We start from the raw sequence: 57,671 nt of genomic DNA on the forward strand, positions 1-57,671 counted from the left end.
CACTTATGGGCGTGGCTCGGCAGATTCAGCGAATGCAGCGCGGTCAGGTGCCGGTCCGGGTGATCGGCGAACGCGTTCTTCAGCAGGTCGAACACCTTGAGCTCCGCGCGGCTGTCCGTGCGGTAGGGGGTGGCGGGGAGCATGCGCATCGAGCGGGACCGTATGACATCAAGGCTTTTGTCTGAGCCAAGGGTTCTGGTTAGGTGCGGCCGAACGATCTCACTGCCGCCAGGACGTCGTCATGAAACCGTCTTGCCTGCGAGCAGTTTTGGCAAACCCTCGACCATTCCGCGATGATTCGGTCGGTATGCTTGGCGTACTCCTTGGAACTTTTTCGTCGAATTCGCAAATCCTTGCGCAACGGGTGCAGACGAGCCAACACGTCGGGATCACATTCCACGTCGCCTTGCAGCTTGATATTGGAATCGTCGGGCAGTGCCGCAGCGACCCAGGAATCGATGGCCTTGGACGGGATGCAGATCAGAGTGCGCGGGCCAATGTCTGTCGGCAGTAGCCAACTACGCAGCACCGCGCGGAGCGCATCCGTCGCAGGCTGCACGGGTGGGCAGGGTGGCGGAAGCGAGTCGACACAGGGCAGCACTTCGAGCGTCGCCGCCTCCGCGGCAATCGCGTTGCTGCAATCGCAGTAGCGCTTCTCCGCAACATCGGCATCGAGATGCAAAACGACCAGGTGGAATCGCCGAGCGGAAAGCAGCGGATGATCTTCCAGAAAGCCACCCGATTCCTGCCGATACTGTCGGCACCATTGGAACACGCCACACCAGCCTTTTTCTTCGCCCCTGGTATGCTGAGCGGTCGGTGCAAGCTGCCCGGTAGGTACGGGTTTCAGTGGCAGGGGAAGGCAGTCTGCGCCCAGAATAGCTGTTAGCGCGGCCTTGATGACGACCTGATCGGACTCGCCCTCGGCGACCACCGCAACCGTCAGCTCAGACATTCGGCACCGCCCCAAGATTGCCCATCAGCCAGAGCCGCGACAACGGATACTGCCCATTCAGCGCGAGCAGCTCCGGGGTCGGCAGGATGCGGGTGAAGACACTGTGGCCCGCGCTGTTGCGATCCACCGCGAACAGGCGGATCTCGTCGTCGCCGAGGTCGAGCCCGTCAAGCACCGCGGGGTTGTGGGTGGTGAAGAGCACCTGCCGGTCTTGAGACTCGGTTTTGAGCCATATCACCAGGCGCTCCGTCAATCTCATTGCCAAGTGCGGGTTCAGGGCTTGATCGATATTGTCGATCGCGAGCAAGCGAGGCGCGCCCGAGTCGAGGCAGAGGATGGCCGCGAATAGGACGTACAACGCGCCTTCGCTGGCGTCGTATCCCGTGAGTTGATTACGGTCGCCGGCCATGTAGCGGTCGGTGAAGTGCAGGACGCGCCCGGTCCTTGGCACGGAAGGTGACAGCAGGTGACGGGTGTAGGTGTCGGGTGCGACGAGCTCGGCCCAGTCGATCAATTCGAGAATGCTGTCGTACAGCGCCTCACCCGCATCGCGTTGCTCCGGCGTCGATTCCTCCGGGTCGAAATTCACCAGCTCCATCATCAAACCATTCATCGCATCGGCAAGTCCGCCACCGAACAGCCCGACCGGCCGGCGTTGTTCCGGATCGGGATCAACGCCGCGCAGGATGCGGGTACTGGGGGAGAAGATCGCGTAGTCTTGCAGCCGCTCCAGCAGGTCACGCTCGGGCGAGTCGAATGGCAACTGCACCATCTGCGATTTGATGAAGCCGTTCCGTGAATCGAGCTGGTGCTCCGGCAAACGCGTGATGGACGGTCCAGCGGTGGTGGTCAGGGCCTCCGTGTCGTAACACCAGTCTCCGGCCCCATTGCCCGTTGTGCTTCCGAGAGAGACGCGGTAGCAGACCCCATGTTCATCTTCCGCGGACAGGCTGATCGTCGGGCAAGCGGGCCCGTCCTTGAAGGAACTCTTGTACAAGGCGGGTACGCCCGGGCGCACGCCGCGCCGCTTCAGGTCGGCATCGCCCAGGCTGCCGTCAGCGGCCGCCCCGAGGATGCCGATTGCCTCCAGCAGGGCGGTCTTGCCAACGCCGTTGGCACCGATGAAGCAATTGACCCGCCCAAGCTCGATGCATTGCGAAAGCAGGGACTTGAAGCCTTCAATTTGAATGGTTTGGATCATCGTGTGCTCCATTGGAATGGGAAAGACACGGGGTCCCAAGCCATCGTTCGCAACAGGTCGCGCAACGCTGCTTCGACTCCGTCAAGACATGGTCCGCGTCGCGGGAGAAGCGGTGCCCGGCGTGCAGCGCGGATGCGGTGTCGCCGACCAGCACTGCACCGGGCAGGATGGCCTGCAGATGCGCCGCGGCGGACAGGACCTGCTCCCAGTCAGGCAGCGGTGCGATGGGCGCGGGCATAGTGCAGCCAGAAGTGGTGACGTTGGGCATAGGGGTCGGCCGTGCGTGCCCGGCAGACCTGCTCCACCTTGTCGAGCAGCGCCGGGTCGGCCAGCACTGCTGCGCGCAGGGCGGCCCAGTCGTCCCAGCGTCCGCGCGCGATCACATCGTCGATCGCGGCCAGGGTCAGGCGCGCGTGATTCAGATGGCGGTGCTGCATCGGTCGCTGTGATCAGGCGAGCTCATGCCGAGGGTCTATCGTGCGCCGAGGCCGGCAATCCTGTCATCTTGCCCCGCGACGTCAGCATCTCACGCAGTTGCGCATCCAGCCGCGCCGGCACCGCGGCATCGGCCAGCCGGGCGAGCAGGGCGGCCTGATCGACCTCGCTGACGACGGCCTTGACGTCGCCGGCGAGCAGCAGGTGGGCACCGCGGCCATCGACACTGAGGCGATACTCGCCCTTGCCCAGACTGATGCGGGTGGTGATCAGCTCGGCCGCCCAGCCCATGCCGCGGGTGAGCAGCAGCGCCGCTTCGCCGCGCGCCTTAGGTGGGGCGATCTCCAGCAGCGCCCGCAGCGGCAGCACCGGCGGCGGTGCCGGGCCGAGGTCGAGGCCGGCGCGCTGTTGCTGCTGAGCCAACGCGGCCATGCGGTACTGCACCGCCGGGGCGAGCCCGGCGATCGCGTGCAGGCCTGCCGGCAGTGACATCCAGCCCCAACGGGCGGCGAAGAGCGCGCCGGCGACCACCTGATCCTGATCGCTGAGCGCCGGGTGGCGGAACGCGAGCAGTTCCTCACAGCGCTCGCGCAGGAAGAACAGCAAGAGCCCGCGGGAAAACGGACGCTGGTGGCGCTGCATGAGCTCCGACACCGTCGCATCGCCGAGCTCGACACTGCCGCGCAGGTCCGCGGCGAGCCGGGTCAGCGCCTCGCGCCACTTCCGCTCGGCGAGCTGGGCGGCCTCCTCGGCCAGCACCTCAAGCACGACCTGACGCGGGTCCGGCGGGCAGGGATCGGCGTTGTCGGCAGCCCCCACCAGCGCGGTCAACAGCCGTTGCAGCAGTTGGCCCTGGGCGCCGTCGGCCTCGTCGTCCGGTGCTCCCAGTGCCCAGCGCAGCAGCACACGGATGGTCGCATCATCGGTGTCGACAGGGGCGGCTTGGGGCAGTGCCCAAAGCGCCCGCCCGGCCGCCGCGGTGGCCGGGCCGGCGTTGCCGAGGCCGTGCAGCAGCGCAAGCGCCGCGCCGACCGCGGCGACATGCCGGGGCGACGGGTCCGGACCCGCAAGCTCCGGGGGCGTCGGCGGCCAGGGCAGCAGCGCATCGCCGTCGAACAGGCGCGGCTTGACCTGCTGCTTGACGCCCGCCAACGGCACGTTGGCATAGCCGGCGGCCTCGTCCCGGGTGGCGTCCCGGCCCGCGGCCGAGGCGAACAGCACCGATGTGATCCAGTGCGCCGGCAGCGGCGCCGGTATCAGCAGCGCCGCCTCATCGCCGATCAGTCCGTCGGGGAAGCTGCGTTGCTGGATCGCACCGTCCGCCGTCATCGCCTGCACCGGCCCGCGCAGCGCGGACAGGTCCACCACGGCGAGCACCGCGCGCAGGGGCGGCCCCTCGGCCACGGCCTCGGCCAGCGCCGCGGACGGCACGCGCCCGGCAAACAGCGGGATCACCCCCGGAATGGCGCCGAGGGGGTCGCGGTAGTATTTCGGGCCGAACCCGCGGGGCCCGGTGATCAGGCCCGCAGCCAGCAGATACATCAGGTTCAGTTGATTCGTCGCCAGATACCAGATGGACGGCGCGGAGGCAGCGGCTGGCGCCGCCGCCGCGTCGGTGACCGGGGTGGCCGCGCCAGAAACGAGGGCTTGTGGGGTCATGTGGGCTGACAGCTTCGTCGATCGAGGAGACTGGGGTCGGCCAGCGGCAGGATCGCGTCGGCGGGACAGGGATGTCCGGCCCGCCGCAATAGCACCACATGCTCGCGGGCGCGGGAGATCATCACGTAGAACCGGCGCTGCAGATCCTCGCGTTGGTCGCGTGACTCAGTATCGAAACGATATCCATCGATGTCGGCCAGAAACACGGTGTCGAACTCGAGCCCCTTCGCCGACTGGGCATTGATGACGAAGATGCCACCCTCGCCGAAGCGATGGTCGTCGTCCTCATCCCCGCTGGCGTAGGTGACGATGCGCGGGCGGCCATGGTCGAGTGCCTGGATCACCGGATGTTGGCCCAGGGCTTTGAGCCAGCACTGCCGGGCCGCGTTATCCGGGGTGATGATGCCGTACAGCCTGGCCGGATCGCGGTCGGCGGCCTTCAGAATACGCCGGATCAGCCCGTCGAAGTCCCAGGCGGAGCCGGGGCCGTAGTCGATCAGCAGCGGCTCGCGGGTGCAGCGGCGCTCCAGCGGCAACCTCAGGCGGGAGCTGGCCGGATCCTCGATGCAGAAGGCCTGCGCCAACCGGGCGATGCGGTCGCAGTTGCGATAGTTCTCGGTCAGCTCGATGCGGGCATCCGGGTGGATGGGGAGCTCCGTGGCGATCTCGTGGAGGCTGCTGTGCTCTTCTGTGATGCGCTGGTTCTGGTCGGCGACCACGTAGACATGCTTGAAATCGAGCTCTATGAGAGCCCGGTAGAACTCGGGCGGCATGTCCTGGCCCTCGTCGATGACGACGAACGGGGTCAGCGGCGTGGGGACATCATGCGCCCCGACGATGGCATCTAGGATCTCTGCCCAGTCCAGCGTGAATGCTTGCCCGTCGATGACCGGGCAGGGCTGGCCGAGGGCGCGTTTGTACATGCCTTTGAACCAGGTCTTCCATGGATGGGCATTGATGGCATTTCCGACCAGTTCCCGGCTCGCCTCCAGCAGCAGCCGGTTGTAGACCAGAAACACGTATTCCTGGGCGCCCTTGGGCCGGTGATGGGCGCGGGTACGCAGCAGGGCAATGATGGACTTGCCGGTACCGGGTCCGCCGACGATCAGGTAGCTGCCCTCTCGCGGCAGCAGGCGCGCCCGCTCCTGATCCTTGCTCAAGTCCTGAATATCCGGCAGCCGGAAGCGACGGGCGGTCATGGCAGCGATCAATCCTGCGGCCGCGGTGCATGATCGGTTGGCAGTGCAAAGTCCAACAGCGACGCGATGCCGCCGGCCAGATCGCCGGCCACGAAGACGCGATCGAGCAGCAGATTGCCAAAGGTGCAGCTTGGCTCCGGCACCAGCGCGCAGGCGTGGCAGGCGGCCAGGTTCAGCAGGCCCGGCCCCTGGCCCTCGTGCTCGGTGCAAACCGGGTCCAGCGAGCACCAGTCGGCGTGGTCAAAGACGTCGCAGAGCAGCCGCAGAAACCGCTTCGGCTCCGCCAACTCGGCGAGCCCGCCGAGGGAGCCCACAACGTCCGGCACCGCCACGTAGACCAGGATGCCGGCCATCGGCTCGCCACCCCCGGCGCAATAGATGCGCTCGCGGATCGACGCGGCGGGATAGCCGGCCTCGGCCTCCAACCGGCGGATCAGCAGGTGCGCCAGGGTGTGCAACAGCAGGAAGCGGGGCGTCAGCGGCAGCGGCGGCGGCAGCGGGAAGGAGATGCGGGTCTGCTCCCAGCGCGCCTGCAGCCGGGCCATGCGCTGCTTGAGCCCGTCCTGCGCGGCCCAGCGCGCGAGCAACGGCTCCGCCAGCGTAAAGAAGATGCCCTCGCCGTAGAGCTCCACTGCCGGCAGCCAGTCGCAGGAGCCGTCCAGGTCCGGCGGCACCAGGCGGGCGCGGGGCTCGTCGCTGGGCTTCCCGGCCGGCAGGGTCGGGCTCTGGCGGTCGTCGAAGTATTGGGTAATGCGAGTGAAGCCGCGGAAGACCCGCACCTCCCGCAGCCGGGTCACCGCCACCAATCGGTCCACCGCCGCGAGCACCCGCGCCGGGCGCCCGACCGGGTCCGCCGTCAGCGCACGCCAGCCGTCGGTATGGTGGCGGGTCACGAAGTCCTCGCCGTCGGTGATGTCCGGGATCGGCTCGCCGAGGGCCTGGTACTCCTTCTCCAACAGCCCGCCAGGCGTGACCGCTTCGCCATAGTCCGGCCAGCCGTTCTGTATTTCCTGCCAGGCCTGCGCGACCTCGGCCGGCGTGCTGTGCCAGCGGTCGGCCAAGCGACGCAGGGTCGCTTGGCTGCTCAATTCATTACGGCAGCGTTCCAGGTCGCGGCGGTCGGCCGGCGAGCAGTAGAGCCGGTCCAGCGCGCCACCACGCGCGACCCGCGACTCCGGCGGGATGATCAGTCCCCCAATGACCCGCGGCAGGTACAGCCGTGGATCGCTGACCTCCAGGATGCGCCAGGGCTGGGGGCTGTCTGGCGCACGCTCGGCCGGGCCGCGTACCCGGGGTTGGCGGCGCGGCTCGCGCCCCGGCAACTGACCCCGCGGGTTGAAGGGTGCCTGCGCCCGGCAACGGTCGCAGCGCAGCCGCCAGCGCAGGCCGTCGGCCGGGTCACGCCGCAGGTGCAGATAGGGATGTTGTCGGTCCAACCGGCAGTCCGCGCCAGGTCCGTGCGCCAGAAAGTGCCAGGGCACCTCGGCCAGGCCGCCCTCCGGGTGGGCGATGACCCAATCGACCTGTTGCAGCCGACCGCGCGCCCCGCAGCCACACCGCGGCGGGCCGGCGTTGTCCGCCTGTCCGCGCCAGGGCAGCCAGTGCAGCAGCCCGCAGCGCGGGCAGCGCGCCCAGCCGGGAAAGGGCAGGGCCGGCAGGCAGGGGCCGTCGGCGACGCCGGGCTTGACCTCGTGGGACTTCGGCGGCTGGCGCAGCGTCTGATCGACGCCCAGCGTCTGCCGCAGCAGGTGCACATAGCGCAGTTCCTCGCCGGCTGGCTCGCCCCTGGCGTTGGTCCAGTGGCGGATGTCCTCGATCACGTAGAGCCAATGGTCGGTGCGCATCAGCGCGCCGACGCCGCTCCAGCCGATCAGGTGGGACCAGCGGGTGGGGATCAGCCGTTTCACAGGATCTTCACCAGGGCCGTGTTCTCGACGTTGCGCATGCTGTGCAGGGTCCGCCAGAGGCCCGGCACCTTGTCCTCGTGGCTATACAGAAGTCGCAGATCGCGGCGGTCGCCGTCGCTGCCTGAGTAGACCAGCCGTTGGCGCTGGTCGCCGGCGCTGGTCGCCTGATCGGCCCATTGCTGGACCAGTTCGCGCAGGTGTCGGGCGGTTTCCTCACCGCGGTCGGGGTCGGGGTCGGCGCGCTGGCAGCGCCGCGCCAGTTCCTGCACCAGCCGGGCGACCTCGGGCCGGATTGGGTCGAACTGACCGGCGCGCTCGTTGGCGTTGAGGTCCGGGATGCTATGACGGACCGCGATGACCAACGCCGCGTGCAGCGCGCGCTGTCGCGCCTGCCAGGTGAAGGGCGTCACGCTGGTGGGCTCGACGAAGCGGTAGAAGGACTCGTGATAGGCGCGGAAGCTCTCGTAGTGGGACAGGCTGCGGGCCTGGTCCCGGTAATAGTTGGCGACGACGATGCCGGGCACGTCGCTGCGCCCGACCCGGCTGCTGGCCTGGATGTACTCGGCGGTGGTCAGGGGCTGGCCGTTGATGACCATCACCGCCAGCCGGTCCACGTCGAGCCCCACCGAGACCATGTTGGTAGCGAGCGCCAGGTCCAGCGCGTCCTGGTGATCCCGGGGCAGCGCGAGGCGGGCGAAGGCGCGGGCATTCTCGTCCGCGGACATCTGGCTGGTCAGTTGGGTGATGCGTTCGTAGAGTTGGTGCCGCAGCCGGTGCGCCGGGGTGTTGTCGGCGTCCGCGTTTGGTGCCGGGTCGCTCGCCGGTTGCTGTTTCGCTTCCTGACGCAGCCGCGCCATGCCGGTCTCGATGTCCGGCAGGGCATTGCGGCTGATGCCCACGCCTTTGAGACTGCCGTGGTAGACCAGCACCGTCCACCAGGCATCCAGCAGGGCCGCCCGGTCCGCGTGCGGGGCGTCGCCGAACAACAGCTCCGGGGCCGCCAACAGCGCCGCCGCGAGGGGGGCCAGGCAGTGCTGGCGATCCCGCGCCGGGGCCAGATAGCCGACGTAGAGCCGGCCCGGCCGCGCGCTGGTTGGCACGGTGCGGGCGAAGTAGCTGTCGTCGCAGTCTAGCCCCGGCGGCGGGAATACGGCCGGGTCGCGCCCGAACACCCGCCGGACCTGCTCGCGGGCCTGGCGGATGGTCGCGGTGGAGGCGATGATCTTCGGCGGGATGCCCCGCAGGGTCAGCACGGTCTCGACCGCCGCCTCGTAGAGCCCGGCGATGGAGCCCAGGGCGCTCGCGATCAGGTGCAATTCGTCCTGGATGATCAACTCCGGCGGGCGCCGGCCCAACCCGCCGGGAAAGGTTCCGCCGAGGAAGGCCCCGGCGCGCTCCTCCCAGGCGAGCCGCGCGAACTTGTCCACGGTGGCCAGCAACAGCGTCGGCGGTCGTTCGCATAGCGCCGTATCGACGACGTTGCAGGGTAGGGCGTCGTGCGGATCGGCACCGAAGGCGCAGGCCGGCGCGGTGCAGCGAAACCGCAGATGGCCGGGCCCGGCATCCACGTTGGCCGGCAACCGCAACGGCGCCCTGCACCAGGGGCATTGCTCCAGCACCAGCGCGCCGGGCAGGGGGACGTCGGCCTCCCCATCGGTGTTGGCAACGGCCTGAGCGATGGCCTGTTGGGCGTCGGCGTAGCGGTTCGGGCTGGTCGTCCCACCGACCCAGAGCCCCAGCGTGGTCGGCTCGTTGCCGAGGTCCGGGGTCTGCCGGCGCAACAGTTCCAGCGCGCAGATGAGGCGGGCGGCACGGCGGAACTGGTCCTTGGTCAGAAGCCGCAGCGTATAGCGCATCAGCGCCGCGGTGCCGCCGCCGGAGGTCGGATACTTGAGCCGTCGCCACAGGATCAGGCAGGCCAACAGCCCCAGGTAGGCCTCGGTCTTGCCGCCGCCGGTCGGGAACCAGATCAGGTCCACCAGCTCCCGGTCGTTGTGGTCAGGGTCCAGCGCCGACGGCAGGGACAGCAGCAGGAACGCGAGCTGGAAAGGCCGCCAGGTGGGCGTCGCGCGGCCACTCTGTCGCATCTGCGCGGCCATCGCGCGATTGGCGAGCGCGAAGGCGCGCCGGGCGATGGGGTCCGCCTGCAACAGCGCGATGCCCTCGTGGATGCGCCGCAGCGCGTCGCGCATCCGCCCGACGATTCGCCCGGCGGTGACCTGTTCGCCGGCGCCCGGCAGGCCGGCGCCGTCCCGCTCGCGCGCTGCGACCCAGTCCCGGTAGCGGTCGGCGAAGGCGCTGAGCGCGGTGAACCGGGCCATCGGATCCGCGTCGATGTCCGCGAGCCAGTCGATGGCGAGCACCTGCGCATCGCCCGGGCCGCCGTCGGCGCTGACCTGGGGCGTCTCGATTCGCGGCAGGAAGTCGCTCTGGATGCGCGTGACCCGGCCGTCCGGCCCGACCTGCCAATCCACCGCCGCGCCGTGGCCGATGGCATGTATGCGATGGTGGCGGTATTGCAGCTCCAGCTCCCGCTCCTCGTCATCCAACAACGCCGGATCGACCCGCGGGTAGTCGCCGACCCGGCCGGCGTCGATGAGGCAAACCAGGGCCACCTGGAACAGGGCGCGGGCGTTGCGATCGGCGGCCCGGCGCGGGTCGTCACCCTGGCCCGGATCCTGCTGACGGTTGCTGAGTGACACCGTGACCAGCCAGCCGGCGCCGAGCGGGCGCCACAGCACCATGACCTCGGCGCGGCCGGCGAACACCGGGCGGGCGTCGGGCTGGCGCCGCCGGCTGGCAGGGGGCGTGACGACCGCCGGGTCGGAGTCGTCGCGCCCGAGCGCGACCGGCTGCCAGTAGTCCGCGCGACCGGCTCTGGTCTGCTCGTCGGCGGGCTCGAAGCGCACCGCCTGCGGGATCACCTGGAGCCGGATCGCGTCGCCCTCGACGTAGAACGAGAAACCCACCGATGACGGCGGCACGAAGCGACGTTTGGGTTGGTTGGTGGCCTTGGCGGGGGCGGGCGCATTGGCCCCGGTCGGGTCGGACGCTTCGGCTTCATCGTCGGCGTCGTCGATCTCGGCGTCCAGCCCGTGGGCATCGGCCAGCACCGGGAACAGGATGCCGGTCTGCCAGCGCTCCAGCGGCTTAATGTCATTGAGAGGGCTCGTCGCGGTGGCGTCATCGGCGCCGATCAGGCTGCGGCGCAGCCAGACGTATAGCCGCTCGCGTTCATTCGACAGCAGTTCGGCCACGCTTGCGGTGCCTACTCTCAGCCGCCGGCCACGTTGGTACTGCGCGGACCGCCGGGAAGGTGCGAGAGCTTATTGCGCGTGCACGGTTTCAGTTGGCTCATGCTGCAGGTGATCGACCGGTTCGGTTGTCGTCCTTTGCTGCCACCCCGCTGCGGAGCCGAGGCCGGATCAGCGACGCGTGGATGGGTCGATTGTGGAGCGGCGGTGCTCGATGGTCCATGCAGGATGGCGCAGATCCGCCCCTGTCGGCGCTCGGTTTTGACAGGCATCAAGCCGTGTCGCGCTCGTCGAAAGGCGAAGCGCAGATCACGTCACGTTCGGGTTGCCCCAATCGCAGTCCGGCGTCTGCGTTGTTGCATTGGCCCGGGTGGTTGGGCGAGTTTGCATTGGGCCGCGAAAGGGCTCTCACGCAGCGGTGACGGCGCCTGTGCCCGGGCTCGCGGTGCGGATGTCAGTCGGGCGCGGACGTGTCCTTCAGCGCATCTAGCAGCGCGAAGTCGATGGCCGTGCCGGCCGGCAGCCCGCGTGCTTCGCGGAAGCCTGCAATCGCGCCCCGGGTGGCCGGACCCATGAGTCCGTCGATGGGGCCGGGGTTGTGGCCCGCGTCGGCGAGGGCCTGCTGCACCGCGCGCACCAGCTCCCGCGACAGGACGGGCGCCGCGAGCGGCTCGCCGTCCGGTGCGCAGCGGGTCATCTCAAGCGTGCTGCCGCCGGTGCTGAACGGGTAGGGGCGGGGCGGGTCGCAGGGCCCGTGTACCGCGGCGGCTTCGGGCGTGGCGACGGTCGGCGGTGCCGGGCTCGGTGCTGCTTCCGTTTCGGGCTCGGGCTCGGGCTCCGGCTCGGGGAGTGCCGGTTCCGGTTCGGGCTCGGGCTCCGGGACAGGCTCCGGCACGGGCTCGGTTTCCGGGACAGGCACCGGCTCCGCCGCTGGCTCTGGCGCCGGCGCCGGCGCGGGCTCCGTGACAGGCTCCGGCTCCAACACGGGCTCCGGCTCCGGCGCGGCCTCGGCTTCCGGCACAGGCCTCTGCACCGCCACGGGCGCGGGTTCCGGAGCAGGCGCCACCTCCGGCGCAGGGGCGGCGGCATGCTCGGGCAGCGTCTCCGCCCGCACCGGGGTCGGCGCCTCCGCCGCGGTGCTCGGCGTCCCGATCTCACGACCTGCGAACAGCGCCGCGAGCAGCATCGCGCCGATGCTGACCCAGAGCGCGCCGGCGACGGGCCAACGCCGCAGCCCGTGCTCGACGTCGCCGCCTGGGCTGCCGAAGATGCGATCGAAGACCCGGTGCGCGAGGCCGTCGAGCCAGGCCCGGGCGCGGGCGAGCTCGTCCAGAAACTCTACGCCCACCTGTCGGACGGCGGTCAAGAACGGCATCAGCAGGGCCAGCAGATCCCCGGGCGGGACGAGCCCGACGAGCGGCGCCATCAGCCGCGGCCGCTGCGCGGCGAGCAGCGCAATCGCGCCCGCGATGCCGACGCCGATCCCCACCGGGCCCGCGTTGCTGAGCCAGCCCGCCGGCTTGCCGAACGCGAACGGGAAGAGCACCACCAGCGCCGCGAGCACGCCCCAGGCGGTCAACGGCCACAGCCAGCCGGGCTCCGCGTGGCCGCGGAGCCCCGCCGCGACCCAGACGAAGCGCGCCATGAGCAGCGTGGTGCCCACCGTGGTCACGGCGACGGCGGCGCCGATCCAGGTCCACTCGGCGCCGTCCAGCACGGGTTTCAGCGCGTATTTGGCCGCCGCACCGCTGGTGAGCGGCGCACCCGCCAGCGCCAGCGCCAGGAACACCAGCACGCCCAGAATCAGCGCCTGCGCCACGGTACCGGCGGCCCCCGCGTGCTTGCGCAGCCCAACGCCCAGGAAGAGCCCGCCCTTCGCGAGCCCATGCTGCGCCGCGTAGAGCACGATGCCGGCCACGGCCACCGGGGCAAGCGCCGGCTGCACCAGCGCGAGGCCCAGGATCAGCATCAGAAAGCCCATCTTCGCGATGCTGGAGTAGGCCAGGATCACCTTCGCATCCCGCTGCACCAGTCCCACCGGCAGCGCCAGCGTCATGGTCGCGAGCCCCATCAGCGTGAGCCAGTGGCCGAAGCCCGGCAGCGCGAGCTCGCCCACCGGCAGAAACCTGATCCAGCCCAAGAGCGCGACCTTGATCATGGTGGCGCTCAGCACCGCGCTCGCCGGCACCGGCGCCGCCGGGTGCGCCAGCGGCAGCCACAGATGCAGCGGCACCATGCCGGCCTTCACGCCGAGCCCCAGCAGCAGGAGCACGATGGTCGCGCTGGACAGGCCGGTCAGGTCCGCAGGCGTCGGCTGCGTGGTGCCGGCCTCGCTCGCGAGCAGCACCAGCCCCGCGAACAGCGTCACCTCCCCAAGCAGGGCCATGACCAGATACACCTTGCCGGCCCGCAGCGCCGCGGTGCTGCCGTCGTGCACGACCAGGCCATAGGACGCGATCCCCATCATCGCGAAGCCGGCGTAGAAGCTGAAAATGTCCTGCCCGACGATGAGCCAGAAGTTGCCCGCCATCGCGATCAGGAACAGCGCATCGAAGCGCCCGGCGCGCGCAAGCGGCGCCCCCGCCGGCCCACCGCGGTCGCCGAAGGCCGCATACAGCCCCGCCGCGAGCCACACCACGGACGTGAAGCCGAGATACACCCGCGCCGTCAAATCCAACTCGAGCGTGGTGTCGAGAAAGAGCCATGGCAGCGGCAGCTCAGTTCCGAGCGGGACGAGCGCCACGGCAAGCAGCGCCGGCAGAGGGCCAAGGGCAACCCAGGGCAGGGCCGAGGGCCGAGGGCCGAGGGCCGCAGCCGGCCCATCCCCAGCGTCAACCGCGCTCCAATCCTGTCGAAAACGCACCCCCGACGCCGGCAACGCCAGCACCAGCGGCCACACCCAAGCACCCAGCAGGAGCCAACCGCTCAAGTCCACGACGCCCCCCGATCAATCACAGCCAACGCACCCCCTTTCAAACTTCAAACTTCACCCTTCAAACTTTCCCCTTCCCCCTTTCAAACTTCAAACTTCACCCTTCAAACTTTCCCCTCCCCCCTTTTCAAACTTCAAACTTCACCCTTCAAACTTGCATCAGAGTCCATACTCCCGCTCCGCAATCAACTGCGCCCACTCCAGCGGGCTGAACGGCGCCGAGGCCAAGAGCCCCGCCAGCAGGCAGAGCACGGCGGTGACGACCGGCGGCCACAGCAGCGCACCCATGGTCTCGAAGCGGGTGCCGAAGTGGTGCTCTTTCGGCCACTCCGCCGGCGCCGGGCGGAACCAGGCGCGGTAGAGGATCGGCAGGAAATAGCCGGCGTTGAGCAGCGTGCTCGCCGCGAGCACGAGCAGCACCCAGTATTGGCCGGACGTGACGCCGCCTAAGCCCAGATACCACTTGCTGACGAAGCCGGCGATGGGCGGGATGCCGATCATGCCCAGCGCGCCAACGGTAAACGCCAGCGTCGTTAGCGGCATGCGCCGGCCGACGCCGTCCATCTGGCTCACCTTGTGCACGCCGAGCGTCTCCGCGTAGTTGCCGGCGCAGAAGAACAGCGTGATCTTCATGATGCCCTGGTGTACCAGGTGCACCATGCCGCCGATCGTCGCCACTGGCCCGAGCAGCGAGGCACCGAGCGCAATGTACGACACCTGGCTGACGGTGGAATACGCGAGCCGCGCCTTGAGCCCGTCCTGCGCCAGCGCCATCACCGAGCCGTAGACGATGGTGAAGGACGCGAGCAGCCCCAGCGCGCCCAGCAGCCCGAGCTGATAGGCCAGCTCCACGCCATAGACATCGTAGACGACGCGCACGATGCCGAAGGCGCCCGCCTTCACCACCGCCACCGCGTGCAGCAGCGAGCTCACCGGCGCCGGCGCCACCATGGACTGCGGCAGCCAGCCGTGCAGTGGCACCAGCGCCGCCTTCACGCCGAGCCCGGCCAGCAGCAGCGCGAAGATCGCCACGAGCTGCCCGTGCATGCTCGCCGGCAGGCCGGACAGCACGCCGCCCACCGTGAAGTCCACCGGGCCGATCAGCGTGCGCAGCCACACGGCACCCACCAAGAGCAGCAGGCCGCCGGAGAGGGTGTAGGCCAGATAGATGTTGGCGCCGCGGGTCGCCTCCGGCGTGCCGCGGTGGGCCACCAGCGGATAGGTCGCGAGCGTCAGCAGCTCGTAGAAGATGACGAAGGTGATGAGGTTGCCCGCGAGCGCGATGCCCACCGTGGCCGACACGCACAGGCTGAAGAAGCCGAAGAAGCGCGAGCGGTTCGGCGAGTGCTCCAGGTAGCCGATGGCGTAGACCGTCGTGATCAGCCAGAGCACCGAGGACAGGGTCACGAACAGCACCGACAGCGCGTCGGCGCTCAGCACCAGCGTCAGCCCCGGCGCGATGTCGATGCGGGTCTCGATGGGCTGCCCGAGCCAGACGCCCCAGATCAGAAGCCCCACCAGCGCCAGCTTTAGCACCGCGCCGAGCAGGTTCAGCACCGTGCGCAGCAGGTGGTTCTCCTCGTCCACCAGAAAAATGAACACGCCGGGCAAGAGCGAGCTCAGCACGATGGCGACAGGCAGCAGGCTGTCGATTGCGTCCCAGCTCATGCGTCCGCCCCGCTGAGGCCGAGCAGCGTCCACAAAGGCCCGGATGCGAGCCCCAATACCGCCACCGATACCAGCGCCAGCACCAGCGCGGGCACCTCCGCGCGCGGGTCGGTGATGAAGCGCAGTGGCGTCGGCTCCAGGCCGAAGGCGCGGCTCAGCACCCGAAAGACATAGGCCGCCGCCAGCGCGGTGCCGGCCAGGATCACGACCACCCACCACCACTGGCCGGTGGCGATGGCCTGCTGCATCAGGAGCCATTTGCCGATGAAGCTGCCGCTGGGCGGCAGGCCGATGAGTGCGGAGCCGGCCAACGCAATGGCAAAAGTCGTCGCCGGCAGCCGCTGCGCGGTGCCGCCGAGCTCATCGATGCGGTCATGCCCGGCGTTGGTCTGCACCAGCCCGGCGGCGAGGAAGAACCCCGCCTTGGCAAAGCCGTGGGTCACGGCCATCAGGAGCAGCGCGGCGAGCAGGTTGTCTCGCGCCGGCCCCTCCGGCGTTGCCACCAGCAGCGGCAGAAATAGGAACAGGTAGCCGATCTGCGCGACGGTGGAATAGGCCGCGAGCAGCTTGAGTCGCGCTGCCCGCAGCGCCCGCCAGGAGCCCCACAGCACCGCCGCCGAGCCGAGCAGCGCGAGCAGCATCGCAGCGGCCATGCCGGTGACGGGCGCGAAGACATCGAGCCAGAGCCGCAAGATCAAATAGAACGCCGCCTTCACCACCAGCGCGGACAGCGCCGCGCTGACCGGTGCCGGCGCGTTCGCGTGCGCCGGCGGCAGCCAGAAGTGGAGCGGGAAGAGCGCGGCCTTGAGCGCGAGGCCCGAGATCATCAGCGTCATCGCCGCCGCATCCACGGCGAAGAGCTGCTCGTTCGCAGCGATGGCCGCCGCCAGGATGCCGATGTCGAGCGAACCATGCGCGGTGTACAGGAAAGCGACGCCGAGCAGGTAGGTGATGCTGCCCAAGAGCCCCACCAGCAGATAGCGCAGGTTTGCGGCGATGGCCTCGCGGTTGCCGGTCAACGCCCCCAGCGCCGCGGCGCTGATGCCCAAGAGCTCCAGCATCACGTACAGGTTGAATAGGTCGCCAGCGAGAAAGAGCCCGTTCAGCGCCGCCCACAGCAAGAGCCAAAGCGGCCAGAAGGAACGGATGCGGATCGCGTCCTGGAAGTAGCCGGAGGCGTAAACGCTGATGCCGAGCGCGACCAGATTCGCCATCAGCACCAGCGCCGTCGCGATGCCGTCCGCGCGCAGCGCGATGGCGAGCGCGGGCTCCCAGCCGCCAAGCACCAGATGCAGCGTGCCCTGCTCCCACACCGCCAGGGTCAGCGCAACGGCCGCCGCCGCGGTCACGAGCGCCGTGACGATGCCCACGGCCACCGCTCGGCCCGGCAATGCGGTCGCGAACAGCGCCCCCAGCAGCGGCAGCACGATGCACAGCACCAAGGGCGCGGTCATGGCCGGCTCAGGCATCGTCGTCGCTGTCCTGCAGCCGCGCGCCGAGGATCAGCGCCAGCGCCGTCGCGCTCACGGCCACGACGATGCCCGTCAGCACCAGCGCGTGCGGCACCGGGTCCGGTGGTGCCGCGTCGCCGCGGTAGGCCACCGCGATGAGCACATGGAACACGCCGGCGCCGGTGATGTTGAGCGCGATGACCTTGCGCAGCAGCGGCTCGTGCACCAGGAAAGACCAGATGCCGAGCACGAACAGCATGAGCCCGGCGCCGCCGTAGAGGAGCTGCGCCGTCACTTGGGCTGGGCCGAGGGCCGGGGGTCGAGGGGCGACGTCGCGGTCGGGCGCCCGCCCACGTAGGCCGCTGCCAGCGCGACGCCGATGGCGAGCGTGGCGGCGGACTCGATGAGCAGGATCAGCCACTTCGCGAGCTTGGGCGGATAGGTCAGGAAGCCCGCGCCGAACAGCATCAGCCCGAGCCCCACCAGCGTGAACACCAGCACGCCGAGCACCAAGAGCCAGCGCTGCGCCGCCTCGCCCGGCAGCCCGGCTTGCGGGTCGCCCGCCAGGCGCACGATGACACCGGCCGCGCCGAGCAGCGCGCCGGCCTGGAAGGCGCCGCCCGGCGCATAGCCGCCGACCCAGAGCATGTAGCCGCCGGCGACGATCAACAGCGGCACCACCCAGGACACCATGCCCGCCAGCACCGGCCCGGAGCGCTGAAAGCCGGCCGGCGCGGGCCCGAGCGACCAGATCCCGAGCAGTGCCGCGAGCAGCACCGCGAGCTCCATCAACGTGTCGTAGGCGCGGTAGTTCAGCAGCACGGCGGTGACGGGGTTGTCGACACCGGTCTGCGGCACGCGCGCAAGCGCCAGGTCCGCGAGCCGCGGCGCGGCGCCGGCATTGAGCGCCAGCGCGTAGATGGCCGTCATGGTCACGCCGAGCAGCGCGAGCAGCACGGCGAGCAGGAGCTTGAGGTCGCGATCGCGCTCGGCGGCGCGCGCCGGGTCGGGCCGGGTCGCGAAGGTCGGGTCGGTCATGGCTCGGCCTCGGCGTCTTGTCGGCGGGCGCGGGCCGCGCGGCGCGCGGCGGCGAGCATGAGCGCGCCGCCGAGCCCGGCGCCGATGGCGGCCTCGGCGAGTGCGACGTCCGGCGCATGCAGCCGTGCCCACACCAGCGCGAGCCAGAGCCCGAAGGCGATGAACAGCATCACCGCACGGCGCGGCTCGGGGCTCAGCACCGCGGCCAGGGCGAGCCCGAGCAGCGTTATCAGCAGCACCGCGTCGAACAGCAGCAGGAGTACGAGCTGGGTCATTGCAGATCCTCGCCGTCGCGGCGCAGCGCACGTTTCGCGATCAGGTGCGAGCCGGTGGCGCCGGCCACCATTACCAACACCCAGAGCAGCACCAGCTTGACGGCATAGAAGGGGTCGGGCTTGTACAGGATGAGCCCGACCATGATCAACCCGAGCCCCATGTTGTCCGCCTTGGTCAGCGCGTGCAGCCGGGTGAACAGGTCCGGCAGCCGAAGCAGTCCGACCGTGCCGGTGACGAAGAACGCGGCGCCGGCGGCGACAAAGACCGCGGCGACGCTGTGCAGGATGAGCTCCATTGGGGCCTAGCGGGCGAACCTAGCGGGCGAAAAGGGATAGCGCTGACAATGCTCAGGCGCGGTCGGCACCGGCACGACGGCGCGTGAATGCGGCCACGGACACGGCGGCGAGTAGCGCGAAGATCAGCGCCACGTCGAGCAGCGCCGGCACATCCAAGGCCACGGCCAGCAGCAGCAGCGTCGCGATGCCGGAGGTGCCGAGCAACTGCGCCGCCATCATCCGATCCGCCGGCGTCGGCCCGATGACGACACGCACCAGCCCTGCCGACATGCTGAGCAGCAGGATCAGCGCCATGGCGAGCAGGAGCTCAGGCACGGTCGCGGTCGTCGCTAGTGTGCTTCGCGGCCCGCGCCATCGCCAGCGCATCGGTACCGCAGGGGTGCACCGTCATCTCGGGGGTGCCTTCCAGGTGCTGGCCGAACAGACGGGCGATGCGCTGCTCCAGGTGCGTGATCCCGGCCAGCACGGAAGGGCTGGCTTCGAGCGTGTGCACGTACAGGATATCGTCGCGAAAATCCGCCGACAGCGTGCCGGGCAGGAGGCTCAGCGTGTCGAGGAACGCCACCAGCGCCGCCGGCTCCTTGATCCGTGGCCGATAGCTCACCAGCGCCGGGTCGATCAGGAGCTTGGGTCCGAGCACGCGCCGCGCAACATCGATGCCGCCCAGGATGGACTCCCACAGGAAGAAGGGCACGAAGCCGAGCAGCGGCCATGGCCGCGGGTCCGTGCCCACGAGCCGGGACAGTCGCGCCGCGGCGACGGTGGCGAACAGCACCGCGGGCACGCCGATGACCCAGGACACCGGGTCCGTGCCCACCAGCACCAGCCACACCAGCGCAAACAGCACCAGGCGGCCAAGCCACTGCAGCGGGCTCGATGGGGTTGGAGGCAAGCTGATGTCGGCCAAGTTCGGGTGTAGAGCGTTCGGGTGTGGAGCCCTAGAGCGCGTGCCGGTTAAGATGGGCGGGCGCGGCCCGATTTCCATTGGCCGCGGATGATAGTGTGTCGCGCCCCCGGCGTCTCGGTCGGCGCCACCGCGGGTTTTCGGCGGTGCCGCCCCCCGGGCACTGCTTGCAATCCGTGGAGGCGGGCGCGAGGCTCCGCGGCTTTAGCTCAATTGCCGGAGAATAAGCATCTCGAATGGCGTAGTATTTTTGCTCGCTTTCCACGGAGCAGCAGCGGTCGCATCAACGCGCGATGCCCCGACTTTCAAGACCCGGAAGTCGCAGACACTAGAAACCAAGCCAAGCGGTATGTTGCTTGACAGAAGATCGCCTTGGCACAGCAGCGGGGCGGCTTTCCGCCGGCTGGCCGCAAGCCACCGGTCCCGGGCGTTGCCCAGCGGGCCGTCTATCGTCTTCCGAAATCAGTTTGGGCCCCAGTGCCCGCCCGCAACGCCCACGACGAAGAGGTATTTGCCATGTCCGATCTGAGCGACGCCGATCGCATCCTCCACTCCGACGAGCCTGTCCAGCGCCGCCCGGAGCCGGCGCCCACCGTCGACGGCGACAAGGCACCCACGCCACCGGGCCGTAGCAGCAAGCAAGGCGGTCTGCTGCGCTGGGGCATCCTCACCATTATCCTCGTCTTGGGCGCGCTGTACGGGGTCGGACTCTGGTGGTCGCTCCAGCCCGACAAGTTCGACGTGGAAGAAAACGCTCGCCGGATCCTCGACAAGCAAACAAGCCCGGTGCCCGGCGCGACTATTGTCGCCAGCGCCATCCGCGTGGGCGAGACGCTGCTGGAAAAGCCCGGCGGCTACCTGCGCAACGACGTGACGCCCCCCGGCATCCTGATGGACAACATGCCGGCCTGGGAGTACGGGCTGCTGACCGAGCTGCGCGACTCCGTGCGCGCCATGCGCAACGATTTCAGCCGCTCCCAGACCCAGTCGGTCGAGAACCTGGACCTCAAGGATGCCGACTCCAAGTTCAGCTTCGATGACACGTCGTGGATTCTGCCGTCCTCGGAAGACGAATACCGCAAGGGCCTTGCGGCACTGCAGCGCTTCCTCAAGGATCTCGTGGCGGGCAACCCGCAGGCGCGCTTCTATGCCCGCGGCGACAACCTGCGCGCCTACCTGATGGTGGTCGAAAAACGGCTCGGCAGCTTCGGCCAGCGCCTGTCCGCCAGCGTCGGCGACGAGGAGCTGATGGCGGCCCTGGGCGGTCTCGGCGCGGCGGCCATGCCCGAGGTAGCCGAAGGCGACCCCGAGTTCCAAGGCTCCGGGCCGTCCGAGCGCACGCACTGGAGCGAGATCGACGACATCTTCTTCGAGGCGCGCGGCTATGCCTGGGCGCTGCTGCACATGATGAAGGCGATCTCCGTGGACTTCGAGGAGCTGCTCGGGCAGAAGAACGCCCAGGTCTCGATGCAGCAGATCATCCGCGACCTGGAGTACGCCACCATGTTCAAGTGGTCGCCCATGGTGCTGAACGGACACGGCTTCGGCGCGCTGGCCAACCACTCGCTCGTGCTGGCGTCCTACATGTCGCGCGCCAACGCGGCGGTGCTGGACCTGCGGGTGCTGCTCGAGCGTGGCTGACGCCGAACCTTCGGTAACAGTCGCCGCGGCAGGGGGCGCCGGACTCGCCGGCGCCCTCGCCGCGGCACCGTTGCAGGACTACCTGGAGCAACTGCACGCGGCGCTCGCGCCCATCGCCGACGGGGCGCTGGCCGACTACATCCCGGAGCTGACGCGTGCGGATCCCGCGTGGTTCGGCATCGCGCTGGCCACCGTGGACGGGCATGTCTATCAGGCCGGCGATTCGCGCCTGCCCTTCACGGTGCAGTCCATCTCCAAGGCGATCGCGTACGGCCTCGCGCTCGAGGATCGGGGCCTGGACGCGGTGCTGGCCAAGATCGGCGTTGAGCCGACCGGCGAGGCCTTCAATTCCATCAGCCTGGAGCCCGGCACCGGGCGGCCGCTGAACCCGATGATCAACGCCGGTGCCATCGCCACCACGGCCCTGGTGCGCGATGACGAAACGCCGGCGCTCGAGCGGCTGCTCGCCACCTTCGCGCGCTACGCCGGGCGCGCCATGGACATCGACGAAGCCGTGTTCGCCTCCGAGCGCGAGACCGGCCACCGCAACCGCGCCATCGCGCACCTGTTGCGCGGCTACGGCATCCTGGAATGCTCGCCGGAAGTGGCCACGGATCTGTACTTTCGGCAGTGCTCCATCCGCGTCACGGCGCGCGACCTCGCGCTCATGGGCGCCTGCATCGCCAACGGCGGCGTCAACCCCGTCACCGGCGTTGTGGCCCTGAGGCGCCGCTACGTGGATAAGGTGCTGTCCGTGATGAGCAGTTGCGGCATGTACGACTATTCCGGCGGCTGGGTCTTCAACGTCGGCATGCCGGCCAAGAGCGGCGTCGGCGGCGGCATCATGGCCGTGCTGCCCGGGCAGTTCGGGCTCGGCGTCTTCTCGCCGCTGTTGGACGCCAAGGGCAACAGCGTGCGCGGCATCAAGGCCTGCGAGCGCATCTCGCAGGACTTCGGCCTGCACATGTTCAACGTCGCCCGGGCGACATCGGCGACGGTGCTCCGGCGCAGCTACGACTGCCGGCGCGTGCGCTCGCGCCGCGAGCGCAGCGCCGCTGAGCGCGCCGTGCTGGCGCAGCAGGGCGGCTGCGTGCGCGTCTACGAGCTGCAGGGCGAGCTGGTCTTCGGCAGCGCGGAGTCCGTGGAGCTGACGATGCTTGCCGACCTCGCCCATGCGCAAGCCCTGGTCATCGACATGAAGCGCGTCGTCGCCGTCGGCGCCGCGGCGGCGCGGCTCCTGCTGCGGCTCGCCGAGCGCGTCGGCGACTCCGGCAAGCGGCTGTACTTCACCGGGACGATGCACCTGTACGGCTTTCGGCGGCTGCTGCAAAAGGCGGGCGGCGCCGGCAGCGCCGAGTGGCTGCGCTTCGACGACACCGACCGCGCCATCGAGACCTGCGAGCAGCAAATCGTGGACGTGGCCGGCGTCGCCGCGGCGACCGTCGACGGTGACGATCTGCACGCCCACTACCTGTGCGCGGGGCTGGCGGACGCCGACCTGGCCGCCGTGCGCGCCGCCGGCAGCGAGCGCCGCTATCCGCCCGGCGCACCGGTGCTCGCGGTCGGCGACGCGGCGCAGAGCTTCTTTTTCGTGTTGTCCGGCGAGGCCGAGGCCTGGCTCCTCGCCGACACCGGCGTCGCCCGCGCGGACCGCCGGCTGCGGCTCACCACGCTCGGCCCCGGCACCGTGTTCGGCGAGATCGGCATCCTGGACCGCGAGCAGCGCACCGCCAATGTCAGCGCCGTCACGGCGCTCACCTGCCTGGAGGTGCCCTTCGATGCCCTCGACGCCGGCATCCGCGAGCGCATGCTCGCGAACATGGCGCGCCACTTTGCCGGCATGCTGCGGGAGAACGCCGAGCTGGTGGGGCACCTGGCCTAGTGCAGCAGTACGCAGATTTCACGACCCCCGACGCGCCGGCTTCCACGGCCATTCCGGTGCCCGGCGCTTTCCGGTGCTTCGGCTCAGCTTCGGCGGCGGCGTCGTGCAGAGCCGCGCCGAGCTGGACCGGCGCATCCGGGCGCTGCTGCACGACAACGCCGAGCGCCTAGGGCTCCCCTGTCGCGACCCCGAGGACCCGGTGGGCTGCTTCGCCGAGCTCATCGGCCGCGCCCATGCCGAGCACGGCGAGCGCGTCGTGCTCGTGGACGAGTACGACAAGCCCATCCTCGACAATCTGACCCGGCCGGACATCGCCCGCGAGGCGCGCGACGGGCTAAGGATTTGTCGCGCACTGAGCATTCTGACCTCGGCCAAGATGACATGCCGCTTGCCCTTGGCCGGGGGCCGACACGCATGGCTCCCGGGGCGAGGTCCGATGCCGCCGAGGTGACTCGACGCGGGCCGAGGTCGCCGATATCCTCGCGCGATGTGCGGCCGCTTCGTCCAACACGCCGACCCCGAGATCTACGCCAGCCGCTATGCCGCGGAGCTGGACCCAGACGCCTTGGGCGATTGGCGTCCGAGCTTCAACATGGCGCCGACCCGCCCGGTGCTCGCCATCCGCGCCGGCAAGACCGGCGGCCGAGAGCTGACGGCGCTGCGCTGGGGCCTGATCCCGAGCTGGTCGAAGGGGCCGGACAACCGCTACAGCATGATTAACGCGCGCGCCGAGACGGTGGCGAGCAAGCCCGCCTACCGCAGCGCCTTTCGCGCGCGCCGCTGCGTGATCCCGGCCGAGGGCTTCTACGAGTGGCGTGCTCCCGCCGCGGGCGCGGGGAAAGCGAAGCAGCCGTATTTCATTCATCGCCGCGACGGCGCGCACAGCCTGCTTGCCGGGCTTTGGGAATACTGGCGGCCGGAGGACGGCGCTCCGGTGCAGTCCTGCACCATCATCGTCACGGACGCGAACGCGAGCATCGCGCCCATCCATGACCGGATGCCGGTGGTGCTGGCGCCCGCCGCGCTGGACGCTTGGCTCGACCCCGGCAACAGCGACGCCGCCGCGCTGCAAGCGCTGCTGCGCCCGGCGCCGGCCGAGGACTGGGTACTGCGGCCGGTGTCGCCGCGTGTCAACAACCCGCGCAACGATGCCCCGGACCTCCTGGAGCCCATCGCCGACGCGCCGCCCGCCACGGACTGAACGCCGCGAGCAGCCCGTGGGAGCGGCTGCAGCCGCGTCCGGCCGCGCAGCTTGCGTCTGTGGGAGCGGCTTCAGCCGCGACCACCGCGCCGTGGGAGCGGCTTCAGCCGCGACGTGCCGCGCTCGACCCTGCGTCACAGGCACAGGCCGCCCCCATCGGTCCACCTACTCCGGAGTCCACCCATGCACGCCAAGCTCGGCCTACCCCGCACCGTCATCCTTACGGCCTGGCTCTTACTGCTGACCTGCGTCGGCACCGCGCAGGCGTCGGCCTTCGCGAGCACCGATCTGTTCCTGTCGCTGCAAGTGACGGGCATTCGCAATGTCAGCACCGCCCCGAACGACCCCACGAGTGTCGTTCAGATCCAATCCGGCTCGGCGGTGTTTGAGGATCTGCGCAGCGCCATGGGCGCCGGCGCGGCGGCCGAGACCAAAGCCGTGCTGCTGCCGGACCCGCCGACCCTGGGCGGCGGGGCGCTCTCCATCGCTGCCGAGACCAGTGCATCGGTTCCGCTCGGCGGGGAGGCCGTGGCCTCGCTCGCCACCGATGGCTGGCTGGACTTCGTCAATGGATCGGCCACCGACAGCTTCGTGGTGGACGTGCTGATCCGGTATTCCGTTGCGCTGACGGCAACATCGCCGGCCGACGGCACCGGGGAGTCCGTGGCCGTCGTGGATCTCATCATCGAGTCCCTGCTACCGGGCGATGTGGTGGACGGCTTCTTCCTCGCCATCAGTCCGGGGCCGCCCGGGGGCAGCTTCACCAACGAGCTCCTGCGGACGCTGTCGCTCGGACCCGGTCGTCGCAACACCTGGCGCATCTTCGCGGATGCGCTCAGCTACGCACAGCAGGCACCGCTGCCGGGCAGCGCGGCCTTGCTCGCGGTGGGGCTCGTCGGGCTGGTCATCGCGCGTCGCTCTGCCCGCCGCGGTCCAATTGTGTGAACCGGTTTGCAGTTTCCGCGCCGTTTGTAAGGTGTTCTTAACAGTCGGGTCGGGAAGGACCTGCGGGTCATGCTCCCGCAACAAGCGCGGGCGCCGGCGCGAACGACGAGACGCAACCACAGGCACATGGGACGCGACACCCTCAAGATCCCGGGCCCCCTCGGGCAACGCACACGCGGGCGCTGGCGCCTGGCGCTGCGACGCACGCTGCTGCCCGCCGCGCGCTTCGCCGCCGATGTGCTGCCGCGGCTGGTGGACATGGGCATCGCCGCAACGCTGCTGCTCCTGACCGCGCCGCTGGTCATTGGGCGCGGCGTCGCGAGCGTTGCGCAGACGGGGCAGCTCTTCGACTTCGACGCGCTGATCGGCCGCTATCGCGTGCCGATCCATCGGCTGCGCTTCGCCGGGCATGGGCCGCTGCGGGGGCTTGCGGTCTGGTTCAGCGTGCTGAAGGGCGACCTCGCCATCGTCGGCCCGCGTCCGCTGCCGGCGGCGGAGGCGGCCATGGTGCCGGTGTCCGATGCGGTGCGCTTCACGGTGCGCCCTGGGCTGGTGTCGCCGTTCGGGGTCAAGCGGCAGGTGGGCATCGCGCATGTGGGGGAGAGCCGGCTGGATCGGGACTTCGTCTACGGCCAGTCGCTGCAGGGCGATCTCGGTCTCGCGGCGCGCTCGCTGGTCACCGGCGTGCTCGGCGGCGGCGCGGCGCGGGAGACGCCGGCGGTGCTCAACTTCTTCGGCATCCCCATCCTGAACACGAGCATGGCGGAGGCGGTGGACTGGCTCATGGCCGCGAGCGGCCCGGACGGCGGCGCTCGCCACGGGCCGCAGCAGCTCTGCTTCGTGAACCCGGATTGTCTCAACATCGCCTGGGGCGACGCCGGCTACCGCGGTGCCCTGCTCGCCGCCGAGCGGGTGCTGCCGGACGGCATCGGCATCCATATCGGCTGCCGCATGCAGGGCGTGGCGCTGAAGGAAAACGTCAACGGCACGGACCTGTTTCCGCTCCTGTGCGCCGCCGCCGCGGAGCAGGGGCGGAGCCTGTTCCTGCTCGGCGCGCGGCCCGGCATCGCCGCGGCGGCGGCGGCGAGCATGCAGCAGCGCTATCCGCGGCTGCGCATCGCCGGCACCCGCGACGGCTATTTCGATGCCGCCGCGGAGCCCGCCGTCATCGAGCAGGTGAATGCCAGCGGTGCGGACATTCTGCTCGTCGCCTTCGGGGCGCCGCGGCAGGACGTCTGGTTGCATCGTCATCGCGCCGAGCTCTTGCCCGCGGTGCGCATGGGCGTGGGCGGGCTCTTTGACTTTTACTCCGGGCGCATCGCGCGGGCGCCGGTTTGGCTGCGCGAGCTCGGGCTCGAGTGGGCCTTTCGGCTGCTGCAAGAGCCCGGGCGCATGTGGCGGCGCTACGTCATCGGCAATCCGCTGTTTCTGTACCGTGTCTGGCGGCAAGCGCAGGCGCCCCAGCGCTTCGCGCTGCCGGGGCCGCGGCAGGATGGGAACGCGGCGGCACAGGGCTTTGAGGTCGCTTCCGATACATGAACAACAGTACCGACAAACGCCGCCGCCAGGACGCGCTGATCAAGCGCTACGGCAATCCGGGGGCGCTCGGCGCCCGGCAGCGCCTGCGCATGTTCGGCAAGCGCGCCGCCTGGATCGGCGTTGTGCAGGGCTCGTATCTGCTCAAGCGGCTGTTCGACATCGTGGCCTCGGCGGTGCTGCTGGTGTTGCTGATGCCCGTGTTTGTGGGCGTTGCGCTCGCCATCCGGCTGGAGTCGCCGGGTGCGATCCTGTTTCGCCAGACCCGGGTGGGGCGCTGGGGCAAGCTCTTCACAATGTGGAAGTTCCGTTCGATGTACGCCGACGCCGAGGCGCGCAAGGCGGCGCTGATGGCGCAGAACGAGATGGCCGGCGGTGTGACGTTCAAGATGAAGAACGACCCGCGCGTGACCCGGGTCGGGCGCTTCATCCGCAAGACCAGCATCGACGAGCTGCCGCAGCTTTGGAACGTGCTGCTCGGTGACATGTCGCTGGTGGGCCCCCGCCCGCCGGTGCCGGCGGAGGTCGATGAGTACTCGCTGTCGGACCGCCGGCGGCTGGAAGTGATTCCGGGCATCACCTGCATCTGGCAGATCTCGGGGCGCTCCGAGATCCCGTTCGACCAGCAGGTGGAGCTCGATGTCCAGTACATCGAGTCGCAGTCGTTCTGGACGGACCTCAAGATCCTGTTGAAGACGGTGCCGGCCTTGCTGTTCGGCACCGGCGCTTACTGAAACCTCGCCGGGTCCGCCGCGGCGGACCCGGCGGTCTCGCGACCTCAAGCCCCGGCCGTGCCGGAAGGAGCAGCTCTGCCATGCGCGCCTTGGTGTTCGTGGATAGGCCGGCCGCGCCCCTCGCGCCGCTGGACCGGCAATATGCGGTGGGTCTGTTGCCGGTGCTGGACAAGCCGCTGGTGCAGTACCGGCTGGAGGAGCTGATCGCCGCCGGCATCACGGAATGCGTGTTCGTGCTCGCGGAGCAGGCAGAGAAGTTGGAGGCCTTACTCGGCGCCGGCGAGCGCTGGGGCGGGCGCTTTCGCTATGCGCTGAGTCGCGGCGCGGAGGCGCCGAGCCTGGTCTGGCCGCGTATCAGCATCGGGGATGAAGAGCCGCTGTTGGCCTTGCGCGCGGACCTGCTGGTAGCGCCCAGCGTCGCGGGCTTTTTGGATCGGGCCCAGGGGCTGCCGGGGAGCGTCGTCGTCGGTGCCGCCGCGGACCCGCGGGCCTCGCTTTTGTTACTGCGCGTGGGCCATCCGGATGCGGCGGCGCTGCTCGACCTGCTGCATTGGGCCGCGCCGGCGCCGCCGGCGGCGGAGCAAGTCGTTGACCTGAGCGGCGCGGCGCTGAACCTGCTTGAGTCACTGCAGGACTACCATCGCGCCAACCGTGATCTGCTCGCGGGTCGGATACCGGGGCTTGCCGTGGCCGGCCGGGAGGTGGCACTCGGGCTCACCGCCGGCCGGCGCGCCGCGGTGGCGGCGCGCAGCCTGAAGCAGGGGCAGGCCTACGTCGGCGAGAACAGCCGGGTCAGCGCGGATGCCGAGCTGTTGGGGGAGGTCGTCATCGCCCGCGACGTGGTCGTGGACCGCGGTGCGACGGTGGCGGACAGCCTGATCCTGCCGCACAGCTACATCGGCGAGCTCGTGGAGGTGACCAACGCCATCGTCGCGCACGACCACCTGATCCGGGTCGACACCGGTGCGGTGCTGAAGGTGGCCGATGCCTTCCTGCTCGGTCGCCTGGGCGGTGAGGCGCACGCGCCGGAGGGACCGCGGCTCCTCGACCGAGTGCTCGGCGTGCTGTTGCTCGCATTGTCCCTGCCGCTCTGGCCGCTGGGGCTGGCGGCCGCGGCGCTGCAGTCCAGTGGCGGCGGGCTCTGGTCCCGCGAGACGCTCATCGGCAATCGCCAGCCGACGCTGCCGGGCGGTGTCGTTGCCGGCAGCGATGCGGAACGGGCGTTTCTTAGCTGGCGCTTGGCGACGTCCATCCCGGTGCTCGCGACGCTGCCGCGGGTGCTTGCGGTGGTGCGCGGAGATCTGCGGCCCGTCGGCGTCGCGCCGCTGACGCCGCAGCAGGCCGAGTCACGCACCGAGGACTGGCAGCGTGTGCGCGATGACGCACCGGCGGGCCTCATCGGCCCCACCCAGCTCACCTTGAACGAAGACGCCCCCTTCGATGAGCGCCTGATGAGCGACGCCTTCTACGCCGGCCAGCGCAGCAACTTGGGCGATCTGCGCTGGCTCTGGCACGGGCTCCTGGCGCTGTTCAGCCGCCGAGCCTGGCAGCGCGCCTGATGGCAGAGCGCGACAACGACACAACGAACAGGAGTCGGCCCATGATGGACGCAAGTCACAGCGCCGCGGCGGGGCCGCGGGTCGCCATTGCGATGCGCTCGTACAACGACATCGGCGTGATCCGCGGCACCTTGGAGATGGTCGCCTGCCAGGGCTACCGGAACTTTCGGCTCTGGAGCTTCGATTCCAGCTCTACCGACGGCACGCTCGACATCATCCGCGAGTACAACGAGCCCGAGCGCATCCTGAGCAACGACCCGAAGGACTACAACCCGGGCCGGGTGCTCAACGATGCCGTGACGGCCATCGGCGAGCATGCGGACATCATCGTCTTTCTGAACTCCGATGCGACGCCGGAGCGCGAGGACTGGCTTGAGCGCCTCGTCGCGCCGTTGGCGGAGCCCGACGTCGGCGCCGTGTTTGGCCGCCAAACGGCGCGGCCCGACTGCCGCGAGCTGTTCCGCAAGGATACCGAGCGCGCCTTCGGCGATGGCCGCGAGGCGGCGCAGTGGCTGCACTTCTTCTCCATGGCGAACGCCGCGGCCCGGCGCGACGTGCTGCTGGCCCATCCCTTCGAGACCCGCGTGCAGTATTCCGAGGACATCGAGTGGTCGTATCGGCTGCGCGGCGCCGGCTTGCGCATCGTCTACGTGCCGGAGGCCGCCGCCACGCACTCGCACAACTACACGCTGCGGCAGTCTTACAAGCGCCACTTCGGCGAGGGCAAGGCGGACGCCTGGATCTTCCGCAACGGCGAGCTCAAGACCTCCTTTCTGCGCTATGTCGCGCTGCCCACCGGCATGGAGGTGTTGCGGGACCTCGCCTGGGCCGCGCGCGAGCGCTCCCTGGACGCGGCGCTGCACTCGGTGCCGCTGCGCATCACGCAGAAGTGGGGCCGCTGGCGGGGACTCAGGGAGGGGCTGCGCCACGATGAGGAAGCCTGATCCCGTCGCGCCCGACGCGCCGGTCGCCGCGCCGGCCGACCGTTTCACGCTCGACGGCGATGCCGCGGTGGAGGCGCGTGTCGCCGCCGATCAAGCGGTCATTGCCCAAGCCGTGGCCGGGCTCGTGCCGGCGCAGCACTTCGCGGCGCTGGTGCTGATGGGCGGCTACGGGCGCGGCGAGGGCGGCTATGTGCAGGGCGAGCAGGGCCCGGCGCCGTTCAACGACTACGACTACTTCGTCGTCGTGCGCGGCATGGGCCGTGGTGCGCGCGCGGCGCTGGCGCTCGGGCTCGCGGCGCTCGCCGAGACGCTCGCAGGCCAGGTCGGCGTCGCGGTGGACTTCGCGCTGCTGCGGCAGGAGACCCTCGCCCGCGCCGAGTTCTCGCTCATGAACGCCGAGATGCAGTGGGGCCACCGCGTGTTGGCCGGCGAGCGCGACGTGCTCGCACGGATGCCGCACATGCCCTTCCACGCGCTGCCCCACGGCGAGCTGACCCGGCTGATGCTGAACCGCGGCACGCTCTTGCTGATGAACCAGCAACGGTTGCTGGAGCGGCGCAGCGGCGGCGCCGCCTCTGGCGCAGAGACCGGCTTGGACCCCGGTGAGCGGCAGCGCTTCTTCAAATACCTCATGAAGGCAGTGCGCGCCTGCGGCGACACCCGGCTCGCCGCCGCCGGCCTGTACCATCCGTCTTATGCCGAGAAGCTCGCGCGCCTGGAGGCACCGCGTCCCGAGAGAACCGTGGACGCTGCCGAGGGACTAGACCCGATGCCGCACCACGATGACTTTCTTGAGTTGTATCGGCTGGCCCATCGGCACAAATTCCACCCCGCCTACGAAGAGTTTGCCGGGGAGCAGGCGGCGGAATGGCTCGCCCGCGTGTTGCGGATCTGGAAGGCCACACTGTACGCGTTCGAGATCCGTCGCTTGGGTTTCGGCTTCGCGCACTGGCACGACTACTGCCGCGCGGATGTGCGCAAGGGCCAGCGCGGGAACCTGGTGCGCAACGTCGGCGTCACAGTGCGGGACTTCGGCGCGCGGGAGCTGCTGCGGCGCCCGCGGCGCTCGCTCTACTATCCGCGCGAGCGCCTCATCGCCGCCCTGCCGCTGCTCCTCACGGAGCCCGGCTCGCCGATCGACCCCTGCGCGGCAAGCGCGCTCGGCCTGCCTTCGCCGAGCCATTGGCAGCCCGCCTCGGAGCGGTACCTGGGGTTGTGGGCGAAGTACGCTTGAGGAAGGGCCGAGGGCCGCGGGGTGAGAAGGCTGGAACCGCAGGCACAGCTCGGAGGCAGCGGAGGCGCTGCGCCGTGAGAGCGGCGCACCTAGCGCCTAGCCCCTAGCCCCTAGCGCCTGACCAACGGTACTCTCCTGGTCGCAGGTCGCCGAGTTGCCAGTCGCCGACGGCGATGCGCACGAGCCGGAGCGTCGGCAGCCCCACGGCGGCGGTCATGCGCCGCACCTGGCGGTTGCGACCCTCGCGGATGGCGATCTCAAGCCAAGCGTCGGGCACGGACTTGCGGTAGCGCACCGGCGGGTCCCGCGGCCAGAGCGCGGGCGGGGTGATCTGCCGAACGCGGGCCGGCAGCGTCGGCCCGTCCTTCAGCACAACGCCGTCGCGCAGCGCCGCAAGGTCGTCGGCGGTTGGCGCGCCTTCCACCTGCACCCAGTAGCGCTTCCATTGCTTGTGCCGTGGGTGGCTGATGCGCTGCTGGAGCGCGCCGTCGTCGGTGAGTAGGAGCAGCCCCTCGCTGTCCTTGTCGAGCCGCCCGGCCGGGTAGACGCCCGGCAGCGCGATGAAGCGGGCGAGGGTGGCTGCGTCCTCGCGGCCGGTGCTCGCCGCCGAGAACTGGCTGAGCACGCCGTAGGGCTTGTTGAACAGCACGAGCATGGCGTCAGCGCCCGGGCGAGGGCGACGGCGGGCATGGGGGTGATACCATCACGCGCACTCGAACGCTTACCCATCCACGTCCTTCCCGTCCGCGTCCTTCCCATCCGCTTTTTTGATCGGTTGCGCTGTCCGCGCGCACCCCCTGTCCTGAGGACTTTGCAGCATGGCTTATCAACATATCCAGATCCCCGCCGACGGCGAGAAGATCGGCGTTGCCGACGACAACAGCCTGACGGTGCCGAGCCGCCCCATCATCCCTTACATCGAGGGCGACGGCATCGGCATCGACATCTCGCCGGTGATGAAGGACGTGCTCGATGCGGCCGTCGCCCGGGCCTACGGCGGCGAGCGCAGCATTGCGTGGATGGAGGTTTACGCCGGCGAGAAGTCCACCCGCGTTTACGGGGAGGACGTGTGGCTGCCCGATGAGACGCTGGAGGCCGTGAAGGAGTTTGTCGTCTCCATCAAGGGCCCGCTGACCACGCCCGTCGGCGGCGGCATCCGCTCGCTGAACGTCACCTTGCGCCAGCAGCTCGACCTGTATGTCTGCCTGCGCCCGGTGCGCTACTTCGCCGGCACGCCGAGTCCGCTGCTGCGCCCGGAGGACACGGACATGGTCATCTTCCGCGAGAACTCCGAGGACATCTACGCCGGCATCGAGTGGGCCGCCGGCACGCCGGAGGCGCAGAAAATCATCGACTTCCTGCGCCAGGAGATGGGCGTGACCAAGATCCGCTTCCCCGACAGCTCCGGCATCGGCATCAAGCCCGTGTCCAGCGAGGGCACCAAGCGGCTGGTGCGCAAGGCCATCCAGTACGCCATCGACAACGACCGCGCGTCGGTGACCCTGGTGCATAAGGGCAACATCATGAAGTTCACGGAGGGCGCCTTCAAGGAGTGGGGCTACGAGCTCGCGAAGGAGGAATTCGGCGCCGTGGAGATCGGCGGCGGCCCCTGGTGCAGCTTCAAGAACCCGCGCACCGGCACCGAGATCACGGTGAAGGACGTCATTGCGGATGCCTTCCTGCAACAGATTCTGCTGCGGCCGAAGGAGTACGACGTGATTGCGACGCTGAACCTCAACGGCGACTACATCTCGGATGCGCTGGCGGCGCAGGTGGGCGGCATCGGCATGGCACCGGGCGCGAACCTGTCCGACTCCGTGGCGATGTTCGAGGCGACCCACGGCACGGCGCCGAAGTACGCGGGCAAGGATATGGTCAACCCCAGCTCGCTGCTGTTGTCTGGTGAGATGTTGCTGCGCCATCTCGGCTGGACCGAGGCGGCGGACCTGATCATCCGGGGTATCGAGGGTGCGATCTCCGCGAAGACCGTCACCTACGACCTTGAGCGGCTCATGGACGGTGCCACCAAGCTCAGTTGCTCGGAGTTCGGGCAGGCGGTTGTCGCGAAAATGTGAAGCGGCGGGGCGAACGCTGCCGGCCGCGCGCTGGCCGAGCCGAAAAACGAGACGGGCCGGCCCTCATGAGGGCCGGCCCCGGCGCGCCGGCGGTGCGGCGCAGAATCGGCCGCACTGCGCATCAGAACGCGCGTTGCACCTTGGCGGCATGTAGCCCCTTTGGCCCCTGACTCACCTCGAACTCGACCTTCTGGCCTTCCTTGAGGGTCTTGTAGCCGTCCATCTCGATCGACGAGAAGTGCACGAACACATCCTCTTCGCGATTGTCCGGTTTGACGAAGCCATATCCCTTGGCGTTGTTAAACCACTTCACGATACCTGTCATCATCGCTGGAGCTCCTCCGGTGCTTGACCGCTGTGGCGCGGTACTCTTTTGGATGGTTGTCTGTCGTTGTTGTTATCGGCGGCCCGGCCTGGCAGTGGCCCTGAGAGACGCCGGGTGCGGGCCATCAGCGGGCGCTGCGGGACGTCACCATAACGGCGAAGTATAGCCTGCTGTTTCCCATGGTCAATCAACGGGCTCGACGGGGCCTGCGCGCCGCGATCGGCGGCGGCATCGGCCATGCCCGGCAACGTAGACGCGGCTTCACGGGGGCTGTATTTTTCGGCTCGAAGCCCTTACAAGTTGTCCTGAGCCAGGGCAGCCGTGGCAGCCGACCAGCGCTCCACACGGCGTAACCTCCGAGGACCCCATTGCATCCGACACACCATGAGCGAGTGGAACCCAAGCGAAGACCAAGACTCCGGCCTCGTTGTCCAGGAGTCCAAGCCGGCGCTGAAGCGTCCGCCCTTGTTCAAGGTCCTGCTGGTCAACGACGACTACACGCCGATGGAGTTCGTCGTGCACGTGCTGGAGACATTTTTCCGCATGAACCGGGAGAAGGCCACGCAGGTGATGCTGCACGTGCACACGCGTGGCGTCGGCGTCTGCGGCGTCTACACGCGCGACATCGCAGAGACCAAGGTCAACCAAGTGAACGACTTCAGCCGCGAGAACCATCATCCGTTACTGTGCACCATGGAGGAGGCGTGACGGCGCGCTCACATGCTCGCGATTGCCCCGCCGGCGGCAGCGGCCGTCGACGCTGTGCCGGTGTTGCCGGCACCCAATTTCTCTCCCCGTCGTGCCTGCTGACCGCTGCACCGCCGGGCCTTCCTGTTACTCACTTCCAGGGGCCACACCATGCTGAGTAAAGAGCTCGAATTCACCCTGAACCATGCGTTCAAGGAAGCGCGCGAGAGGCGGCACGAATACATGACGGTGGAGCACCTGCTGCTGTGCCTGCTCGACAACCCCACCGCGGCCAAGGTGCTGCGCGCCTGCGGCGCCGACGCCGACAAGCTCCGCCGCGACATCGGCACCTTCATCGACGAGACCACGCCGCTGATTGCCGAGGGCGATGCGCGCGAGACCCAGCCCACGCTCGGCTTTCAGCGCGTGCTGCAGCGGGCGGTGTTCCACGTGCAGTCCGCCGGCAAGAAGGAGGTCACCGGCGCCAACGTGCTGGTCGCGCTGTTCAGCGAGCAGGACAGCCAGGCCGTATATTTGCTTAACCAGCAGGATGTCTCCCGGCTGGACGTCGTGAACTACATCTCCCACGGCATCTCCAAGGTGCCGGGCGAGGACCAAGGCGAGGAAGCCCAGCCGGAGGCCGAGGAGACTCGCGGCGAAGAAAAGGAATCCTCCAGCGCGCTCGAGAACTTCGCGAGCAATCTGAACGACCTCGCCCGCCAGGGCCGCATCGACCCCCTCATCGGCCGCGCCGACGAGGTGGAACGCTGCGCGCAGATCCTGTGCCGGCGGCGCAAGAACAACCCGCTCCTGGTGGGCGAGGCCGGTGTCGGCAAGACCGCGATTGCAGAAGGTCTGGCCAAGAAGATCGTCGACGGCGAGGTGCCTGAGGTGCTCGCCGACGCCGTCGTCTATGCCCTCGACTTAGGCTCCCTGGTCGCCGGCACCAAGTATCGCGGCGACTTCGAGAAGCGCCTGAAGGCCGTGTTGGCGGAGCTGAAGCGCCGCCCGAGCGCGATCCTGTTCATCGACGAGATCCACACCATCATCGGCGCCGGCGCCGCTTCGGGCGGGGTCATGGACGCATCGAACCTCATCAAGCCGGTGCTCGCCTCCGGCGACCTGCGCTGCATCGGCTCGACCACCTACCAGGAGTTCCGCGGCATCTTCGAGAAGGACCGGGCGCTGACCCGCCGCTTCCAGAAGATCGACGTGCACGAGCCGACGGTGGAGGAGACCATCGAGATCCTGAAAGGCCTGAAGAAGCGCTTCGAGGACCATCACCAGGTGAGCTACACGGCACCGGCCCTGCGCGCCGCGGCGGAGCTGTCGGCCAAGTACATCAACGACCGCCACCTGCCGGACAAGGCCATCGACGTCATCGACGAGGCCGGCGCCAATGTGCAGCTCAAGCCCGTCGCCAAGCGCAAGAAGCGCATCGACGTGGCCGACGTTGAGGCCATCGTCGCCAAGATCGCGCGCATCCCGCCGCGGAAGGTGTCCATGTCCGACACCGAGTCGCTGCGCAACCTGGATCGCGACCTGAAGATGGTCGTCTACGGCCAGGACGAGGCCATCGACGCGCTGACCTCGGCCATCCGCATGAACCGCTCCGGCCTCGGCAACGAAGAAAAGCCTATCGGCTCCTTCCTGTTCACCGGCCCCACCGGCGTCGGCAAGACCGAGGTCACCCGCCAGCTCGCGCGGATACTCAGCATGGAGCTGATCCGCTTCGACATGTCCGAGTACATGGAGCGGCACACGGTCTCGCGGCTCATCGGTGCGCCCCCGGGCTACGTCGGCTTCGACCAGGGCGGCCTGCTGACCGAGGAGATCACCAAGCATCCGCACTCCGTGCTGCTGCTCGATGAGATCGAGAAGGCGCACCCGGACGTCTTCAACCTGCTGCTGCAGGTGATGGACCACGGCCGGCTCACGGACAACAACGGCCGCAAGGCGGACTTCCGCAACGTCGTGCTGGTGATGACCACCAACGCCGGTGCCGAGGAGACCAGCCGCCGCTCCATCGGCTTCACGGAGCAGGACCATTCCACGGACGGCATGGAGGCGCTTAAGAAGTACTTCACGCCGGAGTTCCGCAACCGGCTCGATGCCGTGGTGCAGTTCTCGGCGCTGGATCAGACCACCATCGCGAGCGTCGTGGAAAAGTTCATCTTCGAGCTGGAGCAGCAGCTCGCGGAGAAGAAGGTCGCGCTCATCGTGGAGCCGGATGCGAAGGCCTGGATCGCGGAGAAGGGCTACGACCCGAAGATGGGCGCCCGGCCCATGGCGCGGGTCATCCAGAACCACATCAAGAAGCCGCTCGCCAACGAGCTGCTGTTCGGCGAGCTCGCCGAGGGCGGCACCGTCACCGTGAAGCTCGGCGACAGCGACGAGCTGACGTTCAGCTTCGATACGGAAAAGGCTGTTGCTTAAGAAGGGGCTAGGGGCTAGGGGCTAGGGGCTAGGGGCTAGGGCCTAGGGCTTGGAACCTAGCACCTAGCCCCTGCTTCACCGGGCGCGGTAGGTGATGCGGCCCTTGCTCAGATCGTACGGGGTCAGCTCAACCGTCACCTTATCGCCGGTGAGGATGCGGATGTAGTGCTTGCGCATCTTGCCGGAGATGTGGGCCGTGACGACGTGGCCGTTCTCCAGCTCTACGCGGAACATCGTATTGGGCAGGGTCTCCATGACCGTGCCTTCCATCGTGATGACGTCTTCTTTTGCCATGGATTTGGTCGGTAAACTTCGGTGCCGGCGCCGCGCACGAGCGTCGCCGCAGGTCGATCTTGTAAGAAATCGGGATCGGCGCCGGTACCATCGCGGGCAGCGCCTCGCAAGCCGGCCATACTACCACAGCGCATCGCGCCGGCCGCGGGTGTCAGGCGATCTCGATGCAGCATGTCGATCTTGATGTCCAGAGGCGCGAGGTTTGCGCGGCCTGAATGAGGTTTCTGCTCGACACCAGCATCGTGTCGGAGCCGACCCGCAAGGCTCCGAATCCGGAGGTGCTGTGGCGTGTTGACTGGAGTGTTGATCTCCAGGTCAACATGGCGACAAAGCGGGATGGACTGATGTCGCCGGTGCGGAGTCGACCGGGAGGACGGCTCTCCGGCCCGGCCCGGCCCGGCTCCGGCTCGGCTCCGGGCGGGCAAGTGGCTACGCTGCCGAGTCTCCTCCGTTCGCGCGCCGCCTGCCCCGGGACGCAGAGCGCCCGCAGACGCGCGACGCCGCTGGAGCGGTGTCGCGAGTGCACCCGCGCGACGACCCGAGACGGTCTCGGGACTTCCGCGCCGCGGAACAGGAACAGTGTGCCGTCGCGATATGGCCCGCAACCGGGAGCGGGGCCTCCCGCCCCCGTCAACTGGCGCCGAGGCAGGCGTCGATGACGAGTCAGACCGAGTTGCCGGGCGCCGGCGGATGGTCCGCACAGCGAACCCTACCGCGCCGCGCCCCGTAGGGTTCCGCTTTGCCGACCGTCCGCGCTGGGCCGCACAAACCACGTCCGGCCACAGGCGTCAGAACCGAATCGTCTCGCCCTTGCCGAAGCGCCGCCACTCGCGCCCGTCCCAGGCCTCCAGCGGGCGGAAGCTGTCTTTGTAGGCCATCTTGCGGCTGTCGCTGATCCAGTAGCCGAGGTAGACGTATTGCAGGCCCAGGCGACGGGCATCGCGGATCTGCGCCAGCACGGCGTAGGTGCCGGGGGCGCGGTGGGACTGCTCGGGCGCGAAGTAGGTGTAGACGGCGGAGAGGCCGTCGGAGAAGAAGTCCGTCACGGCGACACCGACGAGGTCGCCGGCCGCGCCGCCCTCGGCGATGGCGCCGAGGGGCGACAGGCGCAGCTCCAAAAAGCGCGTGCGCCCGCCCCAGGGCGCGAGCAGGAAGCGGGCGTAGGTCTCCACCGAGACGTCGTCGGCCATGTCGCCGTCGCCGTGGCGTTGCAGCAGGTAGCGCTCGTAGAGCCGGTAGTGCTCGGGCACCAGGGAGGCAGGGCGCAGCGTCATGCTCAGCTCGCGGTCGTTGCGCGCGATGTTGCGGCGCTGGGAGCGGTTCGGCACGAAGGCGGACACCGGCACGCGCACCGGCACGCAGCGCTGGCAGCCGCGACAGGCGGGGCGGTAGAAGTGCTGGCCGCTGCGGCGAAAGCCGATCTGCTGCAGCCACTCGGCGCGGGCCGCGTCGATGTGCGCAAGCGGGTCCACAAAGAGCGTGCGTGCCCGCAAGCCCTCGACGTAGGAGCAGTCGTGCTCGCCCGTGAGGTAGAGCTGCAGATCGCCGCGGTTGGGTCGGGCGTCACGCATCCGGGCACGCCGCCGCGGGGGCTTCACCCGGCACAGGGTCCGGATAGGTCAGGCTGCCGTCGTCCCAGGAGCCGTGCGGTGTCGGCAGGTCACGCAGCGCGGTGACCAGATCGATAAAGGCGTCCCGCGGTATCTGCTCCGCGCCCATGCTCATCAGGTGCCGGGTGAGCACCTGACAGTCGACGAGGGCGAAGCCGCGGTTATCGAGGTATCGGCACAGATGCACGAGGGCGACCTTCGAGGCATTGTCGACGCGCGTGAACATGGACTCGCCGAAGAAGATACCGCCGATTGCAACGCCGTACAGCCCCCCGGCGAGTGCGCCTTCCTGCCAGACCTCCACGGAGTGCGCGATGCCGCGCACGTGCAGTGCCCGGTAGGCCGTGATCATGTCCGGCACCAGCCAGGTGCCGCCGCCATCGGGGCGGGGCTCGGCGCAGGCGCGGATGACGGCGGGAAAGTCCCGGTCCAGCGTGACCGCGAAGGCGCGCCGGCGCAGCAGCTTGCGCAGGCTGCGTGAGATGCGCACCCGCGCCGGGCGCAGCACGGTGCGCGGGTTCGGCGACCACCACAAAATCGGGTCGCCGTCGCTGAACCAAGGAAAAATGCCGTGCCGATAGGCGTTGACGAGGCGCGCGATGCTGAGGTCCCCGCCAATCGCGAGCAGGCCGTCCGGCTCCGCCAGCGCCTCGCGCGGGTCCGGGAACGCGGCGCTCGGGTCGTTCGGCGCCAGCAAATAGGGGAGGTGCCGAATGCGGCGGATCAAGCGCGGGTCGGCGCGGTGGCGCCGGCAGCAGCGTTGGGGTCGGCTGCCCGATACGGGCTGTGGGTCATCATCTCTGTGATGTAGTCTTCCACCGCGTCGATCTCGTGCGACAGGAAGGCGCCGATAGGCTGCCGAAAGCGCTCGTCGGCGATCCAGTGCGCGGACCAGGTGCGCGTCGGCAGAAAGCCGCGGGCCACCTTGTGCTCGCCCTGGGCACCGGGCTCGAAGCGCGCGAGACCCTGCTCGATGCAGTGCTCCAGGCCCTGATAGTAGCAAGCCTCGAAATGCAGGCTGTGGTAGTCCTGAAAGCATCCCCAATGGCGGCCATAGAGGCTGTCCGCGCCCACCAGGCAGAAGGCGGCGGCGACGATGCGCCCGGCGTGCTCGCCGAGCACCAGCAGCACCTGCTCGCCCATGGTCCGGCCGATCTCCTGAAAGAACCCGAGCGACAGCGTGGGCAGGCCGCCGCGCTTGTCGAAGGTATCTTCGTACAGGCGATGGAAGATGCGCCATTCGGCTTCCGTCACGTTGTGACCCGGCACACGTCGCAGGCGAATGCCGGCGTCGGTCACGCGCCGGCGCTCCCGCTTGACCTTCTTGCGCTTCTCCGCCGAAAACTCGCCGAGGAAATCATCGAAGCTCCCGTAGCCCCGGTTCTGCCAATGGAACTGGCAGCCCAGGCGCGGCATCAGGCCCTGTGCCTTGAGCCAGCCCGTTTCCGTCTCGCTGGTGAAGAGCCAGTGCAGGCCGGACACGCCCAGGCGCTCGGCGAGCTGCAGCGAGCCCTGGATCAGCGCCGCGGCGCGGGCCGGGCGGTCGGCAGCCTCGCCCGTGAGGATGCGCAGTCCCGTGGCCGGCGTGTACGGTGAGGCGACGACGAGCTTCGGATAGTAGCGCTGGCCGGCGCGCTGGTAGGCATCGGCCCAGGCCCAGTCGAAGACGAATTCGCCGTAGGAGTTGTACTTGAGCCAGCAGGGCGCCGCCGCGACGGGATGATCCTGCTCGTCGCGCAGCACCAGATGGCGCGGCAGCCAGCCGAAGCGCTCGCCGACCGAGCCATGGTGCTCCATGGCGGCCAGGAACTCGTGGCGCAGGTGCGGCAGGTCGTCGCCGGCGAGCGCGTTCCAGTCCGCGGCCGGGATTTCGTCGATGGACGGGTGGGTGGTCAGTCGATACATCCCGGGCTGGCCTGCTGGCTGGTGCATGGGTTCAGGTGTTGGGGGAGGGCCGAGGGCCGAGGGCCGAGGTAGTCCTCCTCGGCCCTTGGCCCTTGGCCCACCCGCGACGATGCGCAGGTTGCAAGGCGCCCCCGGCCCTTGTCGGTCTGTGGCTCCGCCCCCGTAGCGTATGGGCGATGAGCCGGGGCCGAAAGCCCGGCCGGCTCGATATCGGTTGTCGCCCTCGGGCCCGGGGTCAGGCGCTGCCGCCGGGCCAGAAGGCGAGCAGGGACAGGGCAAAGCCCACGGCGAGCAGCAGGTTGGTGCCGAGCCGCAGCAGCCTGACGCGCGGCAACGGGCGTTCGCGCAGGGCAGGGAGCCCCAGGTAGGCGGCGATGAGGTTGATGATGGCGCCGAGCTCGGCGACCAGGAGCAGCGTCAGCAGGGGCAGGCGCGCCGTGCCGTCCGCGCCAGGGCCGCCGAAGGCGACGAGCCCCAGCAGCGGCAGCGACACGAGCAACGCGATGGTCGGGAAGCTCTGGCGATTCATGGCGGGGTTCTCTTGCTTCCAACTTCAAAGTCCGTAACGCCGGAATGCCGATCGGGATCGAGATCGGGATCGAAATTCTCCCCTAACCGCAGTTGGCTCAAGTGGCGTCGCAGTGCGAAACCCTTGTGTCGTGCGACGTCGCTCACGTTCGATCTCGATAGCGATAGCCCAAGGTTGGGGTCCGCTGCGACGAGTGTACCGCCGTAGATCAGCCCTTGAGCGCCAGGTCGTCCAGGTACTTCTCGGCGTCCAGCGCGGCCATGCAGCCGGTGCCGGCGGACGTGATGGCCTGGCGGTAGACGTGGTCCATGACGTCGCCGGCGGCGAAGACGCCGGGCACCGACGTGGCGGTGGCGTCGCCGTCGGCGCCGCCTTTCACCTTGATATAGCCGCCGGCCATGTCGAGCTGACCCTCGAAGATCTGCGTGTTCGGCTTGTGGCCGATGGCGATGAAGACGCCGTGCAGGGCCAGGTCTTCGGTGGCGCTGTTGTGCACATTCTTGATGCGGATGCCCGTCACGCCGCCGGCGTCGCCGAGCACCTCGTCAAGCACGTGGTTCCAGGCCAGGCGCACGTTGCCGGTTTCGGCCTTCTCGAAGAGCTTTTTCTGCAGGATCTTCTCGGCCCGCAGCGAGTCACGGCGGTGCACCAGCGTGACCTCGGCGGCGATGTTGGACAGGTACAGCGCCTCTTCAACGGCCGTGTTGCCGCCGCCGATGACCGCGACCTTCTGCCCGCGATAGAAAAAGCCGTCGCAGGTGGCGCAGGCCGACACACCGCGGCCGCGATAGGCCTGCTCCGACGGCAGGCCCAGGTATTGCGCGCTGGCGCCGGTGGCGATGATGAGTGCGTCGCAGGTGTAGGTGGCCGCGTCGCCCTTGAGCACGAACGGGCGCGCGCCGAGATCCACGGCACTGACGTGGTCCATGACGAGCTCGGTGTCGAAGCGTGCGGCGTGTTTCTGCATCCGCTCCATCAAGTCCGGCCCGAGCACGCCGTCTGGGTCGCCGGGCCAGTTGTCTACGTCCGTGGTGGTCATCAACTGGCCGCCTTGCTCCATGCCGGTGACCAGCACCGGGCTCAGGTTGGCCCGCGCGCCGTAGACGGCCGCGGTGTAGCCTGCCGGGCCGGAGCCCAAGATCAGCAGGCGGCAGTGTTTGGTCTCGCTCATGGCGCAGCTCCTGGTGCATGTCCGTCGGCGCGAGGGGCCGCAGTCGGCGGCACATCACGAAAGGCTAAAATGCTACGCGCCGGCAACGGGGCGGTAAAGCACCACGCGGGCGCCGCCCGCGGTCGCCGGCACGAGAGGGCCGAGCAGATCCAGGCTCGGCGAGCTGCTGTTCCACTCACCATGCCGTTCCACTGACCGCGCCGCGATCCCATGCGTCGTCTATCCATGCTGATCGGCACCGCCGGCCTCGCGCTGGCAGCGCTCGTGCTCGCGCTGCTCGCGGGCGAGCTGTTGCTGCGTGCCCTTGGTCAGTCTTACTACTGGGCGATCGCCAAGCGCCCCGACCCGGTGCTCGGCTGGCGCCCGCCGCCGCACAGCGCCGCTTGGCAGCGCTTCGAGGGCGCGGCCCTCGTCGAGACCAATGCGCTTGGCTTCCGCGACCGGGATCATGCCGAGCCCAAGCCCGCGGGCACGTTGCGGGTCGTGGTGCTCGGCGACAGCTTCACTGAGGCGGTGCAGGTGCCCCTGGCGCAGACCTGGTGGCGGCTGCTCGGCGATCGGCTGCAAAGCGACTGCAATCCGGGTGGGGAGATCGAGGTGCTGAACTTCGCCGTCAGCGGCTATAGCACCGCACAGGCGCTGCTGACCTGGCGCCGCTACGCCCGCGGTTACAGCCCGGACCTGGCCATCCTCGCGTTTTTCATCGGCAACGATGTTGCCGAGAACGTGCCGGCGCTCGACGCCGAGCCGCTGCGGCCGTATCTGCTGCCGGGCGCGGGCCCGCTAGTGCTCGACGACGGCTTTGTGCAGAGCGATGCGTACCTGGCGGCCACGTCGCCGGTGGGGCGGGCTCGGCAATGGCTGCTGGAGCGCTCGCGCATCGCGCAGCTCTGGGTGCAGGCACGCGATGCCGGGCGCCTGCGCCGCTTGGCGGCCGCGGGCAGGGCCGACGCCGGGTCCGCGCACGAGCCGCAGGAGCCCGGCGTCGACAACGGCATCTATCGCCCACCGGCAGACGCCGACTGGGCGCTGGCCTGGGCCGCCACCGAGGCGATGCTCGGCGCGTTCGCCGAGGAGGCCCGTGCCGCCGGCGTCGAGCCGGTGCTGATGCTGATCGGCACCGGCGTGCAGGTGCACCCGGACGCAGGCGCCGCGGCGCGGTTTGCGGCGGCGCTCGGCGTCGATGATCTGGGCTATCCGGTGCGCCGGCTCCTATCGGCGGCGGCGCGCGCGGGGCTCCCCGCGGTGAACCTGCCGGCGCTGCTGGCGGCGCAGGCCGAGCGTGACGGCGTGCTGTTGCACGGCCTGCCGGGCGCGCGCGCCGGCTTCGGCCATTGGAACGCCGCGGGGCATCGGGCAGCCGCGGAGGCCACGGCGGCGCTCGTCTGCGAGCTGTTGCCGCGGGCGAATCGGGCGGCGCCCTGAGTCGACTGGGATCGCCGGCTTTCCAGCCGGCTCACTGGGATCGCCGGCTTTCCAGCCGGCTCACTGGGATCGCCGGCTTTCCAGCCGGCTCACTGGGATCGCCGGCTTTCCAGCCGGCTCGGCGCCGACGCGGCTCAATGCCGCGTCGGCGGCGTTAGGCCGATAAAAGGGCACCTGCGCGGTCGTCCGCCCGGCGGCGCGGCATGGGCAACCGCCCGGCTCCCGCGCCGCAGATCGCGCGCCGGGGGCATCGAGCCCCCGGCACGCGAAGCCGGCTGAAAGCCGGCGATCCCAGTCCCTCGCCCACTAGCCCGCTTGGGGGCGCCGAACGCAGATGAGTCAAGCTGACGACGACAACTGGGGGAAGGGCCGAGGGCCGAGGGCCAAGGGAGCCCTCCTCGGCCCTCGGCCCTTGGCCCTTGGTTCAATGCGCCAACGAGCGGGCTGCGCAAGACAACGCTCCGTCCACTGTTCGGTCTGAGGTTCTGCCGGGCCAGGCATCCGGCGAGTTTTTCAAGCCCCCGAGTTGTTCCGTGTCGGACGCGTGCCACAAACCGGCGCCTAGTGACTGGTTAAACTCACGGCGCCCGAACATAAGCGCGCCGATGTCGGCGGCTGACCGCCGGACATCTGCTCTATCTCAAGGACCAGCAGCCATGAAGTTTCAGATGCTCCCGCGGTTGACCTCGATGCTCACGGTTTGGTGCGTGCTGCTGCTGTGGCAGCTCAGCGCCTTCGGCGTTGGGGGCGTCGGCGCGCTCGCGTTCCTGCTGTTGCTGGCGCTGCCGGTAACCATGTCCGGGGCCGAGGCCGCCTTCTGCCGGCGGCACGCCTTCCGCAGCGAATACCTGACGGGTCCGAGCTGGCTCCACCGCATCATGGGCCTGGAGCCCTTGGTGTTTGGACTGGAGGCGGTGAAGGCGCTGCTCTTGACGGCGCTGCTGATGATCGCGACCCTGTCGCTGACGCTGCGCGGCTGGGCGGTGCTGTTGCTCGATGTCGTGATCCTGGCGATGCTGATGCCGCGGCTGCCGGGGCTGCTGGCCGACGCCGCCGTCAAGCACACTTACGTGTTCGCGCTCGGCCGGCGCTGGGCCATCTGGTTCAGCACGCTGTTGCTTTGGCTGGAGTCGCTGGCCGTGCTGCTGCTCGCCGCCGGCGACGACTACCGCGGCCTCACCTGGGAGGCGGCGCTGCACTACAGCGTCGCGGACGGGCAGCTTGCGGGGGACGGCATTGTCGCGGCCATGCTCCGGCTGCACGACGGCGCCGCGGGCTTGGGCCGCTGGGCGAGCTGGGCGGTGCTCGGGGCCGACGACCCGGTGCAGCGCTGGGCCGCGGTGCTCGTGCTCGCTGCGGTGACGGTGGTCGGCTTTCTCGTTGCGCTCGCCTACAGCCGAGCGCTCATCGGCGCCCTGGCGCGGCCGCTCGCCATCTGGCGTCCGCGACCGCAGCGGCGCGCCGGGGGCGACGCATTCGAGGCTTGGTGGCTTTGAAAGAGGTTCTAGGGGCTAGGGACTAGGGACTAGGGGCTAGGGAGGCGAGGGCTCAGACCGGCCAGCGCAGAGAGGGTCTTGTGGGCATCTCGCTCGTTCGGGCAAGTGAACCAAAGGGCCGGGGGGCGAGGCTGGGGGCCGATGCGTGGACCGCCGGCCTGTTGCTGCCCAAGCGGGGCAGCCTGTGAAGTGGCTCCATACCGTACACGGCTCTACGCGTCGAAAGTACGCGAGCAACAGCCGATAACGGTAGAATGCGCCTAGCGATTTATCCGAAGGGGAATCATCCGTGAGCCAGGCAACCCGCGCTGGACAACTGACACTGGGCGATTACTTGGACCGGGCGTGGCGCGAGGGCGCCATGTGGACGCTGATCTGCGCGGCGCTCTACCTCGTCGTCGCTCTCGCCAGCTACTCACCGGCCGACCCGGGCTGGTCTTACGTCGGCCAGAGCGAGTCCGTCGCCAACGCGGGCGGGCGCATCGGCGCCTGGTTCGCGGACTTCGCGCTGTTTCTGTTCGGCGTGCTCGCCTACCTGCTGCCGCTGATGGTGGCCTGGAGCGCCTATCTCGTGTTCCGCCAGCGCGCGCCGGAGCCGGAGACCAAGCTCTATTGGCTCGCGCTGCGCTGGGTGGGTTTCCTGTTCCTGCTGACCGCCGGCGCCGCGCTCGCCAACCTCTACGCCGCCGATCTGCTCACCGAGCTGCCGAACGGCATCGGCGGGGGGCTGGGCCAGTTCGTCACGGACTACGCCGTCATCGCCTTCGGCAGCGGCGGCGGGCCGCTTGCGCTGACAGCGCTGTTTCTGGTGGGCTTCATGCTCGCGACGGGCATCAGCCCGCTGCAGGTGGTGGATGCGCTGGGGGCCGTGACGCTTGCCGTGTTCCGGGCACCGATCGCCGCGTTGCGGGCGCTCGGGCGTATCCGCTTGCCGCGCTTCTCGCGGCGCCGCGCGGAGCCGGACGATGGCGATGACTGGGTGGACGATGGGTCGGCGGACGCGCCTGACGCGCGCGACGCGGGGGTAGGCCGGTTCCGGGCGGAAGATGAGCGCGATTACGACGATGACGACGAGCTGGACATCGAGCCGCCGCCGCGCACGGAGGTCTCCCGCTTCGTCAAGCCGGCCGCGGCCGCGGCCGCGCGAGCGCCGACGCCGCCGGAGCCCCCGGCACGCAAGCGCCCCAAGCCCGTGGATCAGCGCCAGTTGCCCCTGCCGCGGCTCGCCGGCGATCCGGGCGACCGCCCGCCGCTGGAGCTGCTGGACCCGCCGAAGAAGAGCGCCCGCGCCGTGAGCCCGGAGCAGTTGGAGACCATGTCGCGGGAGCTGGAGGCGCGCCTCGCGGAGTTCGGCGTCGCCGCCGAGGTCGTGGCCGTGCACCCGGGGCCGGTGGTGGCGCTGTTCGAGCTGGAGCTGGCCCCGGGGCTCAAGGTGAGCAAGATCACCGGGCTCGCGAAGGACATCGCGCGGGCGTTGTCCAAGCTTAGCGTGCGCGTGGTCGAGGTGATCCCGGGCAAGTCCGTCATCGGGCTGGAGGTGCCGAACGACCAGCGCGAGATGGTGTATCTCAGCGAGACGCTGGGCTCCGCCGCCTATCGCGAGGCGAAGTCGCCGCTCACCATCGCCATGGGCACGGACATCTCGGGTGACCCGGTGGTGGCGGATCTGGCGCGTATGCCGCATGCGCTGATCGCGGGCACCACGGGCTCCGGCAAGTCCGTCGCGATCAACGTCATGATCCTGAGCTTGGTCTACAAGTCGAGCGCCGAGGACGTGCGGCTCATCATGGTGGACCCGAAAATGCTGGAGCTCTCGGTCTACGAGGGCATCCCGCATCTGCTGACGCCCGTGGTCACTGACATGAAGGAGGCGGCCAACGCGCTGCGCTGGTGCGTCGGCGAGATGGAGCGCCGCTACAAGCTCATGGCCGCACTCGGTGTGCGCAACATCGGCGGCTACAACCGCAAGGTGGCCGAGGCCATCGAGGCCGGCGCACCGCTGCGCGACCCGCTGTACCGCCTCGCCGACGACACGGAGATGACCTTCGACGACGACGGCCAGCCGGTGATTCCGACCCTTAGCAAGCTGCCGTACATCGTTGTCATCATCGATGAGCTTGCCGACATGATGATGGTGGTGGGCAAGAAGGTGGAAGAGCTCATCGCCCGGCTCGCGCAGAAGGCGCGCGCCTCGGGTATCCACCTGCTGCTGGCCACGCAGCGGCCATCCGTGGACGTGCTGACGGGCCTGATCAAGGCCAACATCCCGACGCGCATGGCGTTCAAGGTGTCCGCTCGGGTCGACTCGCGCACGGTGCTCGACCAGATGGGCGCCGAGCACCTGCTCGGCCACGGCGACATGCTCTATCTGCCGCCCGGGGGCAGTATCCCGCAGCGCGTGCACGGCGCCTTCGTGGACGACCACGAGGTGCACCGGGTTGTGGATTTTTTGAAACAGCAGGGGGCGCCCGACTACATCGACACCATTTTGCAGGAGCCCGGCGAGCATCTGCCCGGCATCGACCCGGAGCCGAAGGGCGGCGGCGATGTCGAAGACCTGGACCCGCTGTTCGACGAGGCCGTGCAATATGTCGTTGAGAGCCGCCGCGCATCCATTTCCGGCGTGCAGCGTAAGCTCAAGATCGGTTACAACCGGGCGGCGCGCATGGTCGAAGAGATGGAGCGCATCGGCGTCGTCGGACCGCCGGAGACCAACGGCAACCGCGAAGTACTCGCACCAACGCCCGTGGAGGGTTGAACCATTGTTGTTTTCGATTGATTCGCCGCGGCGGCGCCTGATGGCCGCCGCAAAGGCCCTGTTCCCGGTGCTCTGCATCGCCGCCATTGTCGCGAGCCCGGCGGCACGCGCCGCCGCCGACGGCGTGAAGGAGGTCGGCGACTATCTGCGCGGCCTCAACGCCTTGCAGGCGGAGTTCCGTCAGATCACGATCCCCGCCGACGGCGGCGCGGAGCTGGAGGCGAAGGGCACCTTCTACCTGCTGCGCCCGAACCGCTTCCTGTGGGAGTACGACAACCCGAGCACGCAGCGCATCGTCGCCGACGGCAAACGCATCTACATGCACGACACGGAGCTGAACCAGGTCACGCACCGCAGCCAGAAGGCCGTGCTCGACGGCACGCCGGCGCAACTGCTCGCGAGCCGGGAGCCGCCGGAGGAGTATTTCCGCATCAGCAACCTGGAGCGCGACGACCACCGCACCTGGGCCGAGCTGATCCCGAAGACGCAGGACACCGACGTCACCAAGCTCCAGATCGGCTTCGTCAACGGCGAGCTGGACACGCTGCTGATGGAGGACCGCTTCGGCCAACTGACGCGGTTCATTTTCACCGACGTGGACCGCAACCCGCAGCTCCAGTACTCGATGTTCCGCTTCGAGCGCCCGCGCGGTGCGGACTTCCTGGCGGTGGATTGAGGCTCGACCTGGACTCCTTGACGGGGCCGAAGCTGTGCAAATGAGGCTGATTTCGCAACAACACCCGCGGGGAGGGCCGAGGGAGTCCGCCTCGGCCCTTGGCCCTCGGCCCTCGGCTCCGTCGCGAGCGGGTTGCGCAGCACCGCGCCCCCGGTCCTTGCCGGCCTGAGGCTCCCCCGGCATGTTCACCGGCCTAATCCGAGCCATCGGCGAGATCGAGCGCATCGCGCCCGTCGGCGGCGACATGCGCGTTCGCGTGCGCACGGCCAAGCTCCCGCTGGCCGACATCGCGCTCGGCGACAGCATCGCCGTGAACGGCGTCTGCCTGACGGCGGTGGAGCTGGATCAGGGCCGTTTCGCGGCCGATGTCTCGCGGGAGACCCTCGCGCATACGACCCTTGGCGATCTCGGCCCCGGCGCCCGCGTCAACCTGGAGCCCGCGCTGACGCTCTCGACGCCCCTGGGTGGGCATCTGGTCAGCGGCCACGTGGACGGCGTCGGCCAGGTGCTGGAGGTGCGTGAGGACGCGCGCTCCTGGCGGCTGCAGATCCATGCGCCGGCGGAGCTCGCGCGCTACATCGCACCCAAGGGTTCCATCTGCGTTGACGGCACGAGCCTGACGGTGAACCGCGTCGTCGGCTGCGTGTTCGACTTGAACATCGTGCCGCACACGCTGCAAGAGACCATCATCGGCGACTACCGCGCCGGCACGCGGGTGAACCTGGAGGTCGACCTCATCGCCCGCTACCTGGAACGGCTCCTGCTCGGTGATCGCGCCGCGGACGCGGGCGGCGAGGCCATCACGCTGGAGTTTCTGCGCCGGCACGGCTTCGCGGGCTGAGCCAACGGCCGCCGCCGTCGCCGACTTCGCCGCTGCGCGCGCGCGCCTTCGCCCACCGGCACCGCGCCGAACCGGGGAGGCGTCGGGCGGCGGCGCGGACAAGCTCGGCTATACTCGCCAATCATCGACGCCGTCTCCCTGACCCCTCATGACCTCAGTCTCCGCGTCCGGCGTGCTGCCCGCCCCCAGCCCCATCTCGGACGCCGCCCAGGCCGCCTTCGAGCGCGAGGTCGGCAGCGCCGGGCTGGATCCGAGCCAACGCTGGATCGGCGGCTACGTCGACTACGAGTGGACCCATCTGCGGCCGGTGCTCGCGGCCTATGGCATTGATGTCGCCGGGCAGAGCGTCCTCGAGCTCGGCTGCAACGTCGGCGCCTCCGCGGTGGTGCTGGCTGCACTCGGCGCCGACGTGCAGGGCGTGGATGTGGACCTGCGCCTGCTGGGCGTTGCCCAGGCCAACGCCCGCCGCTACGGGTACGACATCGCATTCACCCACGTAGCGGACAGCCGCCGCCTGCCGTTTGCCGCTGCAGCCTTCGACCTCGTCACCTGCAACAGCGTGTTGGAGTACGTGCAGCCCGCATTGCTCGCCGGCGTGCAGCGCGAGCTCGACCGTGTGCTGCGTCCGGGCGGACTCATTCTGGTCAGCGGCACGAGCTCGCGGCTATGGCCGCGGGAGGTCCACAGCGGGCGCTGGTTGGTCAACTATCTGCCGCGAAGCCTCGTCCGGCGCCTGCGACTGTCGGGTCATCCGGTCTGCAGCGTCTGGCCCTGGACCATCCGCCGCGGCTTCGGACGCGGCTACAGCAATCTCGATGCGCTGGATGGAGGACGCGCGTTCATCGCCGCGCGCGCCGCCATGCAGCCGCCCCAGGCCGGTTGGCCCAAACGTGCGCTGGCGCGGCTAGCGGGCAGCTTCGGCGTCGGCCCCGGCCTGCTGATGAACAGTATCTCCTGCGTGCTGCGCAAGGATGAAACCCCATGACGCGCGTCACCGATAGCCCCGTCGACGTTGTGCTGAGCGTCGATGTGGAGTTTTCGCTCAACAGCGCCCTCGCCCAACCCGAGCAACCGCCGCTGGGGGCGGAATGGGTCTACGGCGAGGCCGGCGGGCGCGCCGAGGGGCTCGGCTTCATGCTCGACTGCTTCGACCGCCACGGTCTCAAGGGAACCTTCTTTACCGAGGTTTTCAATACCTATTTCTTCGGCGACGGGCCCATGCGCCGCGTCGCCGCCGACATCCTCGCCCGCGGTCATGACCTGCAGCTTCACCTGCACCCGGTCTGGCGGGGCTTTCTGAATCCGCGCTGGCAGAGCGAGCCGATGCCGCCGCCGCCGGGCGCCGACAGCCTCGTCGGCAGGCCGCCGGCCGAGATCGCCGCGCTGTTGCGCGAGGGCGCGGCTATCCTGGAGCGGCTCAGCGGGCAGCGACCGACGGCGTTTCGGTGCGGCAACCTCGATGCGGGCGCAGCGCTCTATCAGGGCATGGCAGAGGCCGGCCTGGTGCTTGCGTCAAACGTCGGCGTCGGGCTGCTGCGACCCGCCGAACCGCAGTTGCAGCTTTACGCCGGCCTGCACCTCATCGGGGATGTGCTGGAGGTGCCGGTGACCACCTACCGCATGCCGTTGTTCCGTAACCGGCTGCTGCTGCTGACCACCGCCGGTTCGTCCACGGCGGAGATCCGGGCGGTGCTCACCCGTGCGGCCCGCCAGGGCGTCGGACCAGTGGTGGTGCTGATGCATCCGCATGATTTTCGCCTCGCCTTGTCGCAAGCGCCGAGCGGGCCGCCGCGCTATGCCGCGGACCGCGTGCGCCAGCGCCGCCTGGAGCAGCTTTGCGGGCACTTGGCTACCCAGCCGCGGCAGTATCGAGTGACGACCTTTGCCGAGGCCGCCACGCGCTGGCGCTCGGCCGCAGCATCGCAGCGGGCTGAGCCGCCGCTCTGCGGCTCCATCGCCGGACTGGCGCAGCGCCTGCTCGAGAACAAGCTCCGGCCGGCGCTGCTCGGTCTGCCGCAGTAGCACCGGGGGCAACACTGCGCCATCGACCATGCCGGCCAGGCAGCAGACGCAGCGGCAGCAAGCGCCTGCCCGACCACGCCGGAGCAGGCGGTCTGCTGCTTTGCGGTAGATGACGCGCTCGGGCTGCTGTGGTAGGTTGCCCGGCTGTTTTGCAGTTTCCCGCCCGAGCACCACTCAGCTCATGTCGCTGAATTCCACCGAAGACATCATCAGTGATCTGCGCGCCGGGCGGATGGTCGTCATCATGGACGACGAGGATCGGGAGAACGAGGGCGATCTCCTGCTCGCGGCCGACTGCGTAACCCCGGAGGCGATCAACTTCATGGCCAAGTACGGCCGTGGGCTGATTTGTCTGACCCTGACCAAGGCGCGCTGCGAGCGCCTGCATCTGCCCTTGATGGTGAATGCGAACAACGCGCCGCATGCCACCGCGTTCACGGTGTCCATCGAGGCCGCGCGCGGCGTCACTACCGGCATCTCGGCGGCGGATCGGGCGCAGACCATCCGTGCCGCCGTCGCACCGGATGCCAAGTCGTCGGATCTGGTGCAGCCGGGGCACGTGTTTCCGCTCATGGCGCAGCCCGGCGGCGTGCTGGTGCGGGCAGGGCACACGGAGGCCGGCTGCGACCTCGCGCGGCTCGCCGGCTTCGAGCCGGCGGCGGTCATCGTCGAGGTGCTGAACGAGGACGGCACCATGGCGCGTCGGCCGGATCTCGAGGCCTTCGCCGCCGAGCACGGGCTCAAGATCGGCACCATCGCGGACCTGATCCACTATCGCGTCGCGAACGAGAAGGCCGTGGTGCGCGAAGAGCAGTGCGAGCTGCCGACGGACCTCGGCAACTTCCAAGTGACGGCCTACCGCGACACCATCGAGAACGAGGTGCACCTGGCGCTGGTGATGGGCACGGTGTCGCCGGAGCGCCCGATCCTGGTGCGCGTGCATCTGCAAAACGCGCTGTGCGACCTGTTCGGGGCCTACCATCCGGCCTGCGGCTGGCCGCTGAAGGACGTGATGCGGCAGGTCTCGGCGGCGGGCGAGGGCGTCATCGTCGTGCTGCGCAACCGCGACCGCGCGGACGACCTGCTGGCCAAGGTGCGGGAGTTGAGCGATGTGGATGATGCCGAGCGCGGCCCGCCGCTGAAGACGGACCGTAACGAGCTCCGCACCTACGGCATCGGCGCGCAGATCCTCGCCGATCTCGGCGTGCGCAAGATGCGCGTCATGAGCGCACCCAAGGCCATGCACGGCATCTCCGGCTTCGACCTCGAGGTGGTCGAGTACGTCGGCGGCGGCTGAAGGCGTGGACCGCGACCAAAACGCACGGGCGGCAGCCTGACCTGCTTCTGCCCCCATCGATTCAGAACGGCAAAGGCCGCAACACATGATCAAGACTATCGAAGGTGCCATGCGCGCCGACCAGGGCCGCTTCTGCCTCGTGGTGTCGCGCTGGAACAGCTTCATCGTTGAGAGCCTCGAGAAGGGGGCCATCGACACCCTCCAGCGCCATGGCGCGGATGAGGCCAACCTGACCATCGTGCGCGTGCCCGGCGCATTCGAGATGCCAGTCGCCGTCGAGCGCATCGCGGCCAAGGGCGGCGTCGATGCGATCATCGCGCTCGGTGCGGTCATCCGCGGTGGCACGCCGCACTTCGAGTACGTCGCCGGTGAGTGCGTGAAGGGCATTGCGCAGGTGAGCCTCAAGTACGGGGTGCCCGTCGCCTTCGGCGTGCTGACGGTGGACAGCATCGAGCAGGCCATTGAGCGTGCCGGCACGAAGGCGGGCAACAAGGGGGCCGAGGCGGCCATGTCTGCCATTGAGATGGTCGACCTGCTGCGACACTTCGACTGATGGCCGGACCCCGCAGCGAAGCGCGGCGCTACGCGCTGCTGGCGCTGTATCAGTGGCAGTTGAGCGCGCAGCCGCCAGCGGAGATCGTCCGCCACTTCCTCGACGACCCCGACTGGGCCGCCGCCGTTGCCGCTGACCTCCTGGGCCAGCCGGACGGCACCCCCTTGCCGGCAAAGCGGGGCTACGACGCGCAGCTTTTCAGCGAGTTGGTGCGTGGCGCCGCCGAGCACGCCGACGCCATCGACGACGCCCTGCGCCCGCTGCTCGATCGCGCCGTGACCAGCCTGGACCCGGTGGAGCGCAATATCCTGCGCATCGGCACCTACGAGCTGCTGCATTCCCCGCAGTTGCCACTCGGCGTCATCATCAACGAGGCCGTGAACCTCGCCAAGGAGTTCGGCGCCACGGACGGTCATCGCTACGTCAACGGCGTACTCGACAAGCTCGGCCGCCAGCTCCGCCCGGCGGAGCGCGGGCGACCGCGCGCTGACCCCTGACCGCTCGCTGCCCACTGGTACCCTCATGTCCGAGTTCGATCTGATCCGCAGGCACCTGACCGGCGTCGGCGCGGGCCGCAAAGATGTGCTCGTGGACGTCGGCGACGACTGCGCGCTGCTGCACGTGCCGGCGGGACGAGAGCTCGCCGTCGGCATCGATACGCTGGTGGCCGGCGTGCACTTCCTCGCCGACTGCGATCCGGCGGCACTCGGCTGGAAGGCGCTGGCCGTCAACTTGAGCGACCTCGCCGCCGTCGGCGCCGAGCCCGCCTGGGCGACCTTGGCGCTGACCTTGCCTAGGGCAGATGAGGACTGGCTCGCGGCCTTCGCCCGCGGTTTTCGCGAGCTTGCGGTGCAGGAGGATGTGCGCCTCATCGGCGGCGACCTGACGCGCGGCCCGCTGACGGTGACAGTGCAGGCGCACGGTTTCGTGCCGAGCGGGCACGCGCTGCGTCGCGGTGGTGCCAAGCCGGGCGATCTCGTTTGCGTGAGCGGCGCCTTGGGTGATGCCGGGCTCGCCCTGCAGCACCTGCTGCGCGGCGAGCCGACGGACGGCTATCTCCGGCAGCGCCTGGAGCGGCCGACGCCGCGCGTTGCCCTCGGGGAGGTGTTGCGCGGCGTCGCCACCGCGGCCATCGACCTGTCCGACGGGCTCATCGCGGACTTGGGCCATGTGCTGGACGCCAGCGGCGCCGGCGCCCGCATCGAGCTGGCACGGCTGCCACTGGCCGATCAAGTGGCCGCCGCCGTCGGCGCGGCGGACGACTGGGCGCTGCCGCTCGCCTCGGGCGACGACTACGAGCTCTGCTTCACGCTCCCACCGGCAGCGGCGGGGCAACTGCCCGTGCTGGCCGCTGCGGCGGGCTGTCCGCTCACCATCATCGGCGAGGTGGTGCGCGAGGGCGGCTTGACGCTCATCCGCGCGGATGGCTCGACATGGACGCCGCAGTCCCGCGGCTACGATCACTTCGGCCGGGTGTGAACAAGTGCGCCCCGCGATGCACCGGAATCAATCACAGCGTCGGAATCGGCGTGCGCCCGTGGGCGGCCTCGGCGTCCCGAGTGTGCGACAATTCGCGGGCTTTCAAGCTTTTCCTTGATTCCGATCATTGCAGTCAGTTTTAGGAGTCTCAGATGAACGCATCTGCTCAGACCAACGGGTCTTTCAACACCTCAGATCCCAAGCATCTCGTCGCCTTCGGGTTCGGCGCCGGGCTGGCGCCGAAGGCGCCCGGTACCGTCGGCACCCTGGTGGGCGTCGTGCTGTACTTGGTGCTGTCCCTGTTGCCCGTGTCGCTCTATATCCTGATCGTCGCCGGGCTCTTCGGGCTCGGCGTCTGGGCCGTCGGCGGCGTTGCCGGCGAGCTCGGCGACGACGACCCGCCCGCCATCGTCTGGGACGAGGTGGTGGGCTTTCTGATCGCCATGATCGCGGCCCCCGCGGGCATCATGTGGATCATCGTCGGCTTCCTGGTGTTCCGGCTCTTCGACATCTACAAGCCCTGGCCCATCGCGGGCTTCGAGGCGCGCTACAAGGGCGCTCTCGGCATCATGCTCGACGACGTGCTCGCCGGTGTCTACACCTGGCTCGTGCTGCATGTGCTGTGGATGATGGTGGAGGCCTCGTTGCGTGGTGCCGGCGCGCATTGATGCCGTCGGCGCCCACTGATGCCGCCGGCGCCCGGCCCGCCGGCTCGATAGGGCTCGCATGAACGACCTGACGAGCTACAACGCGGAGGGCTTGGAGCGCCTGCCGCTGCACCGCTTCAGCGAGCGCGCGTACCTGGACTATTCCATGTACGTAATCCTCGACCGCGCCTTGCCGCATGTCGAGGATGGCCTCAAGCCGGTGCAGCGGCGCATCCTCTATGCCATGTCTGACCTTGGCCTGTCGGCCGGGTCCAAGCACAAGAAGTCCGCGCGCACCGTCGGCGACGTGCTGGGCAAGTTCCACCCGCACGGGGACTCCGCCTGCTACGAGGCGATGGTGCTGATGGCGCAGCCCTTCAGCTATCGCTACCCGCTGGTGGACGGGCAGGGCAACTGGGGCTCAGCGGATGACCCCAAGTCCTTTGCGGCCATGCGCTACACCGAGGCGCGGCTCGCCCGCTACGCCGAGCTGCTGCTGGCGGAGGTCGCGCAGGGGACGGTGGACTGGCAGCCGAACTTCGACGGCACGCTGGAGGAGCCCAAGCTCTTGCCGGCGCGGCTGCCGAACCTGCTCCTGAACGGCGCCGCCGGCATCGCGGTCGGCATGGCGACGGACATCCCGGCGCACAATCTGCGAGAGGTCGCCCGCGCCTGCGTGCACCTGCTGCGGCACCCGGACGCGGACATCGCCGAGCTGATGCGGCACGTGCCGGGGCCGGACCTGCCCACCGCCGGCGAAATCGTCACGCCCGCGCATGAGCTCCGGCGCATGTACGAGACCGGCCAGGGCAGCATCAGGCAGCGCGCCCGCTGGACACTGGAACAAGGCGAGATCGTCATCACCGACCTGCCGTACCAGGTGTCCGGCAACCGGATCATGGAGCAGATCGCCGCGCAGATGCAGGCGAAGAAGCTGCCGATGATCGAGGACCTGCGCGACGAGTCGGACCACGAGTGCCCGACCCGCTTCGTCATCGTGCCGCGCTCCAACCGCGTCGACCTGCCGCGGCTCATGTCGCACCTGTTTGCGACGACGGACCTGGAGCGGAGCTATCGCGTCAATCTGAACGTGATCGCGCTGGACGGCCGCCCGCGCGTCATGAACCTGCGCGAGATTCTGGCGGAGTGGCTCGAGTTTCGCACCACCACGGTGCGCCGGCGCCTGCAGCATCGGCTGGACAAGGTGCTGGAGCGCTTGCACCTGTTGGAAGGCCTGCTCATCGCCTTCCTGAACATCGATGAAGTCATCCGCATCATCCGCACAGAGGACGAGCCAAAGCCGGTGCTGATGGCCCGCTTCGGGCTCACGGACGCGCAGGCCGAGTACGTGCTGAACACTCGCCTGCGGCAGCTCGCGCGGCTCGAAGAGATCAAGATCCGCGCCGAGCAAGAGGAGCTTGAAGCCGAGCGCGACGGGCTGCAGGCGACCCTGGGCGACGCCGGCAAGCTGCGCGACCTGATGATCGAGGAGATCGAGCGCGACGCCGAGACCTACGGCGATGACCGCCGCTCGCCCTTGGTGGAGCGCGACGGCGCCCAGGCGATGAACGACACGGAGCTGAGCCCGAGCGAGCCCGTGACCGTGGTCCTGTCGCAGAAGGGCTGGGTGCGCCAGGCCAAGGGTCACGACATCGACCCGCTGAGCCTGGGCTACAAGGCGGGTGATGCCTATCTGGATGTCGCGCGGCTGCGCAGCAGTCAGCCCGCCGTGTTCCTCGACTCCACCGGGCGCAGCTACTCGCTGCCCGCGCACACGCTGCCGTCGGCGCGCGGGCAGGGCGAGCCACTCACCGGCCGGCTGGAGCCGCCGCCCGGCGCGAGCTTCGTCGCCGTGCTCGGCGGGGAGCCTGACGGGCGCTGGCTGCTGGCGTCCGACGCCGGCTACGGATTCGTCTGCACCCTGGCGGACCTCATCGCCAAGCCGCGGGCCGGCAAGGCGGTGCTCACGCTGCCGACCGGTGCACGGGTGCTGCGGCCGGTGCCGGTCCCCGGCAGCACCGCGGATCTGGTTGTAGTCGCCACCAGCACGGGCCACCTGCTGGCCTTCCCGCTCGCCGAGCTGCCGGAGCTGGTGCGTGGCAAGGGCAACAAGATCATCGGTATTCCAGCGGCCAAGGTGCAGGCCCGCGAGGAGATCGTCGCCGGCATCGCTGTCGTGCCGGCAGGGGCGAGCCTGGCCGTGCTGTCCGGCAAGAGGACCTTGAACCTCAAGCCGGACGATTTGTCGCACTATGTCGGTGAGCGTGGTCGCCGCGGCCACCTGCTGCCGCGGGGGTTTCAGCGGGTTGACGGGCTCAATGTGAGCTGAGCGGATGGCCCCGCCCCGCTAATCCTGTGAGACATCGGGTGCCGCACGATTGGGAATACGGCAACGACAACAGCGGAGGCAGCGATCGCATTCTTGGTTGCCGCCCTATCGCGTTGGTGAGGGTCAAGAACAACGGGTAGCACCCGGAGGCGGCATTGGCAGTGGAACAACTCGCAACCACGTCCACGTAGGCTAGTCTATGGTGCTCCAGTCACAAAAAGGTAAGCGTATGCATCTGCGCGTAGCGGCCTTGACGTTCCTCCTT

Annotated in this window: 50 protein-coding genes; 26 read left to right on the plus strand and 24 right to left on the minus strand. The window is 69.3% G+C overall.

Translation table 11 applies throughout. From position 1 onward, the window contains the following. Positions 1-199: 199 nt before the first annotated feature. From ML01_RS28735 to ML01_RS12950, 16 genes are all read right to left on the minus strand, one after another. Positions 200-955 carry a hypothetical protein gene (locus tag ML01_RS28735; RefSeq protein ID WP_156427700.1) on the minus strand — a complete coding sequence of 252 codons (756 nt, stop codon included), beginning with the start codon at positions 953-955 and terminating at the stop codon, positions 200-202. Then, on the minus strand, positions 948-2,156 hold the full coding sequence (locus ML01_RS12880) for an AAA family ATPase (RefSeq protein ID WP_058555812.1): 1,209 nt from the start codon (positions 2,154-2,156) through the stop codon (positions 948-950). The genes ML01_RS28735 and ML01_RS12880 overlap by 8 nt, the downstream gene beginning before the upstream one ends. Before the next feature lie 209 nt (positions 2,157-2,365). Beyond that, on the minus strand, positions 2,366-2,593 hold the full coding sequence (locus ML01_RS12885; protein ID WP_058555813.1) for a hypothetical protein: 228 nt from the start codon (positions 2,591-2,593) through the stop codon (positions 2,366-2,368). A 22-nt stretch (positions 2,594-2,615) separates the two neighbouring features. Next, on the minus strand, positions 2,616-4,250 hold the full coding sequence (locus ML01_RS12890; protein ID WP_156427701.1) for a hypothetical protein: 1,635 nt from the start codon (positions 4,248-4,250) through the stop codon (positions 2,616-2,618). Continuing rightward, positions 4,247-5,449 carry an ATP-binding domain-containing protein gene (locus ML01_RS12895; RefSeq protein ID WP_058555815.1) on the minus strand — a complete coding sequence of 401 codons (1,203 nt, stop codon included), beginning with the start codon at positions 5,447-5,449 and terminating at the stop codon, positions 4,247-4,249. The genes ML01_RS12890 and ML01_RS12895 overlap by 4 nt, the downstream gene beginning before the upstream one ends. 8 nt (positions 5,450-5,457) lie before the next feature. After that, positions 5,458-7,356, minus strand: a complete 1,899-nt coding sequence (drmB, locus tag ML01_RS12900; protein ID WP_058555816.1) for a DUF1998 domain-containing protein — start codon at positions 7,354-7,356, stop codon at positions 5,458-5,460. Continuing rightward, positions 7,353-10,613 carry a helicase-related protein gene (locus ML01_RS12905; RefSeq protein WP_254045244.1) on the minus strand — a complete coding sequence of 1,087 codons (3,261 nt, stop codon included), beginning with the start codon at positions 10,611-10,613 and terminating at the stop codon, positions 7,353-7,355. Before ML01_RS12905 ends, drmB begins: the two co-directional genes overlap by 4 nt. A 451-nt stretch (positions 10,614-11,064) precedes the next feature. Then, entirely contained in the window at positions 11,065-13,353 is a 2,289-nt protein-coding gene (locus ML01_RS31185; RefSeq protein WP_305825878.1) for a proton-conducting transporter membrane subunit, read from the minus strand. 348 nt (positions 13,354-13,701) lie between these two features. Further along, a complete protein-coding gene (locus tag ML01_RS12915; RefSeq protein WP_058555817.1) occupies positions 13,702-15,210 on the minus strand; it encodes a proton-conducting transporter membrane subunit in 1,509 nt (502 codons plus the stop codon). Further along, on the minus strand, positions 15,207-16,664 hold the full coding sequence (locus ML01_RS12920) for a complex I subunit 5 family protein (RefSeq protein WP_058555818.1): 1,458 nt from the start codon (positions 16,662-16,664) through the stop codon (positions 15,207-15,209). The genes ML01_RS12915 and ML01_RS12920 overlap by 4 nt, the downstream gene beginning before the upstream one ends. Before the next feature lie 7 nt (positions 16,665-16,671). Beyond that, the gene (locus ML01_RS12925; RefSeq protein ID WP_216819174.1) at positions 16,672-16,956 is read right to left on the minus strand and encodes an NADH-quinone oxidoreductase subunit K; all 285 of its coding nucleotides are present in this window, start codon (positions 16,954-16,956) and stop codon (positions 16,672-16,674) included. Further along, on the minus strand, positions 16,953-17,699 hold the full coding sequence (locus tag ML01_RS12930) for an MnhB domain-containing protein (protein WP_082674235.1): 747 nt from the start codon (positions 17,697-17,699) through the stop codon (positions 16,953-16,955). Before ML01_RS12930 ends, ML01_RS12925 begins: the two co-directional genes overlap by 4 nt. Beyond that, positions 17,696-17,974 carry a DUF4040 domain-containing protein gene (locus ML01_RS12935; protein WP_058555819.1) on the minus strand — a complete coding sequence of 93 codons (279 nt, stop codon included), beginning with the start codon at positions 17,972-17,974 and terminating at the stop codon, positions 17,696-17,698. Before ML01_RS12935 ends, ML01_RS12930 begins: the two co-directional genes overlap by 4 nt. Beyond that, a complete protein-coding gene (gene mnhG / locus ML01_RS12940; RefSeq protein WP_058555820.1) occupies positions 17,971-18,270 on the minus strand; it encodes a monovalent cation/H(+) antiporter subunit G in 300 nt (99 codons plus the stop codon). The genes ML01_RS12935 and mnhG overlap by 4 nt, the downstream gene beginning before the upstream one ends. A gap of 52 nt (positions 18,271-18,322) precedes the next feature. Continuing rightward, positions 18,323-18,586, minus strand: a complete 264-nt coding sequence (locus ML01_RS12945) for a monovalent cation/H+ antiporter complex subunit F (RefSeq protein ID WP_156427702.1) — start codon at positions 18,584-18,586, stop codon at positions 18,323-18,325. Continuing rightward, the gene (locus ML01_RS12950) at positions 18,579-19,163 is read right to left on the minus strand and encodes a Na+/H+ antiporter subunit E (protein ID WP_058555897.1); all 585 of its coding nucleotides are present in this window, start codon (positions 19,161-19,163) and stop codon (positions 18,579-18,581) included. Before ML01_RS12950 ends, ML01_RS12945 begins: the two co-directional genes overlap by 8 nt. Positions 19,164-19,691: 528 nt before the next feature. Here ML01_RS12950 and ML01_RS12955 point away from each other — a divergent pair. The 10 genes from ML01_RS12955 to ML01_RS13000 all read left to right on the plus strand — a co-directional run bounded on the left by ML01_RS12955 (position 19,692) and on the right by ML01_RS13000 (position 30,851). Next, positions 19,692-20,816: a DUF2333 family protein gene (locus ML01_RS12955; RefSeq protein WP_082674249.1), complete on the plus strand. Its 1,125-nt coding sequence runs from the start codon at positions 19,692-19,694 to the stop codon at positions 20,814-20,816. Further along, positions 20,809-22,698 carry a glutaminase A gene (gene glsA / locus ML01_RS12960; RefSeq protein WP_082674238.1) on the plus strand — a complete coding sequence of 630 codons (1,890 nt, stop codon included), beginning with the start codon at positions 20,809-20,811 and terminating at the stop codon, positions 22,696-22,698. The genes ML01_RS12955 and glsA overlap by 8 nt, the downstream gene beginning before the upstream one ends. Next, positions 22,595-23,149, plus strand: a complete 555-nt coding sequence (locus ML01_RS31355; RefSeq protein WP_082674239.1) for an AAA family ATPase — start codon at positions 22,595-22,597, stop codon at positions 23,147-23,149. Before glsA ends, ML01_RS31355 begins: the two co-directional genes overlap by 104 nt. Before the next feature lie 36 nt (positions 23,150-23,185). Further along, complete coding sequence (locus ML01_RS12970) at positions 23,186-23,899, plus strand: SOS response-associated peptidase (protein ID WP_058555823.1); 714 nt, start codon at positions 23,186-23,188, stop codon at positions 23,897-23,899. Positions 23,900-24,082: 183 nt separating this feature from the next. Next, positions 24,083-24,844: a hypothetical protein gene (locus ML01_RS12975; RefSeq protein WP_058555824.1), complete on the plus strand. Its 762-nt coding sequence runs from the start codon at positions 24,083-24,085 to the stop codon at positions 24,842-24,844. Positions 24,845-24,970: 126 nt separating this feature from the next. Further along, the gene (locus ML01_RS12980) at positions 24,971-26,383 is read left to right on the plus strand and encodes a WecB/TagA/CpsF family glycosyltransferase (protein ID WP_082674240.1); all 1,413 of its coding nucleotides are present in this window, start codon (positions 24,971-24,973) and stop codon (positions 26,381-26,383) included. Beyond that, positions 26,380-27,114, plus strand: coding sequence for a sugar transferase (locus tag ML01_RS12985; RefSeq protein ID WP_058555825.1), 735 nt, complete (start codon positions 26,380-26,382; stop codon positions 27,112-27,114). Before ML01_RS12980 ends, ML01_RS12985 begins: the two co-directional genes overlap by 4 nt. 80 nt (positions 27,115-27,194) lie before the next feature. Then, the gene (locus ML01_RS12990; RefSeq protein ID WP_058555826.1) at positions 27,195-28,673 is read left to right on the plus strand and encodes a sugar transferase; all 1,479 of its coding nucleotides are present in this window, start codon (positions 27,195-27,197) and stop codon (positions 28,671-28,673) included. A 41-nt stretch (positions 28,674-28,714) separates the two neighbouring features. Next, the gene (locus ML01_RS12995) at positions 28,715-29,617 is read left to right on the plus strand and encodes a glycosyltransferase (RefSeq protein WP_058555827.1); all 903 of its coding nucleotides are present in this window, start codon (positions 28,715-28,717) and stop codon (positions 29,615-29,617) included. After that, positions 29,604-30,851: a hypothetical protein gene (locus ML01_RS13000; RefSeq protein WP_058555828.1), complete on the plus strand. Its 1,248-nt coding sequence runs from the start codon at positions 29,604-29,606 to the stop codon at positions 30,849-30,851. The genes ML01_RS12995 and ML01_RS13000 overlap by 14 nt, the downstream gene beginning before the upstream one ends. Before the next feature lie 103 nt (positions 30,852-30,954). Here ML01_RS13000 and ML01_RS13005 read toward each other — a convergent pair whose 3' ends face one another. Next, a complete protein-coding gene (locus ML01_RS13005) occupies positions 30,955-31,506 on the minus strand; it encodes a pseudouridine synthase (protein ID WP_058555829.1) in 552 nt (183 codons plus the stop codon). A gap of 163 nt (positions 31,507-31,669) precedes the next feature. Between ML01_RS13005 and icd the strand changes: the two genes are divergently transcribed. Beyond that, entirely contained in the window at positions 31,670-32,926 is a 1,257-nt protein-coding gene (gene icd, locus ML01_RS13010) for an NADP-dependent isocitrate dehydrogenase (protein WP_058555830.1), read from the plus strand. Between the two features lie 121 nt (positions 32,927-33,047). Here the strand turns inward: icd and cspD are convergent, their stop codons facing one another. Next, complete coding sequence (gene cspD, locus ML01_RS13015; RefSeq protein ID WP_058555831.1) at positions 33,048-33,254, minus strand: cold shock domain-containing protein CspD; 207 nt, start codon at positions 33,252-33,254, stop codon at positions 33,048-33,050. Between the two features lie 381 nt (positions 33,255-33,635). On the opposite strand from cspD, the gene clpS reads away from it, so the two are divergent. Together clpS and clpA are read left to right on the plus strand one after the other, a co-directional pair. After that, entirely contained in the window at positions 33,636-33,959 is a 324-nt protein-coding gene (gene clpS / locus ML01_RS13020; RefSeq protein WP_058555832.1) for an ATP-dependent Clp protease adapter ClpS, read from the plus strand. Between the two features lie 150 nt (positions 33,960-34,109). Continuing rightward, positions 34,110-36,374, plus strand: coding sequence for an ATP-dependent Clp protease ATP-binding subunit ClpA (gene clpA / locus ML01_RS13025; RefSeq protein WP_058555833.1), 2,265 nt, complete (start codon positions 34,110-34,112; stop codon positions 36,372-36,374). Positions 36,375-36,449: 75 nt separating this feature from the next. Here the strand turns inward: clpA and infA are convergent, their stop codons facing one another. The 6 genes from infA to trxB all read right to left on the minus strand — a co-directional run bounded on the left by infA (position 36,450) and on the right by trxB (position 41,883). Further along, positions 36,450-36,668 (minus strand): translation initiation factor IF-1, encoded by a 219-nt coding sequence (infA, locus tag ML01_RS13030; protein WP_058555834.1) that lies wholly within the window; start codon positions 36,666-36,668, stop codon positions 36,450-36,452. Positions 36,669-37,456: 788 nt separating this feature from the next. Further along, on the minus strand, positions 37,457-38,239 hold the full coding sequence (locus ML01_RS13035) for an arginyltransferase (RefSeq protein ID WP_058555835.1): 783 nt from the start codon (positions 38,237-38,239) through the stop codon (positions 37,457-37,459). Further along, positions 38,232-39,002, minus strand: coding sequence for a leucyl/phenylalanyl-tRNA--protein transferase (gene aat, locus ML01_RS13040; protein ID WP_156427712.1), 771 nt, complete (start codon positions 39,000-39,002; stop codon positions 38,232-38,234). Before aat ends, ML01_RS13035 begins: the two co-directional genes overlap by 8 nt. Then, the gene (locus ML01_RS13045; protein ID WP_371258214.1) at positions 39,002-40,210 is read right to left on the minus strand and encodes a GNAT family N-acetyltransferase; all 1,209 of its coding nucleotides are present in this window, start codon (positions 40,208-40,210) and stop codon (positions 39,002-39,004) included. The genes aat and ML01_RS13045 overlap by 1 nt, the downstream gene beginning before the upstream one ends. Positions 40,211-40,418: 208 nt before the next feature. Continuing rightward, positions 40,419-40,712, minus strand: coding sequence for a hypothetical protein (locus ML01_RS13050; RefSeq protein WP_058555837.1), 294 nt, complete (start codon positions 40,710-40,712; stop codon positions 40,419-40,421). Between the two features lie 208 nt (positions 40,713-40,920). Further along, positions 40,921-41,883: a thioredoxin-disulfide reductase gene (gene trxB / locus ML01_RS13055; protein WP_058555838.1), complete on the minus strand. Its 963-nt coding sequence runs from the start codon at positions 41,881-41,883 to the stop codon at positions 40,921-40,923. A gap of 210 nt (positions 41,884-42,093) precedes the next feature. Here trxB and ML01_RS13060 point away from each other — a divergent pair, with 210 nt between their 5' ends. From ML01_RS13060 to parC, 13 genes are all read left to right on the plus strand, one after another. After that, positions 42,094-43,308 carry an SGNH/GDSL hydrolase family protein gene (locus tag ML01_RS13060; RefSeq protein ID WP_156427703.1) on the plus strand — a complete coding sequence of 405 codons (1,215 nt, stop codon included), beginning with the start codon at positions 42,094-42,096 and terminating at the stop codon, positions 43,306-43,308. Positions 43,309-43,964: 656 nt separating this feature from the next. Beyond that, entirely contained in the window at positions 43,965-44,804 is an 840-nt protein-coding gene (locus ML01_RS13065; RefSeq protein ID WP_058555840.1) for a hypothetical protein, read from the plus strand. A 289-nt stretch (positions 44,805-45,093) separates the two neighbouring features. After that, on the plus strand, positions 45,094-47,562 hold the full coding sequence (locus ML01_RS31190) for a DNA translocase FtsK (protein ID WP_058555841.1): 2,469 nt from the start codon (positions 45,094-45,096) through the stop codon (positions 47,560-47,562). Positions 47,563-47,602: 40 nt separating this feature from the next. Next, entirely contained in the window at positions 47,603-48,238 is a 636-nt protein-coding gene (lolA, locus tag ML01_RS13075; protein ID WP_058555842.1) for an outer membrane lipoprotein chaperone LolA, read from the plus strand. A gap of 181 nt (positions 48,239-48,419) precedes the next feature. Next, the gene (locus ML01_RS13080; protein WP_058555843.1) at positions 48,420-49,079 is read left to right on the plus strand and encodes a riboflavin synthase; all 660 of its coding nucleotides are present in this window, start codon (positions 48,420-48,422) and stop codon (positions 49,077-49,079) included. A gap of 148 nt (positions 49,080-49,227) precedes the next feature. After that, positions 49,228-50,064: a class I SAM-dependent methyltransferase gene (locus ML01_RS13085; protein ID WP_058555844.1), complete on the plus strand. Its 837-nt coding sequence runs from the start codon at positions 49,228-49,230 to the stop codon at positions 50,062-50,064. Further along, entirely contained in the window at positions 50,061-51,101 is a 1,041-nt protein-coding gene (locus ML01_RS13090; protein WP_058555845.1) for a hypothetical protein, read from the plus strand. The genes ML01_RS13085 and ML01_RS13090 overlap by 4 nt, the downstream gene beginning before the upstream one ends. Before the next feature lie 181 nt (positions 51,102-51,282). Next, positions 51,283-52,398 carry a bifunctional 3,4-dihydroxy-2-butanone-4-phosphate synthase/GTP cyclohydrolase II gene (gene ribBA, locus ML01_RS13095; RefSeq protein ID WP_058555846.1) on the plus strand — a complete coding sequence of 372 codons (1,116 nt, stop codon included), beginning with the start codon at positions 51,283-51,285 and terminating at the stop codon, positions 52,396-52,398. An 85-nt stretch (positions 52,399-52,483) separates the two neighbouring features. Beyond that, positions 52,484-52,951 carry a 6,7-dimethyl-8-ribityllumazine synthase gene (ribE, locus tag ML01_RS13100; protein ID WP_058555847.1) on the plus strand — a complete coding sequence of 156 codons (468 nt, stop codon included), beginning with the start codon at positions 52,484-52,486 and terminating at the stop codon, positions 52,949-52,951. Further along, positions 52,951-53,448 carry a transcription antitermination factor NusB gene (nusB, locus tag ML01_RS13105; RefSeq protein WP_058555848.1) on the plus strand — a complete coding sequence of 166 codons (498 nt, stop codon included), beginning with the start codon at positions 52,951-52,953 and terminating at the stop codon, positions 53,446-53,448. Before ribE ends, nusB begins: the two co-directional genes overlap by 1 nt. 25 nt (positions 53,449-53,473) lie before the next feature. Next, positions 53,474-54,430 carry a thiamine-phosphate kinase gene (gene thiL, locus ML01_RS13110; RefSeq protein ID WP_058555849.1) on the plus strand — a complete coding sequence of 319 codons (957 nt, stop codon included), beginning with the start codon at positions 53,474-53,476 and terminating at the stop codon, positions 54,428-54,430. 152 nt (positions 54,431-54,582) lie between these two features. Next, positions 54,583-55,098 (plus strand): phosphatidylglycerophosphatase A, encoded by a 516-nt coding sequence (locus ML01_RS13115; protein ID WP_058555850.1) that lies wholly within the window; start codon positions 54,583-54,585, stop codon positions 55,096-55,098. A gap of 58 nt (positions 55,099-55,156) precedes the next feature. Beyond that, positions 55,157-57,406 (plus strand): DNA topoisomerase IV subunit A, encoded by a 2,250-nt coding sequence (gene parC / locus ML01_RS13120; protein ID WP_058555851.1) that lies wholly within the window; start codon positions 55,157-55,159, stop codon positions 57,404-57,406. Positions 57,407-57,671: the final 265 nt, after the last annotated feature.

It is taken from the genome of Thiohalocapsa sp. ML1 (assembly GCF_001469165.1).
GTDB lineage: Bacteria > Pseudomonadota > Gammaproteobacteria > Chromatiales > Chromatiaceae > Thiohalocapsa.

Bases quoted from the DNA above. Each gene is read 5' to 3' on its own strand.
- ML01_RS28735 (WP_156427700.1), bottom strand. From the start codon at position 955: ATGTCTGAGCTGACGGTTGCGGTGGTCGCCGAGGGCGAGTCCGATCAG.
- ML01_RS12880 (WP_058555812.1), bottom strand. From the start codon at position 2,156: ATGATCCAAACCATTCAAATTGAAGGCTTCAAGTCCCTGCTTTCGCAA.
- ML01_RS12885 (WP_058555813.1), bottom strand. From the start codon at position 2,593: ATGCAGCACCGCCATCTGAATCACGCGCGCCTGACCCTGGCCGCGATC.
- ML01_RS12890 (WP_156427701.1), bottom strand. From the start codon at position 4,250: ATGACCCCACAAGCCCTCGTTTCTGGCGCGGCCACCCCGGTCACCGAC.
- ML01_RS12895 (WP_058555815.1), bottom strand. From the start codon at position 5,449: ATGACCGCCCGTCGCTTCCGGCTGCCGGATATTCAGGACTTGAGCAAG.
- ML01_RS12915 (WP_058555817.1), bottom strand. From the start codon at position 15,210: ATGAGCTGGGACGCAATCGACAGCCTGCTGCCTGTCGCCATCGTGCTG.
- ML01_RS12920 (WP_058555818.1), bottom strand. From the start codon at position 16,664: ATGACCGCGCCCTTGGTGCTGTGCATCGTGCTGCCGCTGCTGGGGGCG.
- ML01_RS12930 (WP_082674235.1), bottom strand. From the start codon at position 17,699: ATGACCGACCCGACCTTCGCGACCCGGCCCGACCCGGCGCGCGCCGCC.
- ML01_RS12935 (WP_058555819.1), bottom strand. From the start codon at position 17,974: ATGACCCAGCTCGTACTCCTGCTGCTGTTCGACGCGGTGCTGCTGATA.
- mnhG (WP_058555820.1), bottom strand. From the start codon at position 18,270: ATGGAGCTCATCCTGCACAGCGTCGCCGCGGTCTTTGTCGCCGCCGGC.
- ML01_RS12955 (WP_082674249.1), top strand. From the start codon at position 19,692: ATGTCCGATCTGAGCGACGCCGATCGCATCCTCCACTCCGACGAGCCT.
- ML01_RS31355 (WP_082674239.1), top strand. From the start codon at position 22,595: ATGCCCTCGACGCCGGCATCCGCGAGCGCATGCTCGCGAACATGGCGC.
- ML01_RS12970 (WP_058555823.1), top strand. From the start codon at position 23,186: ATGTGCGGCCGCTTCGTCCAACACGCCGACCCCGAGATCTACGCCAGC.
- ML01_RS12975 (WP_058555824.1), top strand. From the start codon at position 24,083: ATGCACGCCAAGCTCGGCCTACCCCGCACCGTCATCCTTACGGCCTGG.
- ML01_RS12980 (WP_082674240.1), top strand. From the start codon at position 24,971: ATGGGACGCGACACCCTCAAGATCCCGGGCCCCCTCGGGCAACGCACA.
- ML01_RS12985 (WP_058555825.1), top strand. From the start codon at position 26,380: ATGAACAACAGTACCGACAAACGCCGCCGCCAGGACGCGCTGATCAAG.
- ML01_RS12990 (WP_058555826.1), top strand. From the start codon at position 27,195: ATGCGCGCCTTGGTGTTCGTGGATAGGCCGGCCGCGCCCCTCGCGCCG.
- ML01_RS12995 (WP_058555827.1), top strand. From the start codon at position 28,715: ATGATGGACGCAAGTCACAGCGCCGCGGCGGGGCCGCGGGTCGCCATT.
- ML01_RS13000 (WP_058555828.1), top strand. From the start codon at position 29,604: ATGAGGAAGCCTGATCCCGTCGCGCCCGACGCGCCGGTCGCCGCGCCG.
- ML01_RS13005 (WP_058555829.1), bottom strand. From the start codon at position 31,506: ATGCTCGTGCTGTTCAACAAGCCCTACGGCGTGCTCAGCCAGTTCTCG.
- icd (WP_058555830.1), top strand. From the start codon at position 31,670: ATGGCTTATCAACATATCCAGATCCCCGCCGACGGCGAGAAGATCGGC.
- cspD (WP_058555831.1), bottom strand. From the start codon at position 33,254: ATGATGACAGGTATCGTGAAGTGGTTTAACAACGCCAAGGGATATGGC.
- clpS (WP_058555832.1), top strand. From the start codon at position 33,636: ATGAGCGAGTGGAACCCAAGCGAAGACCAAGACTCCGGCCTCGTTGTC.
- clpA (WP_058555833.1), top strand. From the start codon at position 34,110: ATGCTGAGTAAAGAGCTCGAATTCACCCTGAACCATGCGTTCAAGGAA.
- infA (WP_058555834.1), bottom strand. From the start codon at position 36,668: ATGGCAAAAGAAGACGTCATCACGATGGAAGGCACGGTCATGGAGACC.
- ML01_RS13035 (WP_058555835.1), bottom strand. From the start codon at position 38,239: ATGCGTGACGCCCGACCCAACCGCGGCGATCTGCAGCTCTACCTCACG.
- ML01_RS13045 (WP_371258214.1), bottom strand. From the start codon at position 40,210: ATGCACCAGCCAGCAGGCCAGCCCGGGATGTATCGACTGACCACCCAC.
- ML01_RS13050 (WP_058555837.1), bottom strand. From the start codon at position 40,712: ATGAATCGCCAGAGCTTCCCGACCATCGCGTTGCTCGTGTCGCTGCCG.
- trxB (WP_058555838.1), bottom strand. From the start codon at position 41,883: ATGAGCGAGACCAAACACTGCCGCCTGCTGATCTTGGGCTCCGGCCCG.
- ML01_RS13060 (WP_156427703.1), top strand. From the start codon at position 42,094: ATGCGTCGTCTATCCATGCTGATCGGCACCGCCGGCCTCGCGCTGGCA.
- ML01_RS13065 (WP_058555840.1), top strand. From the start codon at position 43,965: ATGAAGTTTCAGATGCTCCCGCGGTTGACCTCGATGCTCACGGTTTGG.
- lolA (WP_058555842.1), top strand. From the start codon at position 47,603: ATGGCCGCCGCAAAGGCCCTGTTCCCGGTGCTCTGCATCGCCGCCATT.
- ML01_RS13080 (WP_058555843.1), top strand. From the start codon at position 48,420: ATGTTCACCGGCCTAATCCGAGCCATCGGCGAGATCGAGCGCATCGCG.
- ML01_RS13085 (WP_058555844.1), top strand. From the start codon at position 49,228: ATGACCTCAGTCTCCGCGTCCGGCGTGCTGCCCGCCCCCAGCCCCATC.
- ML01_RS13090 (WP_058555845.1), top strand. From the start codon at position 50,061: ATGACGCGCGTCACCGATAGCCCCGTCGACGTTGTGCTGAGCGTCGAT.
- ribBA (WP_058555846.1), top strand. From the start codon at position 51,283: ATGTCGCTGAATTCCACCGAAGACATCATCAGTGATCTGCGCGCCGGG.
- ribE (WP_058555847.1), top strand. From the start codon at position 52,484: ATGATCAAGACTATCGAAGGTGCCATGCGCGCCGACCAGGGCCGCTTC.
- nusB (WP_058555848.1), top strand. From the start codon at position 52,951: ATGGCCGGACCCCGCAGCGAAGCGCGGCGCTACGCGCTGCTGGCGCTG.
- thiL (WP_058555849.1), top strand. From the start codon at position 53,474: ATGTCCGAGTTCGATCTGATCCGCAGGCACCTGACCGGCGTCGGCGCG.
- ML01_RS13115 (WP_058555850.1), top strand. From the start codon at position 54,583: ATGAACGCATCTGCTCAGACCAACGGGTCTTTCAACACCTCAGATCCC.
- parC (WP_058555851.1), top strand. From the start codon at position 55,157: ATGAACGACCTGACGAGCTACAACGCGGAGGGCTTGGAGCGCCTGCCG.